Source organism: Pseudomonas sp. WS 5071, assembly GCF_012985765.1.
Classification (GTDB): Bacteria; Pseudomonadota; Gammaproteobacteria; order Pseudomonadales; family Pseudomonadaceae; genus Aquipseudomonas; species Aquipseudomonas lundensis_A.
In genome coordinates this window covers 57672-114632 of sequence record NZ_JAAQWY010000004.1, presented here as the reverse complement: position 1 = coordinate 114632, position 56961 = coordinate 57672, and the positions used below count along the sequence as shown (strand labels likewise).

Genomic DNA, 56961 nt, shown 5'->3' with positions numbered 1-56961 from the left:
AGCGTTTTGGCTATGACTACCTGGTGATTGCTACCGGCTGCATTCCCGCTCCCGAACGGATTGAAGGACTCAAGGAAGCTGGCGATCATTTCTATCAATACGCGCCAGCCCGTCAGTTGGCAGAACGGTTGAGCACCCTCAAAAAAGGCCGGATTTTCATTACCGTGTCTTTCCCGCATACCCCCAATGTGCCTCACCAGTGCGGAATCGCACCGGTAGAGACAACCTTGATGCTCGACGACTTCCTGCGTCGGCGCGGGGTGCGCAATCAAGTCGAGATCGTCTACACCTATCCGACAACCGCGCAGCTGATGCGCAACTGTCTATTCCTGCAACGCCCCACCGCCGAGGTGCTGCCAAATCTCTTTGAGCAAAAGAACATTCATTTTCAGCGCGGTTTTACATTGAGCAAGGTCGATCCCGACGCCCGTATTGCCTATAGCGAGGAAGGCGACGAACAACCGTTCGACATCCTGATGGCCACGCCGCCTATTCGCGCCGTTGACGCCGTGCTCTACAGCGGCGCATCGCACGCGCTGAACAATGAAGGGTGGCTGCCGACCAACCATGAAACCCTCGAAGTGTACGGCCTCGACAACGTCTACGTGATCGGTGACACAGTCGATCTACCCATCAGCAAAGCGGGAGGCGCTTGCCACAACCAGGGGCCGGTCATCGCCAACAACATTACCGGCAAGATTCGTCTTGGCACCAACGTCAGCGTCTATGACGGCCGAGTGCAAGCTATTGCCCAGATGGGCCTCCATGCAGGGATGCCACTCTGGTACGACTACCAAACCGATGTCCTGCCCACCCCGCCGACCAAACTGGGCGGGTTACTTAGAAACGGATTTAACCGGGGAATTTATTGGGCTGTCGCCCGCGCAATGCTGTGACCCGACACCGGGAGGAGCACCTGTATGGACACCGTTGAACAGCCACCTTTAACCGACTCGGGCCACCCGGCGGGTTCGACTCATCAGCCTGCACTGGATCTGGAACACCTACTGGCCAAAATCACGCCACTGGTTCAAAGCGGTCGCCTGGACAATCTGGTAGATATCTTGAGTCTGGTGTCGGACGTCGTGGACCTGCTGGACCCGGCCATGGTGGAAAAACTGGCACTGCTGTTTGAGCAACTCACGTCGGTCAGTTGGTCATTAGGGAACGCTGTACGCATGGCGAGTGCCCAGACTGCCGCCGACTCCCAAGCACCCACCTTTAGCCAATTACTTTCACTGCTGCGTCATGAAGACACCCGACGCGGCTGCGCTGTGGCATTGCGCACCCTTAATGTCATCGGAAGACAACTCTGAAATGCACGGGAGGACCACCTCATGCTTACCAAGGTTCAGACTTCACTGGCACGGACTGCCAGCACCCAATGGGACGCCACGTCCTATCAACAATTTGCCCGCCTGCGAGAGCGCCCCGTGCTTGAGCTGCTGGATCATGTTGACCTGCAACACCCTCAACGGATCTACGACTTGGGTTGCGGAACCGGCATTGCGACGCAACTGCTGGCCAAACGTTGGCCGATGGCTGACCTGACTGGCGTCGATAGCTCTGCCGAGATGCTGGAAGAAGCCACTTACCTGCCCATCAAGGCGTTATGGCAAAAGTGCGATGTCCAGCAGTGGCGTGCTCACCGCCCAGCAGACTTATTATTTGCCGCTGCGGTGCTGCACTTTATCAGCGACCATGAAACCTTGATCCCGCAATTGTTAAGCCAGTTAAACCCTGGCGGTTGTCTGGCGGCGCACATGCCTAATTGGCGCGATGCGTTGTGGTACGAGCTAATGCTGGAAACCCTCAATACTGGCGGGCCGAATGGCCGACCGCTAGGCACTGTTCAACTGCGTCAATTCATGGCCGAACGCACAGTACTTCCACTTAAAAGCTATTACCAACTGTTGGCGCCACTGACCCAGGAGCTGGATATTTGGGAAACCGAACACTTGCAGGTGGTAGAAGGGAAATCCCCTATCTTTGACTGGGTCAAAGTGTCGGCCCTGCGTCCAGTTTTACTGGCTCTGGATCAGGCCGAAAACAAACACTTCATTGAAAACTATCTGCGTCTGGTGCATGAGCACTATCCACAAGAAGCCAATGGCCAGACATTGTTTCCGTTCAAGCGGGTGTTCATTCTTGCCACAGTTTGAGCCGCCCGGCATGAACGATCTGCACAATTAGCGCCGTGACTATTTGTTCAGATGTGCAACTTTCGACAGTGAATACAGAACGAGCGTTCTATATTCACTGCCACTTATAGCCACGTCATTAGGAGCGCACGCCATCAATTCGCTTGATTCTTTCGTCGGACATCCCTGTATTGACTATCACATGAGCGTTGACGCGGCCGAACAGCTTGGGCGATAGTAGCAGCCACTGTTCATGGGCATTACAGAACAGTCTAGATGCAGGCAAAAAGCTCCTCTTCAACCGCCTTTCCTGACCAACTCAGCGTTGCAAGGGTAGTCGGAGGGTGGATAATTGCCTTGCTTTTAAAGCACGCGAACCAACCAACTTTGATTCGATAGTTGAAGCGACCGCCTGCGGCGTGACATGGAAAATTTACATTCGCGCATATTTATTAGCGCCGTACTTGGCCATGCCATTGATCCCGATTCAAACTCTACTTAATTAGGTAACACTGTGACGAAAGACGAACTGCGCGCAGAACTTGAGCGTCAGGAGCAACGTTACAAGGACGTTTACGGTGGTGAAGTGACGACTTATGCAGCTCAACCAGAGCCCGAGCGTAAGCCATGGCGCAAGCGCGCCAGCCTGCTTGATCAGGCCTTCACGCAGGAAATCCAGAAAATTGAAAAAGAGCTGAAACCCGAGGCGCCCTGACAGGTCACGTGCAGTACCGGAGCAGGCTTGCTTCGTGAACACCTCAAACACGAGATGTACACCCAGTCAGTTTCTGAGCGTTATCGTTCAGAGCGTTCGCGAGGCAAGTGGCTCCTTCGATGAGGATATTCAGCGATCCGACGGGCTATTTTCCAGCCATCAGCAGGAGACGTTGCGGCAAAACATCCCGGAAAAGAAATTTCATACGTCCGATTCAGACACGCCCCTTGGCTCAATGTTTGCCCCGAAAACCGCGTATAGCCTTTGTTATCAGCGGCTTGGAGTGTATTTACGGCCAACGGAAACTGACCGGTCTGACAGGTTTTTTCATTTACAGATGTTACCAACGGGCAGCTAGTGCATCGATTACCAAGGTTTTCTGGCATAATCCGGCCCCCTTTATGACCGTGTCAGAAAACCTTCATGATCGATCTATTAAGCGGATTGGATGCCTGGGTTCTTGTCAGCCTCTTCTTCGCCCTAGCCTTTGTTCTCGCGTTTGAGTTCATCAACGGCTTTCATGACACCGCGAATGCGGTAGCGACTGTCATCTACACCAAAGCCATGCCGCCTCACCTGGCGGTGTTCTTTTCCGGTGTGTTCAATTTTCTCGGCGTTTTGCTGGGCGGTGTGGGCGTGGCGTACGCCATTGTTCACTTGCTGCCGGTCGAACTGCTGGTCAATGTGAATACCGGACATGGCCTGGCCATGGTGTTCTCACTGCTTGCTGCAGCCATTACCTGGAACCTGGGTACCTGGTACTTCGGCATCCCGGCCTCCAGCTCCCACACCCTGATCGGTTCGATCCTGGGCGTCGGCCTGGCCAACGCATTGATTACCGGTATCCCGGTGAGTGATGGCGTGAACTGGCAGAAGGCAATCGACATTGGTGCGTCATTGGTGTTCTCGCCGCTGGCAGGCTTTGTTGTGGCAGGTTTGCTGCTGGTAGGCCTCAAATGGTGGCGTCCGAACTCCAAGATGCACAAGACGCCCGAGCAGCGTCGCAAGCTGGATGACAAGAAGCACCCGCCGTTCTGGAACCGTCTGGTACTGGTGATCTCGGCCATGACCGTCAGCTTCGTGCACGGCTCCAACGATGGCCAGAAGGGAATCGGCCTGATCATGCTGGTATTGATCGGTATCGTGCCGAGTGCCTTCGTACTTGACCTCAACAGCACGACCTATCAGATCGAACGCACACGGGACGCGACCCTGCACTTGAGTCAGTTCTATCAGCGTAATCACACAAGCCTGAGCGAGTTTCTGGCTTTGGGCAAAAGCGTGAAAGACGACCTGCCAGGTGAGTTCCGCTGCAACCCGCAACAAACCGAGCCGACCATCGCAGCCTTGCTCAGTTCGTTGAAAGGGGTCGAGAATTACCAGTCGTTGTCGGCCGAAAAACGTATCGAGATCCGCCGTTACCTGCTTTGCCTGGATGACACGGCAAAGAAAGTCAGCAAATTGCCGGTCCTGGAGCCGCGCGAGAAAGCAGACCTCGAAAAACTGCGTAAAGACCTGACAGCCACCACGGAATACGCTCCGTTCTGGGTCATTCTGGCTGTCGCGCTGGCCTTGGGCCTGGGCACCATGGTGGGCTGGAAACGCGTGGTCAAAACCATCGGTGAGAAGATCGGCAAACAAGGCATGACCTATGCACAGGGTATGGCGGCACAGATCACCACGACCTTTGCCATTGGCCTGGCCAACATCTTCGCCTTGCCTGTCTCCACGACCCACATTCTGTCGTCGGGTGTCGCGGGCACAATGGTTGCGAACAAAAGCGGCCTGCAAGGCAACACCATCAAGACCATCCTGATGGCCTGGGTGCTGACGTTGCCCGCAACGATTGCACTTTCTGCAGCGTTATTCTGGCTGGCTTCCAAAGCCCTCGCCTAAATAACAAACGCACTAAAAAAGGTACGCTCCGGACGGGGCGTACCTTTTTTTTGTCTGATGCGGGCACTCACAGCGCACTTAATTCATTACCTGGCAACCACCTCACACACTTGCACAAAACACACACGCAAAAAAATAGGCGACCGAAGTCGCCCAAAATGCCTTGCGTGCTCGTGTATCGAAAAGACCCGGCGCTACTTATTGCGCTTCTGGGAATCTTTCCAGATAAAAATCCCCAAACCCGCGAAAAACAGGACCATGAGGCCGACGGTAAGTACTCCAGCGATAACCACATTATCGAGAAACATGACGGCCTCCTGCGCGTGTTTGTTTGTGTGTAACCAGAATAACCAGACGCGCAGGCAGAGAACTTGACCGGGATCAATAGTGGCCACAGCTTCGAGGACGTTAGGGGTAATAGTTGACGCAGATCAGGGAAAACGCCGCAGTTCAGCGTTTTTTAGGCTTTTTTTTCGGTTTCTTCTTGGCACTTGTCAGGGGCATAGCCTGTTCAAACGCCTGACGCACTTCTTTAAGGCGCTTTTCATTAAGGTCATGCACGCGCTTGGCACGCTCGGCGCCGAGGTCTACCAGCTTGCTGTCTTGGCTCATACGGAATGGGATCACTGTCGATGTGTCGGCAAGGGCCAATAATGCGGCGCGCCAGCCGAGCTGGCCAGAAAAATTTCACACCTCTATGTCCACCCACTGCCCCTGGCGCGGCGCACCGTCGATCAACGGTGAGACAGGCACAGTATTGTCCCCATTCAATTCGTCCCCCGGCACGATCACCACTTCGTGCGGCGCATCCTGTGCTTCACGACGCCGCTTTTCCTGCTGGCGTCGCTGCTCTTCACGCAACAACAGCGAGGCCTGATCGGGGTCCTGATTCTTCAAGTTGATCGTGCTATCGCCTGAGCTAGCTTGCGCAGGCACTACAGGCGGAATATCCGGACGCGGGCGCACCGGATCCTGTTGGGAGGTGACCGGTACCACACTGATGGGAAGAATCGGCGGCAGCATACTTATTGTTCTCCTGTTTTCAGGCTGTCGGCCCGACGCAGATTGACTTGAGACGCCCGTTAAATCCGGCGGCAGCCTGAACGACGTCGATCAGGTTTTTATCAGAGACCTTTGGTCTCAGGCCCTCGTTCCGTTAATATACTCGGCTTTTTCAAAGCGGGAGTCAGGCAGCATGGCGCAGCAGTATCAACCGGGGCAACGCTGGATTAGTGACAGCGAAGCTGAGCTAGGTTTAGGCACCGTTCTGGCACAGGACGGTCGCTTGTTGACCGTGCTCTATCCGGCCACTGGCGAAACCCGTCAATATTCGCTGCGCAACGCACCGCTCACGCGCGTACGTTTCTCGCCGGGTGACACCATCATCCACTTCGAAGGCTGGAAAATGACCGTGCGCGAAGTCGAAGATGTCGACGGGCTCATGGTCTATCACGGTCTCAACGAGCAAAACGAAGTCGTGACCCTGCCAGAAACCCAACTGTCGAACTTCATTCAGTTCCGCTTGGCGAGCGACCGTCTGTTCGCCGGGCAAATTGACCCGCTTTCCTGGTTTTCGTTGCGTTATCACACCCTCGAGCACACTAGCCGCCAGCTGCAATCGCCGCTGTGGGGGCTGGGTGGCGTGCGTGCGCAACCGATTGCTCACCAGTTGCACATCGCCCGTGAAGTCGCAGACCGCATTGCGCCACGCGTACTGCTGGCTGACGAAGTGGGCCTGGGCAAGACCATCGAAGCCGGCCTGGTGATTCATCGCCAACTGCTCAGTGGCCGTGCCAGCCGCGTGCTGATCGTGGTTCCCGAGAACCTGCAGCATCAGTGGCTGGTTGAGATGCGTCGTCGCTTCAACCTTGAAGTCGCGCTGTTTGATGAAGAACGCTTTATTGAAAGCGATGCCAGCAACCCGTTCGAAGACACCCAGCTCGCGCTGGTGGCGCTGGAATGGCTGGTGGACGACGAAAAAGCCCAGGACGCGCTGTTCGCCGCCGGTTGGGACCTGTTGGTGGTCGACGAAGCTCACCACCTGGTGTGGCACGAAGACAATGTCAGCCCCGAGTACGCGCTGGTTGAACAACTGGCCGAAACTATCCCCGGCGTCCTGTTACTGACAGCAACCCCCGAACAGTTGGGCCAGGACAGCCACTTTGCCCGTCTGCGCCTGCTTGACCCAAACCGCTTCCACGATCTGGCGGCTTTCCGTGCTGAAAGCGAAAACTACCGCCCGGTAGCCCAGGCTGTGCAAGAGCTGCTGGATAAGGGCCGGCTGTCGCCAGAAGCCCAAAAAACCATCCACGGTTTCCTCGGCGCCGAAGGCGATGCCCTGTTGGCGGAAGTCAACGCCGGGGATGCTGAAGCCAGCGCCCGTCTGGTGCGCGAACTGTTGGACCGTCACGGCACCGGCCGCGTGCTGTTTCGTAATACCCGCGCCGCAGTACAAGGCTTTCCGGAGCGCAAGCTGCACGCGTATCCACTGCCCTGCCCGGACGAATACCTTGAACTACCGCTGGGTGATCACCCCGAGCTGTACCCCGAAGTCAGCTTCCAGTCGCAGCCGGACATCAGCGAAGAACAACGCTGGTGGAACTTTGACCCGCGCGTCGAGTGGCTGATCGACACGCTCAAAATGCTCAAGCGCACCAAAGTGCTGGTGATCTGTGCCCATGCCGAGACTGCAATGGATCTGGAAGACGCCCTGCGCGTTCGTTCCGGCATCCCGGCCACGGTGTTCCACGAAGGGATGAACATTCTGGAGCGCGACCGTGCAGCGGCGTACTTCGCTGACGAAGAGTTCGGCGCGCAAGTATTGATCTGCTCGGAAATCGGCAGTGAAGGCCGCAACTTCCAGTTTGCCCACCATCTGGTGCTGTTCGACCTGCCATCGCACCCCGACTTGCTCGAACAACGGATCGGCCGTCTGGACCGTATCGGCCAGAAGCACGTGATCGAACTGCACGTTCCCTACCTCGAAACCAGCCCGCAACAGCGCCTGTTCCAGTGGTACAACGAAGCGCTAAACGCGTTCCTCAACACTTGCCCGACTGGCAACGCATTGCAACATCAGTTTGGTCCGCGCCTGCTGCCGTTGCTCGAAGCTGCTGACGATGACCAATGGCAAGCGCTGATCGACGAAGCCCGCACCGAGCGCGAGCGTCTTGAACAAGAGCTGCACACCGGCCGCGACCGCTTGCTGGAGCTGAACTCCGGCGGCGCAGGCGAAGGTGAAGCGCTGGTTGAAGCGATCCTTGAGCAAGACGATCAATTCGCTCTGCCGATCTACATGGAAACCCTGTTCAACGCGTTCGGTATCGACAGCGAAGACCATTCCGAAAACGCCCTGATCCTCAAGCCCAGCGAGAAAATGCTGGATGCGAGCTTCCCGCTGGGTGACGACGAAGGTGTGACCATCACCTACGATCGCAATCAGGCGCTGTCTCGCGAAGACATGCAGTTCATCACTTGGGAACACCCGATGGTGCAGGGCGGCATGGACTTGGTGCTGTCCGGCTCGATGGGTAACACTGCCGTCGCACTGATCAAAAACAAGGCCCTCAAGCCCGGCACGGTATTGCTTGAACTGATTTACGTCAGCGAAGTGGTTGCCCCGCGCGCTCTGCAACTTGGCCGCTACCTGCCTCCTGCTGCCTTGCGTTGCCTGCTCGACGCTAACGGCAATGACCTGTCATCGCGTGTTTCTTTCGACACCCTGAATGAACAACTGGAAAGCGTACCGCGGGCCAGCGCCAACAAGTTCGTACAGGCACAGCGTGACCAGCTCACGCCGAAGATCAACGCCGGTGAAGCCAAAATCGCACCGCGTCACGCCGAGCGTGTGGCTGAGGCCCAGCGTCGTCTGGCGGCTGACACAGAAGAAGAACTGGCACGCCTGACCGCGTTGCAGGCGGTCAACCCGAGTGTGCGTGATAGTGAACTCGTAGCGCTGCGCAAACAGCGCGAACAAGGCCTGGCCATGCTTGAAAAAGCAGCGTTGCGCCTCGAAGCCATTCGCGTACTGGTCGCTGGCTGACAGTGGGGAAGCAGCGGCGACAGCGGGTTGCAACCCTCGCTGTCGCCGCCCCCCACATTCACAGGTTAAAAACGCCTCCCTTATTACAACGGCCAATTAAGTGCTGCAACGCAACGCGGCAGCCGTCTTGGCTACCTGGTTATAAAAAAAAATCCTGTCATAGCAAAATGATAAGCATCATCTTGCCATCATTCTTTTTTCCTACATTCCACCTTCTACACTTCAGAGCAAGCTAGCGCCTGACGACTAGTACCCTGCACTCAGTGTTGAGGCATGCAATGGAATGGCTGGGATTGCAGTTTATTGGAGACAACACCGCTGACGGGCAACTGCTGATGACGAGCAGCCATAACCCGTACCTGGTGGTCCTGGCCTTCCTGGTCGCCTGCGCGGCCTGCCTCGCTACGTTGCATATGTATGAGCGGGCGTGCAACGCAGAAAAACCTGCAGCCAAAACCGTATGGCGCTGGATAGGGGCCAGCTCGTTAGCAGGCGGTATTTGGGCCATGCACTTCATCTGCATGCTCGCTTTCGAATCCCCGCTCAACGTCCATTACGACTTGGGCATCACCATAGGCTCGCTGTTTATCGCCCTGCTCTCAGCCGCGATTGCCATGCTGGCTCTTCTTCAGACCCCTGTCACACGCCGCCGCCTGGTACTTGCAGCGCTCGTTTTCGGCTTAGGCATTTGCACTATGCATTACGTGGGCATGTCGGCCATGCACTCCAGCCATTTGCAGCAGTACGACCCTGTGCTGTTCGCGCTGTCGCTGCTGATTGCCGTAGCAGCAAGTTATGCCACCTTGGTGCTGGCCCGCTCACTGCGCAGCACCAGCGGTCTGGCCTATCAGTTCTTCAAATACTTCATCAGTCTGGCAGCCGGTCTGGCCATCCTCAGCGTTCACTTCATCGGCATGTGGGCCATGCACACCTATACCCCGCCAGAGGGCGCGTTTCAGGTGACGATTGAAAACAATCACTGGCAACTGGCATTGACGGTGGCACTGATTACCCTGCTGCTAATCGGCAGCAGTATCAGCGCCGCGTTGGTCGACAAAAAACTGCAACTCAAAGAGCACGACCTGAGACGGGTCAACGCGCTGCTTAGCCAGTTGGACCAAGCGCGCGCGTCATTGCAGCAAGTGGCGCATTACGATCCGCTGACCAACTTGATCAACCGTCGGGGCTTTAATCAACTGTTTGCCGAAAAGCTGATTGAGCGTGCCAGTAACAACAGCATGCTGGCCGTGATGTTTCTCGACATTGACCACTTCAAGCGTATTAACGACAGCCTGGGTCACGATGCGGGTGATGAGCTTCTCAAAGTGATTGCCGCGCAAATCAAAAGTGCGACGCGTAATCATGAAGACGTGGTGGCGCGTTTTGGCGGCGATGAGTTCTGCATTCTGTTCAACCTGAACAGCCGCGAAGAAGCGCGAAACATGGCCCAGCGGATCATGCTCAAAATGAAAGAGCCGATTGAGCTGGCGGGCCGTAACATGGTGATGACGACCAGTATCGGGATCAGCGTATTCCCCGATGATGGCAACACAATTGATGAGCTTCTCAAGCATGCTGACCTTGCGCTGTATCAATCCAAGGACGCCGGGCGCAACAGCCTGCATTTCTTCAGCTCAAACCTTAAAGCCCGTGCTTCGCTTGAATTGCAGATAGAGGAGGAACTGCGCATGGCAATGCGCGGCGATCACGGATTGTTTCTGCACTATCAGCCTATTTTCGATCTGAAAACAGGCTTGGTCGCCAAGCTTGAAGCCTTGGTGCGCTGGCAACATCCCGAGCACGGGTTGCTGGGGCCGGAGCGTTTCATACACATTGCTGAAGCCAACGGCCTGATCGCCGAACTCGACAATTGGGTACTGCGCAAAGCTTGCCAGGACTTGGCAACCCTGACGGCACTGGGTTGGACGGATATCAGCGTCGCCGTTAACTGCTCGGCGCTGAATCTGGTGCGCGTCGAGCTGGCTGACGAAGTTGAAAGCGCCCTGTGCTCAAGCGGCCTGAGTGCCAGTCGCCTGGAGCTTGAGGTCACTGAAAACGCGTTGATGGGCAATATCAACAACACTTCGCAATTACTGCGCCAGATCCGCGCGTTGGGCGTCTTACTGTCCATAGACGACTTTGGCACCGGCTACTCTTCCCTTGCCTACTTAAAGCGCCTGCCACTGAACACGTTGAAGATTGATCGGTCCTTCATTCAAGACATCCCCAACTCCAGCCAGGACATGGAGATCGTTCAGGCCATCATCGTCATGGCCCATACCCTGCACCTGCAAGTGGTGACTGAGGGTGTTGAAACTCACCAGCAATTCGCCTTCCTCAATCAGTACAACTGTGACTTTATTCAGGGTTACCTGTTGAGTCGCCCCGTGCCGTTTGAAGAACTGCACGCGCTGCTGCAGCAGCTCAATAAAAGCACGCTGGCGAGCCTGGATTTCAGTACGTTTCAGCTCTCAAGCCAGTAAATTGCCAGCATCCTTGCCATGGCTTGAAAACAGTCATTAAAGAACCTCCGGTTCAGGCCGATTCTTTTCTATCCGCGCCGTTTAAAACCCTTATACAAAATAGGGATGACGCGCCGCGAACGCCTGATCGCCCCGTAAATACGCGATTACCACCCCCGTATTGGCCTGTTGAATGTTCCTCAACAGTCGTCCAGCCCTGACAGATGGCAAACAATGACGTCGAACAATAATGCGACACCCTTGGTCTCTGACGTGTCTCTGAAAACAATAAACGAGCCCCAACGTTCATCGAACAGTTACTCAAGTCAGCAGCCACTGGCTACCCAGCAATACCTCTACTTCACCGAAACCAATACCGACCGGATCCTCGAAAACCTCGACGGCTTGCGGGATATCGTCTTCCCACAACCGGAACTGGTTGAGGGTGACAGCGAAAGCCGTGCCGACCAGCAATTCCCTTCGGTGTGCCTGATCGGGCTGGGCCGTTGCGGCTCCAACATTGCCCTGGATGTGGCCGAGTTGGTGTACAACGCACGCAAGTTCTATCTCAACGAATTCAACACGGTAGACCCGCGTCACGAAGACAAGCGCTACAGCCCCGGACAATGGATTCGCAATAACCTGCGCCTGGTGCACAACAAACCGGCCAAACCGGTATTTCTGGTGGAGCCGCTGGTGCTGTTGGGGGATCTGGACAAGGACATCGCCGGGCGTATCCGTTTTTCGCGCAAGAGCGAAAAAAGTAACTTCATCCGCGATTACAGCAAGATGAAGATCATGGATTTGTCGGAAGTTCACGCTGGCGGCGCGGGTAATGCACCTATTTTGGGTCAGTACCTGGCCAAGATCATTCTCAACAAAGATGCGCAGCGCTTTTCCAGCCCGGACTGGAAACTGATCCACTCCTACCTGATCGACTCCTGCGGTATCAAGGCTAACCAGTCACGCTTGTATTTCTCGATCTTCAGCGCCGGCGGCGGTACAGGCTCGGGCATGGCTTCGGAGTTCGGCCTGGCGCAACAGTTTTCGTACATGAACAAAACCTTCGACACTAAACCGGCCGACGAGCACGACAGCAAAAGCGGCCACGCCTTTGTCTTCGAGCCCATCTTCACCAGCGGCATTTGCGTGCTGCCGAACATCTCGGATCATCGCAGCGAAATGTCCGAGGCGCTGCACATCAATGCCGGTCGCCTGCTGTGCAAGTACCTGTCCGAAGAATGGGACTTTTCATACAACTTCGATAACGAAGACTGCAGTGAAGCCAGTGTCATGGGGCGCATTCGCCCCTGGAACGCCATGATGCTGATTTCCAACGACATCATGCGTTATGCCGAACAAAGCGATGACGGCACGATTCAGAACATCGACGTCAACGCGATGGAAAAGCACGCCAACCAATATATTTCACAACAGATTTTCAACATTCTTACAGCTCAGGCGGTCACTACTGACTACGACCAGAATTACTTCCGACGCGCCGGTATCGATATTGGTGAAACCATCCGCCTCGACGCCAACGACCTGTTCATGAGCTTGGCCGGGCCTGTGGCGATTGCCTACGCGGAATCGGTCGTGCCGGAGCAACCGGTGCCGGGCACGGACAAATTCAAAGTGTTCGAAAAAGAGCCGCCACGGCTGGACATTGATGACCTGTTTTTCCGCTCCATCGATTTGCCGCACTTCAACAAGGACACCCAAGCCATCGAGGGCATCAGCCTGTTGCCCATCGAATCCCAGCGCTACCGGGCAGCGCTGGAGCAATACAAGCACTCGGGCTATGACGCTGCCGCCCTGCACGACCTGCACTTCTTCAAGAACTGCTCATCGGTGGTGTCCATCGTGTCCCTGCCCAAGGATTACAAGCTGTCATACATGGACTTGAACCGTCTCAAGACCCACCTCAACAGCCTGTTCCCCAACACCACCCTCAAGCGGTATGCGCTGGTGATCGGCGCCTCGGCCAACCTGTCGTTGACCACCCTGATCGCGAAAAGCCCATGCCTGTCGGATGATTTTCTGACGTTGATAGTGGCATTTATCAAACGCTGCTTTGCCCGTAATCCTTACCGATTTGATGACACGCTGGACGACTCGGTGCTGGAGTTCATCACCGGGGAGCACTTCGATGAAAGCCGGATCGATGAGTTGCTCAACGAATTCGAAAACCCGGCGAAAATTCTCGACACCAACTGGTACGCCATCAAACCGATGTACGAGAAAAAGTACCGCGAGCGATTAACGACAAAGACAAGTTTGTCTCGATCAATGACATCCGGCTTTCACGGGACTGCGTAAAAAAAGCCATCAAGTACCTGCGCGAGATCTATCGCCATCGCATCGGTAAAACACGGATTATTTCGCTCAACAGCCACACCGGGAAAACCGCGTACTGAGGCTGCGCGACAGAAAAAAAACGCCACAGCGGCAACTGTGGCGTTTCTCTACGGCAACTGGCCACTATCGAGCAACCGGTTACTGGCCTACACACTTCGGGGTGGTCATATTGGCACCAGGATCGCCCGATTTTGGTGCGAAAAATTAAATTGCTGCCCTTTCCTGGACCATGATCCAGGGCGAAACCACCACCGCCCATAGCACCGGATCACGCTTGGCAAAGTCTAACGCCTGCGTATCAGACAATTTGTCGAGGGCTCCCTCGGCCATCCACTGCGCCACTTTCCCTGCCTCATCCTGGCTCACAGCCTGCGCCGCTTCGATCAGGTCCAAATCGTCACTGACCCACAACAATTCGCCTTTGGCGAAAAACTTTTCCAAGGCTTTCCATTCGATTGTTGAGGTCTCGCCGAGCAGCTTGGCATAGAGGGTGCTAGGTTCTTCGATCATGGGGTCCACCAGGTAAAAAATGGGCGCAATGATAGCGCTGCTGACCTGGTAGAAAAACCCGGATTCAGGAGGGAGAACGAAGAAAGCGACGGGAACGAGGCGCGAAAGGGGGAGATAGCAACATTCTGTTAAATAACCTCCCTGAATTTAGCCGCCATTCTGTCTCTTTCTTTCGTTAAGGCGACATTTCCCGGTTTTTCACGCTTCAGCCCGCTATTCAATCGCTGAAGGGCCGCTCTACACTGTACCGGTACAGTTGCAGGGGGGATTGGCCGGGATTTTCGCTCAGAAACAGACCCGGTCCGGCTGCCTTGGCTTCCAGGACTATAAAAATTACAACAGAAGAGTGGAGCAACAATAAAGATGGCTATTAAGCACATGACTAAACTGTTTGCCGCTATGGTGTTGGCCGGCGTTGCCAGCCATTCGTTTGCCGCAGACACCATCAAGATCGGTATTGCCGGCGCCAAGACCGGCCCTCTGACCCAGTATGGCGACATGCAGTTCTCGGGCGCCAAGATGGCCATTGAGCAGATCAACGCCAAAGGCGGGGTAGACGGCAAAAAGCTAGAAGTCGTTGAATACGATGACGCTTGCGAGCCCAAGCAAGCCGTCGCGGTGGCGAACAAAGTGGTTAACGACGGCGTTAAATTTGTGGTTGGCCACCTGTGCTCCAGCTCCACTCAGCCTGCTTCGGACATCTACGAAGACGAAGGCATCATCATGATTACCCCGGCCGCTACTGGCCCTGAGATCACTAACCGTGGTTACAAAATGGTGTTCCGCACCATCGGTCTGGACAGCGCCCAAGGCCCGGCTGCTGGTAACTACATTGCCGATCACGTCAAACCGAAAATCGTCGCTGTGGTTCATGACAAGCAGCAGTACGGTGAAGGTATTGCCAGTGCGGTGAAAAAAACCCTCGAAGACAAAGGCGTGAAAGTAGCGGTCTTCGAAGGCATCAACCCAGGCGAAAAAGACTATTCCTCCCTGATTGGCAAGCTCAAGCAAGCCAATGTCGATTTCGTTTACTACGGTGGTTACCACCCGGAACTGGGGTTGATCCTGCGTCAGGCTAAAGAAAAAGGCCTGAACGCCAAGTTCATGGGCCCTGAAGGCGTGGGCAATGACTCTATCTCGCAAATCGCTCAGAACGCTTCCGAAGGGCTCCTGGTAACCCTGCCGCAAGCATTCGATAAGGACCCGGCAAACCAGCCATTAGTTGAAGCTTTCGCTGCCAAGAAAGAAGACCCCAGCGGCCCGTTCGTATTTCCGGCCTACGCGGCTGTAGAAGTAATTGCGCAAGGTATCGCGCAAGCCAAGAGCGAAGACCCGGCCAAAGTGGCAGAAGCCATCCACAAAGGTTCTTTCAAAACCCCTACCGGCGAGTTGACCTTCGACGAGAAAGGCGACGTGAAGAACTTCAAATTCGTCGTCTACGAATGGCATTTCGGCAAACCTAAAACCGAAGTCAGCCCTCAATAAGGGCCGCGTGTTGATCTGACAACGAAGCCCACTGCACAGCGGTGGGCTTTGTTTTACGGACGTTCGTTGGACTGAATTGGGGCTGCGTTTTCGTGATCCGAAAGCCTGTCCACCTGAAAATCTTTAAAACCGTCACCAGCGGTTCGCTGGGAGAAGGCTTGTGCGCCAAGTGGATGCAAATCCACACCGCCAAGCCCGGAAAATGACTCCACCAGTGAAATGCGTCTCAGGTTTTTAGGAGCTTGGTAATGCCTGACATCTATCACTTTTTCCAAATGCTGGTTAACGGCCTCAACGTTGGCAGCACCTATGCCCTCATCGCCATCGGCTACACGATGGTGTACGGCATTATTGGAATGATCAACTTCGCCCACGGCGAGGTGTACATGATTGGTTCCTACATCGCGTTTATCGCCATTGCCGGACTGACCATGATGGGGCTGGACAGCGTGCCGTTGCTGATGACGGCAGCGTTCCTCGCCAGCATTGTGGTGACCAGTGCCTACGGCTACAGCATCGAACGGGTTGCCTACCGTCCGTTGCGCGGCAGCAACCGCCTGATCCCTTTGATCTCTGCCATTGGTATGTCGATCTTCCTGCAAAACATGGTGCTCTTGTCACAGGACTCAAAAGACAAATCCATCCCGAACCTGATTCCGGGAGGCTTCACCTTCGGGCCGGGTGGCGCGAGCGAAGTGGTTATTTCCTACATGCAGATTGTGGTCTTCATCGTCACCTTCCTTGCCATGCTGGGCCTGACGCTGTTCATCTCCCGTTCACGCTTGGGCCGCGCCTGCCGCGCCTGTGCCGAAGACATGAAGATGGCTAACCTGCTGGGCATCAATACCAACAACGTGATTGCGCTGACCTTTGTGATTGGTGCTGCTCTGGCCGCCGTCGCGGCGGTTCTGATCAGCGTGCAATACGGTGTGATCAACCCGAACGCCGGTTTTCTGGTGGGGCTCAAAGCCTTTACCGCCGCCGTGCTGGGGGGTATCGGCAGCATTCCTGGCGCCATGCTGGGCGGGCTGGTACTGGGTGTAGCTGAAGCCTTTGGCGCTGATATTTTCGGCGACCAATACAAAGACGTTGTGGCGTTTGGCCTGCTGGTATTGGTGCTGTTGTTCCGTCCGACCGGCATTCTGGGGCGTCCGGAGATCGAAAAAGTATGACTAGGCATCTTAAATCGGCGTTCTTTAGCGCCCTGTTGGTCTGGGCTGTGGCCTACCCGGTACTGGGTCTGAAACTGACCATCGTCGGCATCAACATTGAAGTTCACAACACCAGCACTTTCACGCTCAGCGTGATTGCCCTCTGTTCGTTGCTGATGTTTGTGCGCGTGTTGTTCAACCAGCAATTGAGCGCTGCCTGGAAAGCTTCGCCCAACCTGCCGAAAGTCCCTGCCAAAGCCTCTAACTTTCTGACATTGCCCAGCACTCAGCGCTGGATCATCCTCGGTCTGGTGGTGGTGGCTCTGGTGTGGCCGTTCTATGGCTCTCGTGGCGCTGTGGACATTGCAACCCTGATCCTGATCTACGTGATGCTGGGCCTTGGCTTGAACATCGTGGTGGGGCTCGCGGGCTTGCTGGACCTGGGTTATGTCGGTTTTTATGCCGTCGGCGCCTACACCTACGCGTTGCTGTCGCACTTTTTTGGCTTCAGCTTCTGGGTGTGCCTGCCTCTGGCGGGCCTGATGGCTGCCACCTTCGGCTTTTTGCTGGGGTTCCCGGTCTTGCGTTTGCGGGGTGACTATCTGGCCATCGTAACGCTGGGGTTCGGCGAGATCATTCGCCTGTTCCTGCGTAACCTGACCGACATCACCGGCGGCCCAAACGGCATCAGCAACATCCCTAAGCCCACGCTGTTCGGATTGAGTTTCGACCGCACCGCTGCCGAGGGCATGCAGACATTCCACGAATACTTCGGCATCCCCTATAACTCGATCAACAAGGTGATTTTCCTGTACCTGATCGCGTTACTGCTGGTGCTGTTGGTACTGTTCGTGATCAACCGTTTGCTGCGCATGCCGATAGGCCGGGCCTGGGAAGCCCTGCGAGAGGACGAAATCGCCTGCCGTGCACTGGGCTTGAACCCTACCGTGATCAAGCTCTCGGCCTTCACCCTCGGTGCAACATTCGCAGGGTTTGCCGGTAGCTTCTTTGCCGCCCGCCAAGGGCTGGTGACCCCCGAATCGTTCACCTTCCTGGAGTCGGCGATCATTCTGGCCATCGTCGTGCTCGGCGGTATGGGCTCGCAGCTGGGCGTGATCTTGGCTGCGGTGGTGATGATCCTGCTCCCGGAAATGATGCGTGACTTCAGTGAATACCGGATGCTGCTGTTCGGCGCCTTGATGGTGCTGATGATGATCTGGCGTCCGCAAGGTCTGCTACCGATGCAACGTCCTCACCTGGAGCTGCGAAAATGAGCCGCGAGATTCTGAAAGTCAGCGGCCTGAGCATGCGCTTTGGCGGCTTGTTGGCGGTTAACGGCGTGGGCCTGACCGTCAAGGAAAAACAGGTGGTTTCCATGATCGGTCCTAACGGGGCCGGTAAAACCACTGTCTTCAACTGCCTGACCGGTTTCTACAAGCCCTCGGCGGGGAGCATTTTGCTCGACGGCCAGGCGATAGAAGGCCTGCCAGGTCACGAAATTGCCCGCAAGGGTGTGGTACGTACTTTCCAGAACGTGCGCCTGTTCAAGGACATGACGGCTGTTGAGAACTTGCTGATCGCTCAGCACCGTCACCTCAACACCAACTTCCTGGCAGGCCTGTTCAAAACGCCAGCCTTTCGCAAAAGCGAACACGAGGCCATGGAATACGCCGCGTACTGGCTGGACAAGGTCAACCTGACCGAGTTCGCCAACCGCCCGGCGGGCACCTTGGCCTACGGCCAGCAACGGCGTCTGGAAATCGCCCGCTGCATGATGACGCGCCCGCGCATCCTGATGCTCGACGAGCCCGCTGCCGGTTTGAACCCCAAGGAAACCGACGACCTTAAGGCGCTGATCGGTGTGCTGCGTGAAGAGCACAACGCCACCGTGTTGTTGATTGAGCACGACATGAAACTGGTGATGAGCATCTCTGACCACATCGTGGTCATCAATCAGGGCACACCGCTGGCGGACGGCACGCCGGAACAGATCCGCGACAACCCTGACGTGATCAAAGCCTATTTGGGGGAAGCGTAAATGCTGCAATTCGAAAACGTTTCAACCTTCTACGGCAAGATCCAGGCATTGCACAGCGTCAACGTCGACGTTCGTCAGGGGGAAATCGTGACCCTGATCGGCGCTAACGGTGCGGGTAAATCCACGTTGATGATGACCCTGTGCGGCTCACCACAGGCTCAAAGCGGCAGTATTCGTTATTTGGGCGAAGAACTGGTGGGGTTGAGTTCGGCGCAGATCATGCGCAAAAGCATCGCTGTGGTCCCTGAAGGACGTCGGGTCTTTGCTCGGCTGACAGTGGAAGAAAACCTCGCGATGGGCGGTTTTTTTACCGACAAGCACGAGTATCAGGAGCAAATGGACAAGGTGCTGCACCTTTTCCCGCGACTGAAAGAGCGCTTTACCCAACGTGGCGGCACCATGTCCGGTGGCGAACAACAAATGCTTGCCATTGGCCGGGCGCTGATGAGCAAGCCCAAGCTGTTGTTGCTCGATGAACCCTCACTGGGGCTGGCACCCATCATCATTCAGCAGATTTTCGACATCATCGAACAGCTGCGCAGAGAAGGTGTGACGGTGTTTCTGGTAGAGCAGAACGCCAACCAGGCCTTGAAAATTGCCGACCGCGCCTACGTGTTGGAGAACGGCCGGGTGGTGATGCAAGGCACTGGCGAGCAGTTGCTCTGCGATCCAAAAGTGCGCGACGCCTACCTCGGCGGCTAACCCTGCCCGTGACACAAGAACGGCCCTTCGGGGCCGTTTTCTTTTCCAGCGGTCATTTCACGCCCGTTGAACAGCCGCTGCTCTGCGCTTATGCATCGACTGCCAACCTGCCTGTCAGGCACATTTCATTTTTTTCAACTGCTCTGTAATAAAACCCGAAGTCGCTTCTCTAGTGAAGTAAGCCGGCAGCCACCACGCGCTGGCCACACTCGAAAACTCAACCTCGGAGAATCACCATGTCTAACAAAACCACTCGCACTGTATCCGCCGCAGCCTTGGCGCTGGCCCTGGGTTCAGCCTTGAGCATGGCCGCCCTGCCCTCCACCGCGTTCGCGTCGGGCGACATGGAAAAATGCTTCGGCGTCGCCATGGCAGGCAAGAACGATTGCGCCGCGGGCGCTGGCACTACCTGCGCGGGCACAGCCAAAACCGACCATCAGGCCAACGCGTGGAAATTGGTCCCTAAAGGCACGTGCGAGCGCACTGTCAGCACCACCTCCCCGACCGGTTTCGGGCAGTTGACGGCTTATGCCGCCAAATCCTGACAGTCGTCATTGAGCCATGATGATGCACAGCCCGACTGCTTCGCACATCGCGCCTCGTGCGCCCCAGCTTTCGCCACGTGCGGGGCTGGGGCTCAAGGCCGAGCACTTCAAAGACATTCTGGAGACCCGGCCCGATATCGGTTTCTTCGAAGTTCATGCCGAAAACTACATGGTCGCCGGAGGCCCCTTTCACCATTATTTGAGCTTGATTCGGGAGCACTATCCCCTGTCGATCCACGGGGTAGGTCTGTCCATTGGCTGCGAGGGGGTGCTGGATCAAGCCCATTTGTTGCGATTGCGTACCCTGCTCGACCGCTATGAGCCTGAACAATTCTCTGAACACCTGGCGTGGTCCATCCATGGTCAGTGGTTTCTCAATGATCTGCTGCCATTGCGCTATGACGACGCGACGTTGACGCGGGTCTGTGAGCATATCGATCACGTACAAAACGTCCTGCGACGGCCCATGCTGCTGGAAAACCCGGCAACCTACGTCGAATTCGATCAGGCCGACTACGACGAAGCTGCATTTATTCATCACGTCATACAGCGCACCGGCTGTGGCCTGTTGCTGGATGTGAACAATGTGTACGTGTCCTGCATCAATCATCGCCGTGATCCGATTGCCTATATCGACGCCCTGCCGTTACAGGCCGTCGGCGAACTTCATCTGGCAGGTTTTGCCGAAGACACCGACAGTCAGGGCCAGCGCCTGTTGATCGACAACCATGGTGCAGCCGTTGATAGCGCCGTCTGGGCCCTTTATGGGCAGGTATTGAAGCGTATCGGTCCCATGGCGACCCTGATTGAACGGGATAATCACCTACCTGCCCTGAACGAGCTGCTCATCGAAGCGCAACGCGCTGATCATATGATTCAGACCTCAAAGGTGCGTGTATGACCTTACAACAGGCCTTCAGCGCCGCCCTTTTCGATCCGCAGTCGAGTTGCCCGCACGGTGTGATTTGCCCTGTTGGCAGTGATGCGTCGAGCCGTTTTTCCGTGTACCGAAACAACGTACTCAGCGGTTTGATCAACGCCTTGGGCGCCAGTTTTCCGGTGGTTGCCCGCTTGGTGGGAGACGCGTTCTTCCATGGCATGGCGCACGTGTTCGTGCACAAAAACCCGCCGGACAATCCGGTCATGAGTACCTACGGGCATTGCTTTGCGGACTTCATTCAAGATTTTGCCCCGGCCAATAGCCTGCCGTATCTCGCTGATGTCGCACGCTTGGAATGGCTCTGTGTTCAGGCGTATCACGCCGCCGATGCCCTGCCTTTGAACCCGCAGGCCCTTGCGCGGGCATTGGCCAATCCCGCTACCCTGGAACAACTGCGCATGACGTTGCACCCGAGTGTGGCCACCCTGCATTCCCCGTATGCCGTGGCCTCCCTGTGGATTGCGCACCAGAACAGCGGACACCTTCAGGGACTGGACCCCAGCCAGCCGCAAAGTGCGCTGGTGCTGCGTCATGGTTTGAACGTAGAAGTGTTTGCGGTCAGCTCAGGGAGCGTAGCGTTTATTCGACTTTTGAAAACCCACTGCCCTCTTGGTCAAGCTGCTGACAATGCCCTGCACGCCGATCCCGGATTTGACTTGAGCCAGTGCCTGGCACTGCTCATCAGCATGGGCGCCATCACCGAAGTGCAGCACGCCCATGAGGTAACGTTATGAACACGTTTACAGAATATTCCTGCAGAATCGGCCGTTTATGGGCACATACAACCCGTGCTCTGCAACGCATTCCCCACTCCCTGATAGCGTTAATTGCGCGCTTCTCCATCGCCGCTGTGTTCTGGAAGTCGGGGCAAACCAAGGTTGAAGGCTTTGCACTGGACGTGGTGTCCGGCACTGTCGAGTGGGGACAACCCCACTTGGCCGATTCAGCGCTGTACTTGTTCAGCCACGAGTACAAGGTGCCATTGCTGCCTGCGGAGTTCGCCGCTTACGCGGCGACCGTCTGCGAACACCTGTTTTCAGCACTGATACTGGTGGGTTTGGCCACGCGTGTATCAGCCTTGATGCTTCTAGGCATGACCCTGACGATTCAACTGTTTGTTTACCCAGAAGCTTACGCAACCCACGGCACCTGGGCGGCCATTTTGCTGTACCTGATGGCACGGGGGCCGGGCGCCATTTCCATCGATTACTGGCTGGCGCGACTTTATCGTCAAGGCTGTTCGAAGCGCTGCACAGTGCGTTGAAACCAACTCACAAGGTAATCCGCCAACACTTGCGTGCGCTTGGGCAAGCCACCTTGATACGGGTGAACGAGGTACATCGGATGGCTTTGCGTCTGGTAGTCGCGCAATACACTGCACAAGCGCCCGTCAGACAGTTCGGCGTTGAGCATATAGGACGGCAGACGTGCAATCCCTGCACCGACCACGGCAGCTTTTTTTAGCAAGCTGTAGTGATTACTCGCGAATGGTCCCGACACCCGTACACGGTACAGCTCATGCTGCTTGTGGTAGAGCCACTCCTCGCGTCCAAGGTAATGGCTATTAAGCAGGCAACGGTGACCGGCCAGTACATGCGGTGTCTCCGGCTCACCGAACTGCGCCAGATACGCGGGGCTTGCACAGGTAACCTCGTGCCAGCTTACCACTTGTTTGGCGACCAGACGTTCGTGAGTGGCGACTTTAGACCGAATCGCCAGATCAAAGCCTTCGCGCGCCATGTCTCGGTAACTGTTGTTGAGCTCCAGCTCGATTTGCACCTGCGGGTAATCGCGGGAGAACTCAAGCAACAGAGAATCAAAGAATGTTTCCCCTAATGACACAGGAACCGTCATTCGCACAGGCCCGGCAATGTCCTCCTGAAGACGCGCCAACGCCTGACGCGCGCGCTCAACTTGAATTACAAGAGCTTGAGCTTGCGGCAACAGAGCCGCGCCCGCTGCCGTAAGGCTCAAGCGACGCGTGGTTCGGTGCAGAAGAATCACCGAAAACTGCGCTTCCAACTGGCTGATACGCTTGGATAACTGGCCTTTGCTGCAACCCAATTGTTGGGCCGCCAGCGTGAAACTGCCCGCATCAATTAATACCGCAAACGCGGCCAGATCATCCATTTCGCTCATCGATTGTTTCCATATAAAAACCAAAGGTTGCCAATTAGCGCGCTTATCACACAAAAAAACCAACACTAGACTAAGCCAACACTTCCCCCCTAGAGGTAAAGGCTATGAAAGTTCTCTTGATCGGCGCCCAAGGCACCATTGGTTCAGCCATTGATCGCGAATTGTCAGCACGGCACGAAGTTGTGCGTATTGGCCGTAAAAGCGGAGATTTTCAAGTGGACATCAGTGACAGCGCGTCCATACGCCAACTGTTTGAGCAAACCGGTCAATTCGACGCGTTGATCTGTGCAGCAGGTAGCGTGACGTTTGCGCCTTTGGCCAACATGAGTGAAAAAGACTTTTCACTGGGCTTACAGACTAAACTCATGGGCCAGGTCAACTTACTCCTGATTGGCCGAGCATTCGCCAATGATGGCGCATCGTTCACCTTCACCAGCGGCGTCATTAATCGTGAGCCTATTCGCTCCGGTAGCTCGGCAGCGCTCGTAAATGCCGCACTGGATGGTTTCGTAAAAGCCGCCGCTATCGAATTACCACGCGGTCTGCGTGTGAACTCGGTCAGTCCCACCGTACTGGAAGAAGCTATGGATCATTACGCTCCGTACTTTCGAGGGTTCAAGCCGGTGCCGGCAGCCGAGGTAGCATTAGCCTATGCAAAAAGTGTTGAAGGTCTGCACACCGGCCAGACGTATCAGGTCGGCTAAACACTTGTGATGGCAGGCGAGCCTGAGTAACGTGGCGGCACTTGTCAGGAGACCTGAAGATGCGTGTCGCCCGTTCCTTAGTTTTAGTCGCCCTGCTCCCCGTGTTCGCGGGCTGCCAATTGCTTAACAGCAAACCCATGGACAACCATGCGGGTTTGTCGCGCCTGCAAGGCGAGTTGATCTCGACCAACGGTGAGCTGGTCTTCCAGCCCTGTATCGGACAACAGCGTTACGTCGTACGTGACAGCGAAAACACCACGCTCGTACAAGATGCTGCAGACATGCCGCTCAAGCCCGAGGCCCTTTTCGCAGATATTCGCGGCCAATTCATCGCAAGCAAAGCCGCCGGCTCGGATGGCGAGGTCAACGTCAAACAGCTCTATCGCCTTGAGCGCAGCAGCACGGCCTGCAAAGATCCGAACTTCAAGCAACTGACCGTGCATGCCAACGGCAACGGTCCGGCGTGGGAAGTCCGCGCTGGCAGCAAGGGCATGGAATTGACCCGCGAAGGCCAGCCACCTCTGGCGCTGCCGTACGTGGAAGAACAAGTCGGCGACGGGCGTTTTTACCTGTCCACCGAAGCCAACAACCAACGCATCGAGCTCTGGGTGGCGCCGCAACGGTGCACCGACAGCGTTAATGGCAGTGTGCAGCATTTGGGTGCCGAACTCCGGGTCAACGGTCAGGTCCAGCGCGGCTGCGGTTATTTCGGGGGCGCACGCAACGACTAACCGACGACGGTTACTGAACATTGCCGTTTAAGCCTGACGGATTCACCCCGAAGCAGCCTATAATCGCCGGTCTATGGCTGCCGGGGTAAACCTGGCCCCAATACTGGACCACCGTCATGTTACGAATTACCGAACTCAAGTTGCCAATCGACCATCCCGAAGAAGACCTGCGCCCTGCCATCGTGCAGCGCCTGGGCATCGCGGATGATGACCTGATCGATTTCACCTTGTTCAAGCGCAGCTACGATGCGCGCAAAAAATCCTCCGAACTGTGCTTCATCTACACCATCGACCTGTCGGTGCGTGATGAAGCACCGTTGCTGCTCAAGTTTGCCGATGATCGCAACGTCAATCCTGCACCGGACGTCAGCTACAAGGTAGTCGGCCAGGCGCCGCAGGACCTGACCGAACGCCCGATTGTGGTCGGGTTCGGTCCGTGCGGTATTTTTGCAGGCCTGCTGCTGGCTCAGATGGGCTTCAAGCCCATCATTCTTGAACGTGGCCCGGAAGTACGTCAGCGCACCAAAGACACGTGGGGCCTGTGGCGTAAGAACGTCCTGAACCCCGAATCCAACGTGCAATTTGGTGAAGGCGGTGCGGGGACGTTCTCTGACGGCAAGCTGTACAGCCAGATCAAAGACCCGCAACACCACGGCCGCAAGGTGCTGCACGAGTTTGTGAAAGCCGGCGCCCCCGAAGAAATCCTCTACGTCAGCAAGCCGCATATCGGGACGTTCCGTCTGACGGGTGTGGTGGAAAATATGCGTCAGCAGATCGAGGCCCTGGGCGGCGAAGTTCGCTTTCAACAGCGTGTGACCGACGTAATGATCGACAACGGTCAATTGACCGGTGTGGTACTGGCCGATGGCGAGCAACTGAATGCACGCCACGTCATCATGGCGCTGGGCCACAGTGCGCGTGACACCTTCCGCATGCTGCACGCACGCGGCGTGTACATGGAGGCCAAACCGTTCTCGGTGGGTTTCCGTATTGAACACCCGCAATCGTTGATCGACAGTGCACGCCTGGGCAAATATGCCGGCCACCCGAAGTTGGGCGCAGCCGACTACAAACTGGTGCACCACGCCAAAAACGGTCGTTCGGTGTACAGCTTCTGCATGTGCCCCGGCGGTACGGTTGTGGCGGCCACCAGCGAACCCGGCCGAGTGGTGACCAACGGCATGAGCCAGTACTCGCGTAACGAGCGCAATGCCAACTCCGGCATCGTCGTCGGCATCACCCCCGAAGACTACCCGGGCGGGCCTTTGGCTGGTATTGAGCTGCAAGAGCGCCTCGAAGCCCACGCCTACGTTCTGGGTGGCAGCACTTACGAAGCGCCAGCACAGCTGGTTGGCGACTTTATTGCCGGTAAACCCTCCACTGCGCTGGGCAGCGTCGAACCGTCGTATAAGCCGGGCGTAGCGTTGGGCGATCTGGCGCTGGCCTTGCCGGATTACGCCATCGAAGCCATCCGTGAAGCCTTGCCGGCGTTCGAAAAGAAAATTAAAGGTTTCTCGATGCATGACGCGATCCTGACCGGTATCGAGACCCGCACCTCATCGCCCTTGCGCATGACCCGCGACGCCTCAATGCAAAGTCTCAACGTCAAAGGTCTGTACCCGGCAGGTGAAGGCGCCGGTTATGCAGGCGGCATTCTGTCCGCGGCCGTGGACGGTATTCGCATCGCTGAGGCGGTTGCTCGCGATCTGCTGGGCATCGACGCTTAAAACGGGCAGTGCTACTGCCAAGCCGCTCAGAACGGATCGACAGTTCTGCTTGAGCCATCAACGGCAAAGGGCCCTCGGGCTCTTATTGCAGCTTGGCGATAGCAGTAACCTTCAGCTGTTAAGCCCCTTTCCTACGGGCTTTCACGGCTAATTCCTGACTCACTTTGATACACAACTGCTAGGCTTTTGAGCGGTGTGATTTCGCGCGCCGGCTTATAACAAAAAAGAATATAGTTTTTGTTTTAACAACTAACCTCTCAGGTTAGGGTGTTGCACCCTTTCACTCACCGATGGAGAGCGACCTTGCCTCTGCGTAGCACTTTCACTCGTTTCTTTCAGTTGGAAGCTGCCAGCGGTTTGCTGTTGATTGCCGCAGCCGCTCTGGCTTTGATCATCAACAACTCACCGCTTTCACACTTCTATACCGCCTTCCTGGACGTGCCTGTGGCCGTGCAAATTGGCGCGCTGCAAATTGCCAAACCTTCGCTGCTGTGGATCAACGACGGCCTGATGGCGTTGTTTTTCCTGCTGATCGGTCTGGAGGTCAAGCGCGAGCTGCTTGAAGGCCAGTTGTCCAAGCCATCGCAGGTCGTGCTACCCGGCGCCGCAGCGATTGGCGGTATGGTGGTGCCAGCGTTGATCTACTGGTTCATCAACAAGGACTACCCGGATGCGTTGGGTGGCTGGGCAATTCCCATGGCTACCGACATCGCGTTTGCGCTGGGTGTCCTGGCGCTGCTGGGCAAGCGGGTTCCGGTATCGCTCAAGCTGTTCCTGATGACGCTGGCGATCATTGATGACTTGGGCGCGATCGTGGTGATTGCCCTGTTCTACTCCAGCGAACTGTCGGGCATGTCCCTGATTCTGGCCGCTGCGTGCCTGGTGGTGCTGATCATCATGAACCGCATGGGTGTGGTGAAAGTCGCGCCGTACATGATCGTTGGCCTGATTCTGTGGATGTGTGTTCTCAAGAGCGGCGTTCACGCCACGCTGGCAGGTGTCACACTGGCGTTCTGCATCCCGTTGCGCACCAAGAACTCAGAGCCATCGCCGCTGATGACCATTGAGCACGCACTGCACCCGTGGGTGGCATACGGGATCTTGCCGTTGTTTGCCTTTGCCAATGCGGGCGTTTCGTTGTCAGGCATTACCCTGCACAACTTCGTCAGTCACGTACCCATGGGGATTGCCGCAGGCTTGCTGATCGGTAAAACCGTGGGCGTGTTCGGCCTGACCTGGATCGCCATCAAAACCGGCATGGCGGCATTGCCAGCCGGCGCAAACTGGGGGCAAGTGTTCGGCGTGGCCATCCTGTGCGGCATCGGCTTTACCATGAGCCTGTTTGTCGGCTCGCTGGCGTTTGTCGCAGGCAGCAGCGATTACGTTGGCATGGACCGTATGGGGATTCTCACCGGTTCGATCCTGGCCGCCTTGATCGGCTATGCGGTGACAGCCATGGCGAGCCGCAAGCCGGTAACCAACTGATCGGCTGCATGCCGCAGCTGACCCGGGGACCCCGCCTGTGCCAGCTGCGGCGAAGCCAATAAAAAACCCCGGCCAGTTCGTACTGGCCGGGGTTTTGTTTTTACGCGGTGACTTACTGAGTCACGCGGCTGGTGCCATCAACGGTCATGATGCGTACACGCTCACCGGTACGGAACACCTGATTCGGCTCTACCTGTTGCACATACGCACGGGTGCTGCCGTCGTCTTCACGCACGGTGATTTCAACACCCTGGGTTTTGGTCAGGCCAGATTCTGCAGCCGACCCCAACAGACCGCCTGCGACAGCACCGATGACAGCCGTCACGATGCTGCCGCGACCGCCGCCAATGGCGCTACCACCTACCCCACCTACAACAGCACCGGTTGCGGCGCCGATCGGGGTTTTGGTGCCTTCAATTTTGACCGGACGCAAGGCAACGATAGTGCCCATACGCACTGTCTGCACGCGACGCGCTTCTTCGCGCGAGTAAGAGTCGCCGGTCAAGTTGGAGGTGCAGCCGCCCAACAGGACTGTCATGGTAGAAAAAGCAGCAATTAACAGTACGGACTTACGCATTAGATCAACTCCAAAAGATCAGGGATTCATTAAACTCCGCGGCCACCGCCCTGTCACGGCCGGGTGCGGAAAAAATAGCCTTTATTCAGCGGCTGTACAGCCAGATAAACGCCTTCAATCAGGTCGAAACGTCAAGCAAGGGTAGCGGGTAATCACTCGTTACGCTGCGTTCATCACAGGACACATATGGACTATTTCATCATTTTCATCACCACTGCCGCCGGCCTGTATTTCCACGGGTGGTTGTATGTGCGTATCAAACGCTGGATGGACAGGGATCTGGCGTTGTCGCTGGCAGGTGACGATCCGGCCCGCAAGGCCTTTATGTTGCAACGCCTGGAAGAGGCTCACAAGCAGAGAATCAAACGCCGCGACATGCCCCAATGGCTGCAAGCCGCGGCGTCTGAATATGCCGTCAGGGTGCCAAACGCTCCCGCGTCCAGTCAGTCCCGCAAAGCCGATAGTTGAGGCGGTCATGCAAGCGGCTGGGACGGCCTTGCCAAAACTCGATGCGCTCAGGTAACAACCTGAAACCACCCCAATGCTCGGGACAATGGGGCTGCGTATCAGTGAAGCGCTCCTGAGTGACACGAAGCAGTTCGGCCAGCTCTTCACGTCCGGCAATCACCTGGCTTTGCGGCGAAGCCCAGGCACCTATGCGGCTACCCAACGGGCGAACTTGATAGTAAGCGTCTGACTCTTCAGGCGTCACCTTGACCACGCGCCCTTCAATGCGCACCTGACGTTCCAGCGTCGGCCAGAAGAATGTCATGGCCGCAAAGGGATGCGCCGCCAGTTGCTGGCCTTTTGCACTGGTGTAGTTGGTGAAGAAGGTAAACCCTTCAGCATCCAGCCCCTTGAGCAACAGCACGCGACAGTGCGGGCGCCCGTCTTCATCCACCGTTGCCAGCGTCATGGCATTGGCTTCTACGGGCGGCTGCTCGGTTTTGACCGCGTCTGCAAACCATTGATGAAACAACCCGAAAGGCTCCGCCGGGGCCTGAGCCTCGGCGAGTCCATCACGGGTGTAGTCGCGTCGCATATCTGCCAGCGCTTGAGTCATGCCACCCTCCCGTTAATCAAACCAATCAGTTTTTGGCTTGAGTATTGCTCACGTCCTTTTTCGCGGCGGCAGTCTTGGCGACCACCGCTTTCTTGGCTGGAGCGGCTTTAGCAGGTTTCTTGGCCGGGGCGGATTTCTTGGCAACTACGGCTTGCTTCGCCGGGGCCGCAGCTTTTTTAGCCGCGACCGCTTTGGAAGGCGCAACAGCGGGTTGTACGGCTACCAGTTCAGCCGGGGACAGTGCTGGCTGGCTGTATTTGCTCACAAGCGCCAGCATGGTGTTTTGCGGTGTCATCAGGATCTCAACACGGCGGTTCAGCGCACGGCCTTCGTTACTGTCATTGGCCGCCCGTGGCATCACCGATCCCATACCACGCAAGGTCAAGCGGTTCGCCTGCAGACCACTCATGCGGAAAATCGCGGCGACCGAACGCGCGCGGTCGAGGCTTAACTTGGTATTGGCAGCCATTGCGCCTGTGGTGTCGGCGTGGCCAAGCACCAGAACTGCGGTTTTTGGATCGCCTTCAACCACTTTGGCAACACGGGTGAACGGACCGAGCATGGACGGCTTCAACAAGTCCGGACGGGTTGGTTTGAACGCACTGTCCGCAGACGCCACGATCACCAGTAAGCTTTCACGGCGCTCAAGTTGCAGGTTGGTGTCTTTGATGGCTGCACGCAGGCGCGGCTCATATTCGTCCAGCCAGGCTTGAGTCACTTTAGGGTCAGGCATCGGCACGACATTGGCTGCCACCGGCTTGGTGTCTTTAGCAGTGCTGCCAAACGGCCACCACCAGTTCTTTTCGGTGCTTGACGTAGGTGCAGCGGCTACCGTTTTTTCTTTAGCGACAGGTGCATCTTTCTTGGCACTGTCCGAACCAAAAGGCCACCAGCTGGAGCCGCTGTCTTTTTTGGCTTCGGTAGTGGCGGGAGCTGTTTTGGCTACAGCGGGCGCAGCCGTTTTTTTGTCGGTCGGCTTGGCTGCCGGGGCATCAGCCTTGTCAGCAGCGGGTGTTGCTGCCTGATCCGACGACCCGAGCTGCCACCATTTGTGGCCGCCTTCTGCGTCATTTTGTGGTGTTTGTGCGCAACCAGTGATTGCCAGACAAAGGGCGAGTGCAAGGGTCTTATTAGATGACATTGAATATCCACACAATGAATTAGAAATAATTGGACGCGATATACGTATAAAAAAGCGTATTAAGCGCATTAAAGCCACAGGGATCCGACCTACGGCTTACAAAACAGTCTTACAAACACGTTGCTAATGCCCGCACCAGCTTTTGCGCACGGGGATCCATCAAAACATAGGGGCCGAGCGTGTTGGTGACAAACCCAAACGCCACATCGCGTTCCGGGTCGGCAAACCCGATGGAACCGCCCGCCCCGGGATGGCCAAAAGCCTTGGCCCCCAGACCAAACGTGGCATTCGCCACTTCAGGCTGATCCAGCATGCACCCCAGGCCAAAACGCGTTTGGGTGCGCAGGGTTTTGTCTTCACCAACGCTGTGCTCGCGGGTCAACTCAGCGAGCATTTCGGACTCCAGCAATTGGCCATCGAGTAAACCGTTGTAGAAACCGGCGAGACTGCGGGCATTGCCATGACCATTGGCCGCTGGTTGCTCCATACGACGCCATTCCGGCTTATTCGTGCTGGTCATAATAGACGGTGGATTGGTAAATGCCCGGGTACTCATGGACGTAGGCTCGTTCATCATCGCCTTCAGCAAGCGCTGGGCAGAGGCATCACCCACCGTGCCTTTGCTGCGGGCGATATGCGCGACCCGATAAAACTCGTCATCCGCCAACCCGATATGGAAGTCCAGCCCCAGCGGCAGTGCCGTACGGGCCATGATCGATTGACCCGGACTGCGCCCATCGGCGCGGCGTATCAATTCACCCAGCAGCCAACCATAGGTGATGGCGGCATAACCATGCCCATCACCCGGCGTCCACCACGGAGCTTCAGCCGCCAGCGCATCCACCATGGTTTGCCATTCATACAGCGCCTGAGGCGGCATAGGTTCACGCAATGCAGGTAAACCGGCACGATGGCTCAGCAGGTGACGCAACGTGATGGACTCTTTACCGGCCGCGGCAAATTCCGGCCAATAGCGAACTACCGGGACATCCAGCGCCAGCTTGCCTTCTTCCACCAATTGCAAGGCCGTCACGGCAGTGAAGGTTTTGGTACACGAAAACAGGTTGGCAATGGTATCGGTGTGCCATGCCTGCTCACCGTCTTTGTCAGCCGTACCGCCCCACACGTCTATGACCGTTTCACCGCCGACCTGGATACACAGCGCGGCGCCACGCTCTTGAGGGTCGTTGAAAAGCGCGGCAAATGCATCACGCACTGCCTCGAACTTAAGGTCGTGAAAACCCTGAATCTGCACCCGCCCCTCCTGGATCACGCATGGCTCTACAAGGCGTGCATTGTTCCAGCCCCGATCAAATTTTGAAACAGACTAAACGGATCTAAACGCACAATTTTTGAGCATTGGAACATCGAGGGAGAAGGTAAACACATGAAGGTGGATTTTTTGTGAAAAAGCCACCCGACGGCCTGCTTTTCAGGGGCGGGCCTGCCTCGGGAGGCAAGCTCACGCCTGCAAGGGTTAAAGCGCAGCGTTCACGGCTGTGGCCAATTTTTGCACCCGAGGATCCGAGAGGACGTGACTGCCCATGGTGTTGGTGACAAAAGCGAAGGTGACGTCACGGTCGACGTCGGCAAAACTGACAGGGCCACCCAGACCTACATGCCCAAACGCATCAGGCCCCATACAAAACGAAGCGCCGGGGTCGGCAGGCTGTTCCATCATGCAACCCAAGCCATAACGCATGGGTCTAAGCAATGTGCGGTCCATGCTGTTGCTGTGCTCACGCCTGAACGCGTTAAACAGTTCCGGGCCGATCAGTTGCCCCGCCAACAACGCACTGTAAAAGCCCGCCAGCCCATGTGCGGTGCTGTGACTGTTGACGCCCGGCTGGTGGTATTTCCACCAACAGGGGTTGCCCGTGTTTTTGGGGGACATACTTGGATTGGAAAAAGCGAGGGTCGCTACATGCCCAGGCTCGCTGAGCATGACGCGGCGCAAGTCCTGTGCGTATCGATCACCGATGCGTCCTGGCGCGTGTTCGAAATGGGCGATACGAGAAAAATCCAGAGGATCAACCCCCGCGTACACTTCCAGTCCATGGGGTCGGGTTATCTGCTCGCGAATAAACGTGCGCGAATCTCTTCCGTCCACTCGGCGTATCAGCTCACCTAAAATCCAGCCATAGGTGGTTGCACCATAGCCCAGCTCAGCGCCCGGCTCCCACCACAAGGGCTCGGCCGCAACCGCAGTTGCCATATGTGCCCAGTCGTACATCATTGGCGTGTGACTGGGCAGACGCAGCGCCGGCAAGCCGCTGGTATGGCACAGCACCTGGCGCAAGGTAATGAGCTCTTTACCACCTTGCGCAAACTCAGGCCAATAAAAAGCGATGGGCGTATCCAGTGCCAACTTGCCAGTCTCTACCAACATCAAGGCGGCGATGGCGGTGATGGGTTTGATGGCACAGTAAGTATTTACCAGCGTGTCGTGCTGCCATGGCTGCTCACCCGCCAGATCCGCCACACCCGCCCATAGATCAACGACCGTTTCACCGCTGATTTGTACGCAAACCCCACCGCCTCGCTCGTAAGAATCGTCAAAAAAAGACTCAAATGCGTGCTGAACGGCTTCGAACCCACGTGCACACTTCCCTAATGCTTCCATTTCGAAGACTCCATTCAGTTCAGGTGAATGGATAACCTTAGGTTTTGAGCGGGTATTGAGAAAGGCTCTAGAACCCCGACAGCGACGAAATACATCGCCGCCCGTCGAGTTTCACACTGTCAGTGACCTTGGCCCGAGTGCCCGCCTGCATGGCCCGCGCCAGAGCGGCCTTCGTTGCCTTCCTGGGCGGCGTGGCGCGGTGCTTTGACGTCTTTATTAGCGTCTGCCTGGGCCTTGGCCGCTTCTTGGCCAAGTTGGTCCAACGCTTGCAAATTGGCTTTGCGCACGCTTTCAACAAAACCGGTAAATGGCAAATCGGTGATGCCTACCATGCCGAAGTGACCATTTTCGCCATCCAGTAAACGGCCGGTCACTGGCTGATCCAGGTATTGGAACCAATGCACGCCGACGATCGACGGTTCTGTCACCGCCTGTTTGAGGAATTTGCTGTACGCCGGGCCACGCGCCTCCTCGTTGGCCACTTCGGTCACGCCGCCCCAGAACGGGCCGCGATCACGGGAGCCAAAGTTGAACTCGGTGATCATCACCGGCTTGTCGAGTTCTCGCAGTTTGGCAAAGTCGTAGCCGTCTTGCGGTTGCAGCGTGTAGAAGTTGAAGCTCAGGACATCGCAATACTGCGCACACGACGCCACCGCCTCAGGTGTGCTGACGGCAAAACGGCCCCCCAGCAGCAAATGGTTAGGGGCGTGCCATTTGAGCGAGTCGGAAATGGTCTTGAAGTAGTTGTCGGCGAATACTTTCTGGAAGTATTGGTAGTCGGCTTCGATCTCCGGGTGCTCTGGGTTGGGCAACGGTGCTTCGAAACCTGGGTCTTCAAGCAACTCCCAGGCCGGGATATCGACACCCCAGGCCTTGGACAGGCCCTGCTGGTTACGGTACTTGTCACGCAACTGCTTCAAGAACGCGCGTTTGGCGGGAACGTCGGTGGTCATGCGCAACGTGCCAAAGGCCAGCGCATACCGATTCTTCGCATCGGAGCCGGGACCGGCCCACGCCAATTCGTTGTCAGCAAAATAACCGATCAACCACGGATCGTCGCGATGATCACGGGCGGCAATGGCGACGGCGCGTTCAGTGGCCATGGCAAAGCGCGGGTCGAACGGGTCGGGCATGCCGCCCCACCAGTCAGAGCCGGTACTGATGCTGGCGTAATCCCCCACAATCGACAGCGGCAAGGTATAGGGCACGCGCTTGCTATCGCCCAGCGCCGGGTCGCTCCAGTTGCCGATGGTGTTGAAACCCCAGGCTTGCAAGCGATCCAACGTATGAGTTTGCCAGCGTTGTGCATCGAAGGCTTCGGGCGCACAAGGCGTCACAACTTCAGCGCCTTCGACCGCCTTGCCGGTGGTACAGGGCTGGCCATAAATGCGTTGCAGGTTGGCGCCATAAAAGTTGTACCAGCGTCCCGCATCGAACGCTCGCCCACGGCTCGCGCCGTTGCCGCTGTTATGGTCCGAGGTGCCGTAGTAAGCATGCAAAGGTTCGTCTTTGTTCGGCAACGCGCTGAACATCCATTCGCGCCCGGCCACATACGTCTGACTGTCGCTCGCGGTCACGGCGTTCAGGCCCAGGGAGTAAAACGGGTGCCCTTGCGGGGTGACCAGATTCCAGCGCCCGTCACGTTTTTCAGTGCGGAAAAACCCAGTGGCGTCGAACGGTGCGCCTTGGGTCCAGCCACCGAATTTATCCAGATCACTGCGTTTGGCCAGCCAGCCTTTGAGCTGTTGCTGTTCTTTAGCGGCTGCGGCCTTGAGCTGCTCGTCATTGCTTACACGCTCGGGCCACTTGGCACGGGTCGACTGACCATAGCCGTCCACAATTGAGCTGTAGACCGCTTTGATCACTCCGTCGCCGTCTTGCACACCAAAACGTTCGAGCAAGATGCTTTGCGCGGCCGTGGGCTGCGGGACTGACAGCGTCACCGACACCACTTGGCTCAGGTCAATTTCGCCTTGGCTGGCAGCCAGCAAAATGCGCTGACCGTCGAGGTTCATCGGCATCGGCGGTCCGGCGCGCATTCCCTGGCTGTGCGGGGTATTGGCTTTCAACGGCAACAACAACGTCTGCGCCGGACCTGCTGGCAGAGCAACGCGGCTGGTCAACGTTTTGCCGTTGCTGCTTTGCAGCGTAACGTCGAGGGTCAGCGCCCAGTTCATGGCATTTTGAATACGTAACGTCATCATGCCCGACTGCGACCAGTCCCACGCTCCGGTCTGCGGTTTGAGAATCAGGCTCGGGGCGGCTGCCGGGTTGAAGGTCACACGACGCAACACCTCACCTTCGGCCGTTTGTTCTGCGTTGTACTGCGGCAAGATCGCATCCACGGTCGCCACCTGCACCACATCGGCGGGACGAACGAAGTTGAACAAGGTCTGTTGACCGGCAGGCGCTGCCATCAGTGGGGTCGTAACCAGCAGCGCAAAAACAGCGGACAGTGAACGGCGAATCATAAGAATGTGGTTCTCCCAAACGACCGAAAACGGCCGGTGTGGTGGTGAAAGACAAAGCATAGACAGCAAAGTCGGCCATAAGGCCGACTTGCGCTTAAGAAATTTCGCGCCGGAAAGGTGGCAAGGCATTCAGGATCGCCTTGCCATAGCGCTGAGTCACCAGTCGCCGGTCCAGCAACGTGATAGTGCCGCGATCCTGCTCGGTGCGCAGCAGACGACCGCAGGCTTGCACCAGTTTGAGGGACGCGTCGGGGACGGATATTTCCATGAACGGGTTGCCGCCACGGGCCTCGATCCACTCCGCAAGCGCCGCTTCGACCGGGTCGTCAGGCACCGAGAACGGAATTTTAGCGATCACCACGTGCTCACAGTACGCGCCGGGCAAGTCCACACCTTCAGCAAAGCTGGCCAGCCCGAACAACACACTGGAGTCGCCACCATCCACCCGGGCCTTGTGTTTGTTGAGGGTTTCCTGTTTCGACAAGTTGCCCTGGATGAACACCTGCTTGCGCCAGTCACGCTCCAGGCCGTCGAACACGTCCTGCATCTGTTTGCGCGACGAGAACAACACCAGCGTGCCTTTGGAACCTTCAACCAGACCCGGCAGGTCGCGAATGATCGCCGCCGTGTGCGCCATCGCGTCACGCGGGTCGGCTTTAAGGTCGGGCACCCGCAGCACACCCGCGTCGGCATGGTGGAACGGGCTGGGTACGACTGCGGTAACCGCCTTTTTCGGCAACCCGGCGCGCATGCGGAAACGATCGAAGGTGCCCAACGCGGTAAGTGTGGCCGACGTGACTAACGCGCCATAGGCGACGTTCCACAGGTTACGGCGCAGCATTTCTGCCGCCAGAATCGGGCTGGCGTTTACCTCGATATCAAACAGCGAGCCGCTTTCAGCCAGCGTCAACCAACGGGCCATAGGCGGGTTGTCTTCGGGGTCTTCGGTGGTAAAGGCGGTCCACAATTCCCAGTTACCCTGGGCACGGGACAGCAAGCTGCCAAACAGGGGATACCACTCTTCGGCCTGATTGCTGGTGATGCCGATGTTGACCTCACCGTCCATGCCGTCCTTCAGAATTTCAGTCAGCCGGGTAAACAAGTCTGTAAGACGCGAGAAGCCTTTTTTCAGTTCGATGCCCATTTCCCGCATATGATCGGGAATCAGCCCGCCGACAAAGCGGTGCCGCGGGCGCTCACGCCCTTCCGGTTCTTCACCGACCTTGAAGTCAGCGATCTGCTCACAGGTGGTGAACATGAACTGCTGCTGCGCCTTGATCTCCTTCGCAAGCTCCGGCACTTGTTCCAGCAAACGCCCCAAGTCACCCGGCAGTGGGTGTTGCGCCAGCAGTTTGGTGAGGTTCTTGGCGGTTTGCTCCAGCCAGTCGGCGGTGGAGCGCAGGCGCGTGTAATGGGCGAAGTGGCCGATGGCCTTGTCCGGTAGGTGATGGCCTTCGTCGAACACATACAGCGTGTCACGCGGATCAGGCAATACCGCACCGCCGCCCAGCGCCAGGTCGGCCAGTACCATGTCGTGGTTGGTGACGATCACGTCCACCTTGCCCATGCCTTCGCGGGCCTTATAGAAGGCGCACTGGCCGAAGTTCGGGCAATGGCGGTTGGTGCATTGGCTGTGGTCGGTGGTCAGACGCGCCCAGTCCTGGTCTTCCAGAGCCTGAGGCCAGCTGTCGCGGTCGCCGTCCCACTTATTGCCCGCCAGCTTTTCGATCATGCTGGTGAACAGCTTTTGACTGGCTTCATCAACCTCGATCTTGAACCCTTCTTCCTCGAACAACTGCGCCGTCGCAGTTTGCGCGTGGCCTTCTTGCAGCAGCATGTCGAGCTTGGACAGGCACATGTAACGCCCACGGCCTTTGGCCAAGGCAAAACTGAAATTCAGCCCGCTGTTGCGCATGAGATCCGGAAGGTCTTTGTAGACAATCTGCTCCTGCAACGCCACGGTCGCCGTGGCAATCACCAGGCGCTTGCCTGCCGCCTTTGCCGTCGGGATTGCGGCCAGGCTGTAGGCCACGGTCTTGCCGGTGCCAGTGCCCGCTTCGACCGCAACCACGGCGGGCTCGCCGCTGCGATGGCCTTCTTCGTCGGTATCGATGTCGCCCAGCACCTTGGCCACTTCAGCGATCATCAACCGCTGGCCATAGCGTGGCTTGAGGCTCTTGGCTTCGAGAAAACGCGAGTATGCGCCCTGAATCTGGGATTTGAGTTCGTTACTAATCATGGTTCTTCGGGCGCGAGAAACGCTGGATAAATTTTCAGTGGTTCGAATGGCCGCTATCATACCCCGCTAAATCATCCCGCGCCGAACGGAGTACCTCATGACCGCCTTTGCCCTTGCCTATAGCCTGCATGTTTTGGCCGCCCTGATTTGGGTCGGCGGAATGTTTTTTGCCTGGATGATCCTGCGACCGGCCAGTGTGGCGGCCCTTGAAGGCCCGGCCCGGCTGAAATTATGGGTCGAGGTGTTTCCGCGTTTTTTCGTCTGGGTATGGGCCGCGGTGCTGATTTTGCCGATAAGCGGTGTTGGCCTGTTGCAGATCCGCTTTAACGGATTTGAGACCGCACCGCGTTATGTGCAGATCATGATGGGGCTGTACATCGTGATGGTGGCGCTGTTTATCCGCATTCAATCCCTGCAACTTCCGGAACTGCGCAAGGCAGTCCAGGCAGAGCAATGGGCGGCAGGCGCAGCGGCTTTGGCCAGGATTCGTCGATTGGTGGGCTGTAACTTGATCGTCGGGCTGTTGCTGGTAGCGATTGCGGCGGCGCGGCCGATGTTTTAAGGCCTTGAGCTGTTGCGCGACGCCGCGATGAACGTCGTGCAACCGCTCGCAACCTTTATGCGGTGTCAGCAACTGCGCGTTTACAGGAAGGGTTACAAGCGCTGGATGGTCACCGCGCCAGCAGAACCGGTTTCGCCGGGCTCACCAGCCAGCCCGGGCTTGCCTGACTTGGCGCCGTCGGTGCGGTACACCAGGCACCCTTTGGATTTGCCGCCAGCCCCCGCACGCCCTGCTGCACCGGGCTTGCCACCCGCGCCGCCCTCCACACGCACGTTGATCAGGGCTTCAGGGAAATCTCGGGGCAGTTCGACACGCACCTGCGCACCGGCAGCGCCCTGCTGACCGTTACCACCGTTTTGCCCATTGTGGCCTGCGCCCGCGGAACCCCAGGTGCACCCCGGTGCCTCACCGTTGCCGCCATCGAGCCCGACAAAACCCGGCGCACCGGTTCCGCCACGGGCATCGACCGACAGCTCGTTGGCTTGTAAGGCATCAAACCGCAGGGTCAGATCTCGGGCCGGTCGCGCCGGTTTTTCGTAAGTGCCCGCTGCGCCACGGGCATTGATCTGGCTGCCTTCTTCAAAGTTGGCATAAGCCGCGTGCAACTCAATGGCACGCTCGGCCGGGACAATGGTGATGCGCGCTTCACGTCCCAAATGCAGTTGGTCAATTTTGACCTGCGTCACACCGGGCGGGATCAGCAAGGTGCCGTAATCCGCCACATCGAGCTGTTCGAGTTGCAAGACGCTGGTATTGGCGGGCAAACGCATCAGCGTGTTGGGATCAACCTTGACCGATTCGGCATGGACAAACGGGCTGCACAGGGCGACCAATAGACCTAACTTACGCATGGTGAGCGCCTTGTTCAGAAGTGGAGCGGAGGGTTTGCAGGTGAAAAATGCCAACCAGAAGGACATGCAAGCGATCACGCCAAGGATTGGGGCGCTCTTTGATACTGCCGTTGAACAGTAGCAGCTCAAGCAAGTGGGTCAGCAACAACAAACTGCCGGCCAGATTGACCAATACATCAAATGGGTTGATCAACGGATTGAGCACATTGATCATCACAACCACCCAAAACAAAAGGGTCAAGACTTTCCCCACCCCCCAAAGCACCTTCATAGCTCCCCCTGATCGTTATGTTTTTTCTTTGGATGCACCTTAACGGGTGGCAGGACAGCTGCGCCAGAGGTCCCGACAAAAATACCTCGGTGTGTCATTTCGATACGTGAGGTCGCCAGACCGCTTCTTCGCTTTCGTTGAGTGGATCCACTAGGCCGCAGGGTCAGGGCAGGCTAGTCTTGGGCGCTTAGAAAGAGGACTTGAGATGAACTCCGGCATTTCCACCCGCACGCCTCAGCACGCTTTGGCGGCTTTGCTTGATCGATACGCCCCGCAGCGTTTGCTGGTGGTCGGCGCCAGTCATTTTCCGGCCCTGCAAGCCTTTCAACAGGCCCACCCTGACGCCCAGGTCTCACTGGCAACCCCCGGCCCGCTTCCCGAAGACTTGGCCAGCCAGCGCTTTGATTTAGCCCTGGTAGTGGATTGCCTTGAACACCTGCCCAAAAAAGCGGGTCTTGAATTGCTGGGCGGGATTCGTAACCTGAACGCCAGTCGACTCGCGGTACTCGCAGATCTGACAGCGTGCGACTGGAAAGAAACGGACTTTTTCGCTTTAGCACTACAGAACAATGAGAGCTTTCAGCGTGACGATCAGATACTGACGCTATTCACCTATGATCTACGCGAGTACAAACAGGTGCCCGACTGGTTAAATGCCAGGTTCTGGGCCAATCCGGAAAACTTCGGCAAGTATTGGTGGTAAACCGATGAGTACATCCATTTGCCCTTGTGGCAGCGGCAACCTGCTCGACGCCTGCTGCGGGCATTATCACGCGGGGACTGTCGCCCCAAGCGCCGAAACCCTCATGCGTTCACGTTACAGCGCCTACGTTCTGGGGCGGGTGGATTACCTGGTTGCTACGACATTACCGGTGCAGCAAGCCGGTCTCGACCGTGAATCCATTAAAAGCTGGAGTACACAAAGTACGTGGCTCGGGTTAGAGGTTGAACACAGTGAAGTGTTTGGTGGTCAACCTGAACATGCGTTCGTCACCTTTACGGCCCGCTGGCATGATGCCAATGGCGAACACAGCCATCGGGAAAAGTCTTCCTTCGTGCAAAGTGCTGGGCGCTGGTTCTTCATTGATCCAACCGTTTCGCTAAAAGTGGGGCGCAATGACCCCTGTCCTTGCGCCAGCGGCTTCAAATTCAAAAAATGCTGCGCCGGCTATTTCGCCCAATAAGCTGAACTGACGTGGCTGATAAGGAGCAAAGAATGGATGCTCGGGCACTTATTAAACACACCGCCGCCCTCTTGCTGATAGTGGGTCTGTCGGGGTGCGCCTCCTGGTTTGAGTCCTCGGACAAAGACCCCGGAGTGCGCCTGGAGCGTGTTGAACTAATTCAGGCCAAACTGTTGGAGCAGCGCTTCAAGCTGCACTTCAGGGTGGATAACCCCAATGACTCCACCCTCACCGTCCGCGGCATCAGCTACAAAGTGTACTTGGGCCCCATTTTGTTGACAGAAGGCGAACACAGCCAATGGTTCAGCGTTGATCCCAAAGGCACGGCCGACTACGTAGTCCCGGTGCGCACCAATATGTGGCAACACGTCAAACCCCTGGTCAAATTGCTGGAGTCGCCTGACGAACCTATCCCTTATCGGCTTGAAGGCACGCTGGAGACCGGCCTGTTCTACGGTAACGACGTGCACGTCATGCGCAAAGGCGAGATAATCCCCGGCGATTTTATTCCAGAGTGATTGAGCAATGACCCAACAACCCCACGTTCACGGCCCAGACTGCAACCACGATCATGATCAGCATGATCACGCCCATGACCACGGTAACGGTCATGTGCATGGCCCGAACTGCGGTCACGCCCATCAGGAGCCTGTGCGCAATGCGTTGAAAGACGTTGGCCGCAACGATCCTTGCCCGTGTGGCAGCAGCAAAAAATTCAAAAAGTGTCACGGCGCCTGATCCTTTAAACAGCGCCCGACCTGCGCCGCACCTGCCTTCAGGCATGTGCGGCGTTTGTATTTTTACCGCCTGAGATTTCCTGCCAAAACTTGCACTGACACGTTTCCCCTTCACAACGGCGCGAGTAAAACTGACAACTGCGAGTGAACTGCTACCTTTGCCGAGCATCAGTTTCAACGTGAACATTCGCTTCTGGAGCCCTTCATGATCGATCTTTACTACTGGACCACCCCAAACGGCCACAAGGTTTCACTGTTTCTCGAAGAAGCTGGCCTGCCCTACAAGGTCCACCCGGTCAACATCAGTAAAAATGAACAGTTTGCGCCTGCTTTCCTGAAAATCTCGCCCAACAACCGCATTCCGGCCATTGTCGATCAAACCCCGGCGGACGGTGGCGCGCCGCTCTCGCTGTTCGAATCGGGTGCCATCCTGCTGTATCTGGCCGAGAAAACCGGACAGTTCTTGCCCAAGGATTTGCGAGGGCGGCAAATGGCGCTGCAGTGGCTGTTCTGGCAAATGGGCGGCCTGGGGCCAATGGCGGGGCAAAATCACCACTTCAATCGTTTTGCGCCCGAAAAAATCCCTTACGCGATCAAGCGCTATACCGACGAAACGGCCCGCCTCTATGGCGTCTTGAACAAGCAACTGGAAGGCCGGCAGTTTGTTGCAGGTGACGCGTACAGCATCGCGGACATGGCGATTTACCCGTGGATCGTGCCGCATGCCTGGCAAGGGCAGAATCTGGACGACTTCCCGGCGCTGAAAACCTGGTTTGACCGCATCAAGGCACGCCCCGCCACTGAGCGGGCCTACGCGCTGGTGGCCAAGATCAACCCGCCACAATAAACAACCCTCGCAGTTTGAAGCTGCTATAACGCTGCCGCTGCAGGCCAGCGGCACATAGCGCCTTGCGCCGTTCGGCCGCAATAACACAGCGTGCGATGCTGACGGCGCCTGCACTTGGCTTTTCGCCATATAGCCCTTGCGTGCCCTCTTGCGCGTCACTAACGTAGCGCCTTTCGATGACACCCCCTTCGCAGGAGCTTTGCCATGGCCTCGCCAGCCTTCACTTATTGTTTACCCCGGTTCGGCGTTGCCGCGGCAGTGGTCGGTTTTCTGAGCCTGACCGGTTGCCAGATGAACAACCCTGCCACCCAAAGCCTGGTGCCCACGTCAGGGGTGCAGCCGCTCAAAGGGCTGGCGCAGAACGTGTCGGTGCGGCGTAACGCACAGGGCATGCCGCTGATTGAAAGCAGCAGTTTCCATGACGCACTTTTCACGCTGGGCTATGTGCACGCCAGTGATCGCATCAGCCAGATGGTACGCCTGCGCCTGCTCGCGCAAGGCCGTCTGGCGGAACTGGAGGGTGCCGATGCCCTGCCAACCGACCGCCTGATGCGCAGCATCAACCTGAAAAAGAACGCCAGCGAGCTATACAAAAGTGCATCGCCGCGCCTGAAAAAGTTTTTTGAGGTGTATGCCCGGGGCGTTAACGCTTACCTGTTTCGCTACCGCGACAAACTGCCCGAAGATCTGGCCCGGGCAGGTTATAAGGCCGAGTACTGGAAACCCGAAGATTCGGCACTGGTGTACAGCCTGCTGAGCTTCGGCATGTCAACCAACCTGCAAGAGGAGTTGAATGCGCTGGTGCTGGCACAGAAAGTGGGCAGCGACAAATTGCCATGGCTGATGCCGACCTACCCCGGTGAAGCATTGCCTACCAGTGAGGCCGAGAAACTCAAGGGGTTGAACTTTGGCACTGCGTTGCAAGGGCTGGACAGCGTGACGCATGCCCTCGAACAGGTCACCCGCCTGAGCATGCCGGGCGTAACGGCGTCCAGTGACTGGGCGATAGGCCCGCAACGCAGCCGCTCGGGCAAAAGCCTGCTGGCCAACGATATTCATCAGCCCATCGGCATCCCTTCGGCCTGGAGCTACGTGCAAATCCGCGCCCCAAAATATCAGGCTGCGGGGGCCTCGATTGCCGGGCTGCCGACCCTGTTTGCCGGCTTCAACGGTAACGTTGCGTGGGGCATGAGCATGGCCATGGGCGACAATCAGGACGTGTTTGTTGAGAAACTCAAACGCGAAGGCAATCGTCTTTACTACCTGTCGAACGGCAAATGGCTGCCCGCCAGCGTGCGCAATGAAACCTTCTTCATCAAAGGCCAGCGCCCGATTCGTGAAGCCGTCTATGAAACCCGTCACGGGCCACTGCTCAATACTGCGCTGAACAGTAGCCTGGGCCTGGCCCTGCAAATGCCGGACTTTAAGGACGACAAGACGCTGGACGCGTTTTTCAACCTGTCCCGCGCGCAAACCAGCGAGGCAGCCTCAGACGCCAGCCGTGAAATCCGTTCGGTCGCCCTCAACCTGTTGTATGCCGACGCCCGGCATATTGGCTGGCAAGTGACCGGCCTGTACCCCAACCGCCGCGAAGGCCTGGGCCTGATCCCGTCGCCGGGCTGGCAAAGTCGCTATGACTGGGACGGATACGCCGATGCCATGTTGCATCCCTACGATCAAGACCCGGCTCAAGGCTGGCTCGGCACGGCCAATCAGCGCTCGGCGGCCTATGGCTACGGCATGCAACTGTCAAACTCGTGGCTGTCGCCCGAACGCAGTGAGCGCATCGCGCAACTGGCAGGCAGCGGCAAGCAGGACGCGCGCAGCCTGATTGCCATGCAGTACGATCAGGTCACCCTGTTCGCCCCCAAACTCAAAGCCATGCTCACCGCGCCCGGCATGACCCAGCCCTTGAAACAGGCCATTGCTGCCCTGCCCGCTGCCGATCAACCGAAGGCGCGCGAAGCCTTGAGCCGGTTATTGGCCTTTGACGGCAAGCTCAGCGCAAGCTCGGCCAATGCCGCGCTCTATGAACTGTTCCTGCAGGCCAGTACGCAAGTGACGTTCCTTGACGCCCTCGGGCCTGAGAACAGCGCCAGTTGGCAGGCATTCATCAGCAACGGCAACCTGTCGTACTCGGCTCAGGCCGATCACTTGCTGAGCCGCGAGGACAGTCCATTCTGGAATGACGCCCGCAATGGAAAAGCGCGAGACAAACCGACAGTCCTGGCGCATAGCCTGGTGGCCGCTGTCGACAACGGTGAACGCCTGATGGGCAGCGATCCTAAAGCCTGGCAATGGGGCAAGTTGCACACTTACGTCTGGCGCAATGCCCAAGGCCAGGCTGTGCGCGGCCCCATCGCGGCGGGCGGTGATCACACCACGCTGAACATCGCCGCTTATCGCCTGGGGGATTCGAACTTTGACACGACGTTGATCCCGGCCATGCGCATGATCGTCGACTTCGGGCAGGTCGAACCGATGATGGCGCAGAACAGCAGCGGACAATCCAGCAACCCGGCCAGCCCGCATTACGCCGATGGCATCGATCCGTGGCTTAAAGGCCAGTACCTGAGCTTCCCGATGCAACCGCAACATTTCGACAAGGTGTATGGAAAAACCCGCCTGACGCTGACGCCGGGCAGGTAAAACCGCGAGCACTGCCGCGCCGGGAACGTTCACCGAGCCCACCTTGCGCGGCAGTGTCAGCACCTGCACCTTTTTCGAACTTCCCGCCCTGTCCTTGCCTCCTACATAACAAGCCCATTGCCACGGCATCCCCATGGACCTTGTGATTGCGCGACCTGAAGGCTTGTACTGCCCGCCTGGGGATTTTTACATCGACCCCTGGCGCCCTGTCGAACGTTCGGTAATTACCCACGGGCATGGCGACCATGCGCGCACGGGTAACACCCATTACCTGGCCGCCGAACCCGGCGCGGGCATTTTACGTGCGCGGCTGGGGCAAGACATCAGCCTGCAAACTCTGGCCTACGGCGAACCCCTGAAACACCATGGCGTTACCCTCAGCTTTCACCCGGCGGGCCATGTGCTGGGCTCGGCGCAGGTACGACTGGAGTACAAAGGCGAAGTGTGGGTGGCCTCCGGCGATTACAAAGTGGAACCCGACGGCACCTGCGCGCCGTTCGAGCCCGTGCGCTGCCACACGTTCATCACCGAATCGACCTTTGGCGTGCCTATTTACCGTTGGCAGCCACAAGCGCAGATTTTTGCCGAAATCAACCAGTGGTGGCGGGCCAATCAGCGCGTAGGCAAGGCCAGCGTGTTGTTCTGTTATGCCTTCGGTAAAGCGCAGCGTATTTTGCATGGCATCGACGCCAGTATTGGCCCGATCGTGGCTCACGGTTCTGTGGAGCCACTAAACCGGGTGTACCGCGACGCCGGCATTTACATCCCGCAAACGCTGTACGCAGGGGACCTCAAAAAGACTGATCCCTTGCTGCGGCAGGCATTGATTCTGGCGCCCCCCTCCTCGGGCGGCAGCACCTGGATGCGCCGCTTTGGCGACTACAGCGATGCCTTTGCCAGCGGCTGGATGCGCCTGCGCGGTCCGAGGCGACGCCGGGGTGTTGATCGCGGGTTTATCCTCTCCGACCACGCCGACTGGCCCGGATTGTTGTGGGCCATTGAACAGACCGGTGCGCAACGGGTCATGGTCACCCATGGATCCATCGGCACCCTGGTACGGTTTCTGCGGGAAAAGGGGCTGGATGCCCAAGGCTTTGTCACTGAATATGGCGATGACGAAGAAGCAGCGCCCCTACCGGAGCCTGCCTCATGAAAGCCTTCGCCCAGCTCTATGGTCGGCTCGACGCCACCACCTCCAGCAACGCCAAGCTGGCCGCGCTGCAAGACTATTTCAGCCAGGCCCAACCCGCGGATGCCGCGTGGGCGGTGTACTTCTTGGCAGGCGGACGCCCGCGCCAACTGGTGCCCAGCCGCGTGCTGCGCGAGATTGGCATGCAGCAGGCCGACTTGCCTGAGTGGCTGTTCGAAGAAAGCTACCAGGCGGTGGGGGATCTGGCCGAAACCCTGTCGCTGCTGTTGCCCGAGTCCCCGCACAGCAGTGAGACCGGGCTCGCCGACTGGGTTGAAAACCATCTGTTACCGCTGCGCGGAGCGACGCCAGATGCTTTGTCCCTGCGACTTCCCGCGCTGTGGGCGCAACTGGATCAACAAAGCCTGATGGTCTGCATCAAATTGATCACCGGCAGTTTTCGCGTGGGCGTCTCCAAACTGCTGGTGACCCGCGCGCTCGCGGCCCTGGCCGGGGTCGACAGTAAGCGCGTGGCCCAGCGGCTGGTGGGGTATACCGAGCTGTCGCGCAAACCTTCTGCGGCCGATTACCTGAAACTGATCGCCGAACCCTCCGCTGACGAACACGCACAACGTGGCGGGCAACCTTACCCGTTTTTCCTGGCACACCCGCTGCAACTGCCGGTCGAACAATTCGAGGTCCTGCTGGGGCCGCCCGCAGACTGGCAAGTGGAATGGAAGTGGGACGGTATACGTGCACAACTGGTCAAGCGCGACGGGCAAGTGTGGCTCTGGTCGCGGGGCGAGGAATTAATCAGCGAGCGCTTCCCGGAGCTTTTGGAAATGGGCTCTGCACTACCGGATGGGTGCGTCATCGATGGCGAAATCGTGGTCTGGCATCACGCACCGCAGGCCGGTCCCAACGTGCAGCCATTTGCCCTGCTGCAGCAGCGTATTGGCCGCAAGACGCTAAGCAAAAAGATCCTTCAGGAGATTCCGGTGGTGCTGCTTGCATACGACTTGCTGGAGTGGCAAGGCCAGGACTGGCGCCAGCACCCGCAGGCGCAACGACGGGCGCAACTGGAAGGTGCAGTGGATCAGGCCAACCAGCCAGCGCTGCAGCTGTCCCCCCAATTGCACGGCAGCGACTGGGCTGACTTGGCGCAACAACGCACCACCTCTCGCGCCCTGGGCGTGGAAGGGATGATGCTCAAATCGCGCACAGCCCAGTACGGCGTCGGGCGCACCAAAGACGTGGGCGTGTGGTGGAAATGGAAAGTCGACCCGTTCAGCGTCGATGCTGTGCTGATCTACGCCCAACGCGGGCATGGTCGCCGTGCCAGCCTCTACAGCGATTACACATTTGCCGTGTGGGACGGTCCGCCGGAAAAATCCGACCGCCAATTGGTGCCTTTTGCAAAGGCTTATTCAGGTTTGACCGACGAAGAAATGCGCAAAGTCGACGCCATCGTACGTAAGACCACCGTCGAGAAATTCGGGCCGGTCAGCAGCGTGACTCCCAGCATGGTGTTCGAGCTGGGGTTTGAAGGCATTGCCCTGTCAAAACGCCATAAAAGTGGAATCGCCGTGCGCTTTCCGCGCATGTTGCGCTGGCGACATGACAAAGGTGTCGCGGATGCCGACAGCCTTGAAACCTTGCAAGCACTGCTGGGCTAAAGGCCATCACCGATGTGGAAAGCGCGGTGTGGGTGCTATGCGTGCGCCAGCATCGCTGCCATTATTCGCGCCTGCGTGACCTCACTCGCCGGAACGCTGCAGGCTGGCGCGCCCTGACTTGGCTCATCGGGACTTTTGCATGCAAACAAAGCGACATCAAACCCACCCCCTGCTGGCCCCCGTGCCCGGCGGTGAGCGGCACATTCACAGTTTTCACTATGGGCCTGACCAACCACAGGGCAAGGTCTACATTCAGGCCGCACTGCACGCAGATGAACTGCCAGGCATGCTGGTGGCCTGGCACCTCAAGCAGCGGCTGGCAGAGCTGGAAAACGATGGCCGGTTGCGCAGTGAAATCGTGGTCGTGCCCATGGCCAATCCCGCCGGCCTGGAACAAGTGTTGATGGACGTGCCTCTGGGTCGTTTTGAACTGGAAAGCGGGCAGAACTTCAATCGCCTGTTTCTCGATTTGAGCCTGGAAATAGGTGATGCCATTGAAGGGCTTTTAACCGATGACCCTGACCATAACCTGCACCTGATTCGCCATCACGTGCGTGCAACCCTCGCCCAACACGTACCCGCCACCCCTCTGCAATCACTGCGTTCCACCCTGCAAACGCTGGCTTGCGATGCCGATATCGTGCTGGACCTGCATTGCGATTTTGAAGCCGTCCCTCACCTTTACACGACCCCCGATGCCTGGCCTCGGGTCGAGCCGCTGGCCCGTCGCATCGGTGCACAGGCAAGCCTGCTGGCCACCGACTCTGGCGGGTTGTCCTTCGATGAGTGCCTGACGCTCGTGTGGTGGGAGCTCAAACAACGCTTCGGTCACGTCGCCGCCATCCCCCAGGGTTGTGTGTCGGTCACCGTGGAGTTGCGCGGTCAGCATGACGTCAGCCATCCCATGGCCAAGGCCGACTGTGAGGCATTGCTTGATTATTTGATCGACATGGGCGCCATTGCTGGCGACCCGCCCCCTGCACCCGCGTTGTTGTGCCCTGCTACGCCGCTGGCCGGGGTTGAACCGGTTGCAACGCCCGTTGGGGGGTTGCTGGTATTTTGCGCCAGCCCGGGCGAGAAACTGCGCGACGGGCAACTCATCGCCCAGGTTATTGATCCGGTCAGCGATCGTGTCACGCCGGTTTACAGCGCAACCGACGGCGTGTTGTATGCTCGCTCGTTGCGGCGCATGGCCACGGCTGGCATGGTCATCGCCCATGTGGCGGGGGCCGGGGAGCACCGCAGCGGGTACCTGCTGTCGCCTTGAGGCGAACGACAATTTGGGGCACTAACCGGCGGCGCTCGCGGTCTGTAAATCAAGCCCCCTCAGAGCATCGCCCGCGCGTATGGCTGACTCTACTAACTTCGCGAAACAGTGGTTCACTGCTCGACAGTGGGTACCGTTCGACTTTCAGAAAAAAGTCTGGGCGGCGGTCAAGCGCGGTGAGTCCGGGCTGCTGCATGCCAGCACCGGTGCTGGCAAAACCTATGCGGTATGGTTTGCAGCACTCAACCGTTTTGCCCGTGCTGCGCCAGCCAAACCGCTCACTGCGCCCAAATCGCGCAAACCGGCCTCAGCACCGCTGACGGTGCTGTGGATCACCCCCATGCGCGCGCTGGCAGCGGACACCGCGCGTGCGCTGGATGCACCGCTGGCAGATTTGAACATCCCATGGACCGTTGGCCTGCGCACGGGCGACACCAGCAGCAGTGAACGCGCCCGACAGGGCCGTCGCCTGCCCAGTGCGCTGGTCACCACACCCGAAAGCCTGACCTTGCTGCTGACCCGTGCTGACGCAGAGGCACAGATGGCCAACCTGCGCATGTTGGTGGTCGATGAGTGGCATGAGTTGATTGGCAACAAACGCGGAGTACAACTGCAATTGGCGTTAGCTCGATTGCGCAAGTGGAATCCACAACTGATTGTGTGGGGCATTTCTGCAACCCTTGGTAATCAGGCCCACGCTCAGGACGTGCTGTTGCCGCAAGGCGGGGGCGCCAGCGTACAGGGCAACGTCATTAAGGATTTGCAGGTCGACACCCTGTTGCCACCCTCGATAGAACGCTTTCCCTGGGCGGGGCACATCGGCTTGCGCATGTTGCCGGCAGTTGTGAACGAGGTGGACAGCAGCGCCAGTTGCCTGATTTTTACCAATACCCGCGCGCAATCCGAGATTTGGTATCAGGCGTTGCTAGAGGCCCGTCCCGATTGGGCCGGATTAATTGCCCTGCACCACGGTTCATTGGCCAGAGGCGTGCGCGATTGGGTCGAGCGCAGCCTCAAGGAAGGCACACTGAAGGCGGTTGTATGTACGTCGAGTCTGGATCTGGGCGTGGATTTCTTACCGGTTGAGCGGGTGCTGCAAATCGGCTCGGTCAAAGGCATTGCCCGTTTGATGCAACGCGCCGGGCGCTCGGGGCATGCGCCGGGGCGGCCTTCGCGCGTTACGCTGGTGCCGACCCACAGCCTGGAACTGGTAGAAGCAGCAGCCGCCAAAGCCGCAGTGGCTGCCCGTTTGATCGAGCCCCGGGAATCCCCCCACTGCCCGCTGGATGTGTTGGTGCAACATCTGGTCAGCATGGCATTGGCCGGCGGTTTTCTGCCTGATGAATTACTCGACGAAGTGCGCAGCACCTGGGCTTATCGCGACTTGAGCGAGGAACAATGGCGCTGGGCGCTGGCGTTTGTCCATCATGGCGGCGACTCGCTGACGGCGTATCCGGACTATCAGCGCGTTGAGCCCGATGCCGATGGCGTGTGGAGAGTCCCCAGCGCACGCCTGGCCCGACGCCACCGTATGAGCATCGGCACCATTGTCAGTGACGCCAGTATCCAGCTTAAGTACTGGCGCAAAGGCGGCGGCGGGCAATCGCTGGGCAGTGTCGAAGAAGGCTTTATTGCAAGGCTTAAACCGGGGGACGGCTTTTTGTTCGGCGGGCGCTTGCTTGAACTGGTGCGCGTCGAAAACATGGTGGCGTACGTCAAACGCACCTCGGGTAAAAAAGCCGCCGTACCGCGCTGGAATGGAGGACGAATGCCACTTTCCAGCGAGCTGGCGCATGCCGTGGTCGCGCAGCTGGATGCCGCTCGCCACGGTCAGTTCACAGGCCCGGAAATGCAGGCAATCAAACCCTTGCTGGCGGTGCAAGAGGCGTGGTCGGCCCTGCCCGGCACCCACACCCTGCTGGCCGAGACCCTTAAATCCCGTGAAGGCTGGCACCTGTTCTTGTATCCCTTTGCTGGCAGGCAGGTGCACCTGGGGCTGGCCAGCCTGTTGGCCTGGCGGGTCAGTCAACAGCAACCGCTGACATTCTCAATCGCGGTGAATGACTATGGTTTTGAACTGCTCAGTGCAACTGCAGTGGACTGGGCGTCCCTTCTGAACGCAGGCCTGTTTGATGAGGGTCACTTGCTGGAAGACATTCTTGCCAGCCTCAACGCCGGTGAGCTGGCCCTCAGGCGCTTTCGGGAGATTGCGCGCATTTCAGGACTGGTTTTTGGCGGCTATCCCGGCGCGCAAAAAAGCACGCGGCAGGTTCAAGCCTCCAGCGGTTTGTTTTTTGAAGTCTTCAAGCAATACGACGCCAACAACCTGTTACTGACCCAAGCCCAGGAGGAGGTGTTGCGCCAGGAGCTGGACATTCAGCGCCTGGAACTGACCTTGAGGGACATGCGCGCCTTAACGCTCGACCTGCATGCTATTAAGCGGGCAACCCCGTTCGCCTTTCCACTCCTGGTGGAGCGCTTTCGCGAAAGTCTAAGCTCCGAGAAACTGGCGGACCGCATCGCCCGCATGGTCAAGGACCTGGAAGCCGCTGCCTTGAAAGGAACGAAATAGCATGAAGCTAGCGGTTGAACTGGCAGGTGAAGAAGTATGGCTGTTGGCAGAAAAGGCAATGTTTTGGCCGCGGCGGCAAACCCTGTTGATTGCTGACGCGCATTTCGGCAAGGCGGCAGCCTATCGAAAACTGGGCCAGCCGGTGCCGACAGGAACGACTCAAACCAATATCGATGTACTGAATCGTTTAATGAAGCGTTATCCCTGCACAGAAGTGATTTTTCTAGGGGACTTTCTGCACGCACCTGAATCCCACGCGCTCAACACATTGGCCGCCATTCGCACCTGGCGCGAAGCGCATTCCGAGGTGACGATGACTTTGATAAGGGGCAACCACGACCGGCGCGCAGGAGATCCACCAGACGCGTTGAAGATTGAGGTGATTGCCGAGCCGCTACTGCTGGGGCCCTTTGCACTTCAGCATGAGCCAGATCCCCATGAAACACACCATGTGCTGGCCGGTCATGTGCATCCTACATACCGACTGCGCGGTAAGGGCAGACAGAGCGTACGGGCGCCCTGCTTCTGTCTTGGCACCAAGGTCAGCGTATTACCGGCGTTCGGCGCATTCACTGGGGGGATGAACATCAGCCCTGCGCCCGGCACGCGCCTGTATCTGGTAGCAGATGAGGGCGTGTGGCCACTGACGCATGACTGACTGAATATTCACGCCACGGGGGCAGGTGGAGGCTCGTCGGGAATCGTCGGAACGCCCGGTTCAGTGGGCTGCGGGGTATCGGGATCAGGCTGGCCGGGGATGCCGCCTGCTTGCATCTGAGGGTGTGCGAGCAGCGACCAGGCCAACATACCGACCTGATTAGGTTCAAGGCTGGCCAATTGGGCGCGGATACTCGGATCAATCTTCATAGGGGCACTCCTGAGCGTGGATCCGGCGCGCTGGGTGCATCACCGGAAATACACTCAGTAGAGTGCATTTTCGCTCAGGAATTCCCTCAGCTCGTCAGGTACGTGGCAAGGTCACGCCGCGCTGGCCCTGGTATTTGCCACCACGGTCCTTGTAGGAGACTTCACATTCTTCATCGGACTCAAAGAACAACATCTGTGCGACACCTTCGTTGGCGTAGATTTTCGCTGGCAAGGTCGTGGTGTTGGAGAACTCCAGCGTCACGTGGCCTTCCCACTCCGGCTCAAGCGGGGTCACGTTGACGATAATGCCGCAGCGGGCGTACGTGCTCTTGCCCAGACAGATAGTCAGCACGTTGCGCGGAATACGGAAGTACTCGACGGTGCGCGCCAGGGCGAACGAGTTGGGGGGAATGATGCACACGTCACTGGTGACATCGACAAAGCTGCCTTCATCGAAATTTTTTGGATCGACGGTGGCGGAATTGATGTTGGTGAACACCTTGAATTCGTTCGCGCAACGCACGTCATAGCCGTAGCTCGACACACCATAGGAGATCAGACGGTCGGCGCCTTCGCCGCGCACCTGGCGCTCAACGAAGGGTTCGATCATGCCGTGCTCTTGCGCCATGCGGCGGATCCACTTGTCTGATTTGATGCTCATGGCGGGGTGTCCTGAATAGCGAGGTGGAAAAATTCTGTTGGGCATCTTACCGGTGCGCGGTGTCAGGTTCAAAAGCCTGAGACAGATTTATTGAAAATAGCTGTACCTACCGGGAATACAGGCTGTGAGGCCAACCGCCAGTCACGTTTTTAGAGAAACCTTCGCAAAGACCCTTTGCACGTTCCTGAAAAAGGGTTAAGGTGGCGTCACTGTGTTGCTTGTGTCACTGAGAATCTCTACACGATGTTGAATTTCGATCCAACCATCTCCAAGAATTTTTCCTGCTCTTTGCACTCAGTCTCGGCCAGGGCTTTTCCTGAGTCGCAGTTATCTTTGTCCAAGGAGTTACACCATGTCTAATCGCCAAACTGGTACCGTTAAGTGGTTCAACGATGAAAAAGGCTTCGGCTTCATCACTCCACAATCCGGTGACGACCTGTTTGTTCACTTCAAAGCAATCCAGTCCGACGGCTTCAAAAGCCTGAAAGAAGGCCAACAGGTTTCTTTCATCGCTACTCGCGGTCAGAAAGGCATGCAAGCTGAGGAAGTTCAAGTTATCTAACTTGTACTGATCCAGTAAAAAACCCCGCCCTCAAAAGCGGGGTTTTTTTATGCCCGTCCAAAAACATTAAGCGCCACGCTTGCCAGCAGGAGCGAGCTAGCCCGCCCCCACTGCCGAATATCAATCGTCGCTGTTGGTAATGCTGGGCATGGCTTGAGATGCCGCTTCGTGCAAGACGATGCGCGCCCCCACATGCCGGGCCAATTCCTGATAAATCAATGCGATTGGACTGTCCGGCTCGGCAATCGCCGTCGGCTTGCCGCTGTCTGCCTGCTCACGGATGGACATCGACAATGGCAATGAGGCCAAGACCTCAACACCGTATTGAGTCGCAAGCTTCTCACCCCCGCCCTCCCCAAACAGATGCTCAGCGTGACCGCAATTGGAGCAGATGTGGACCGCCATGTTCTCAACGACACCCAATACCGGGATATTGACCTTGCGGAACATTTCGACACCTTTGCGCGCGTCCAGCAGTGCCAGATCTTGCGGCGTGGTCACCACGACAGACCCGGTGACCGGAACTTTCTGCGCCAGAGTAAGCTGGATATCCCCCGTACCCGGCGGCATATCAATCACTAAGTAGTCCAGATCATTCCAAGCTGTTTGCGTCACCAGCTGCAACAGCGCGCCGGACACCATTGGACCGCGCCACACCATCGGCGTGTTGTCGTCGGTCAAAAACGCCATGGACATCACTTCAACACCGTGTGCTTCGATCGGCACAAACCACTTCTGATCACGGATCTTTGGCCGAGTGCCTTCCGGAATGCCGAACATTACACCCTGGCTCGGCCCATAAATGTCGGCATCCAGAATACCGACCCGCGCACCTTCGCGCGCCAGTGCCAACGCAAGGTTTGCGGCCGTGGTGGATTTGCCCACGCCACCCTTGCCCGACGCCACTGCCACAATATTTTTGACATTGGCCAGCTCAGGGATTTGTCCCTGAGCCTTGTGCGCCGCAATCACGCAATTGACCTCAACCTTGGCAGCTGTCACGCCGTCCATGTTTTGAATGGCCATTTGCAGCATCTGCGCCCAGCCATTTTTGAACAGGCCCGCAGCGTAACCCAGCTCAAGCTGCACGCTGACGCGATCACCTTCAATATCGACATGACGGACGCAGCCGGCAGACACAGGGTCCTGATTCAAGTAAGGGTCGGTGTACTGGCGAAGGACAGCCTCCACCGCTGCGCGATTGACGGCGCTCATGGGCAACTCCCGAAAGGTCTGATTAAAACAGGCCGCTATCCTAACCTTCTGAGGCGACCAAAGCAGGCTTTTAAAAGCCCTTGAAACACCATAAACCCACAGATACGTGTCCACGGGGTGAAATATATTGTCTGGCGCTTTATAGTGGCCGACCACCGTCTCATCAAGTAGCCGAGCCCCATGTCCGAGCCACGCAAGATCCTCGTCACCAGCGCCCTGCCCTATGCCAATGGTTCAATCCACCTTGGCCATATGCTTGAGTACATCCAGACCGATATGTGGGTGCGCTTCCAGAAGCAACGCGGCAATCAATGCACGTACGTTTGCGCAGACGACGCCCACGGCTCGGCAATCATGTTGCGCGCCGAAAAAGAAGGCATCACACCCGAGCAACTGATCGCCAACGTTCAGGCTGAGCACAGCGCCGACTTTGCCGATTTCCTCGTTGACTTCGATAATTTCCATTCGACCCACGCTGAAGAAAACCGTGAGCTGTCGAGTGCGATCTACATCAAGCTGCGTGAAGCCGGCCACATCGCAACCCGCTCGATTACTCAGTACTTCGACCCGGAAAAGAAAATGTTCCTGGCCGACCGCTTCATCAAGGGCACCTGCCCGAAATGCGGCACTGAAGATCAATACGGCGACAACTGCGAAAAATGTGGTGCCACCTACGCCCCCACAGATCTGAAGAACCCAAAATCAGCGATTTCCGGCGCCACTCCGGTGCTCAAAGAGTCGCAACACTTCTTCTTCAAACTGCCAGACTTCGACGCCATGCTCAAAAGCTGGACCCGAAGCGGTGCCCTGCAAGACGCCGTGGCAAACAAAATTGCCGAATGGCTGGATGCGGGTCTGCAACAGTGGGACATCTCCCGCGATGCGCCGTATTTCGGTTTCGAGATCCCGGATGAGCCCGGCAAATATTTCTATGTGTGGCTGGATGCGCCTATCGGCTACATGGCCAGCTTCAAGAATCTCTGCGCCCGCCGTCCTGATCTGGACTTCGACGCCTACTGGGCCAAAGATTCGACCGCTGAGCTGTATCACTTCATCGGCAAAGACATCGTGAACTTTCACGCCCTGTTCTGGCCAGCCATGCTCGAAGGTGCAGGCTATCGCAAGCCCACGGCCATCAATGTCCACGGCTATTTGACGGTCAACGGCCAGAAGATGTCCAAATCCCGCGGCACCTTTATCAAGGCCCGCACCTATCTGGACCACCTGTCGCCTGAATACCTGCGTTACTACTACGCATCGAAACTGGGTCGCGGGGTCGACGACCTGGACCTCAACCTCGAAGATTTCGTGCAAAAGGTCAACTCGGATCTGGTCGGCAAAGTGGTTAACATTGCCAGCCGTTGCGCAGGCTTTATCCACAAAGGCAATGCCGGTGTGATGGTCGAAGGCAACGCTGCACCTGAGCTGACGGATGCATTTCTGGCAGCCGCCCCGAGCATTGCTGAAGCCTACGAAGCGCGCGACTTCGCTCGCGCCATGCGCGAAATCATGGCACTGGCCGACCGCGCCAACGCCTGGATTGCTGAAAAAGCGCCATGGGCCATGGCCAAACAGGAAGGCAAACAGGATGAAGTCCAGGCAGTGTGTGCACTGGGTATCAACCTGTTCCGCCAACTGATCATTTTCCTAAAGCCCGTGCTGCCCGTGCTCGCCGCCGATGCCGAAGCATTCCTGAATGTCTCGCCGTTGACGTGGGACGATCACACGACCCTGCTGAACAACCATCAGTTGAATGCATTCAAGCCGCTGATGACCCGTATTGATCCGGTAAAAGTACAAGCGATGACTGACGCGTCAAAAGAAGACCTGGTTGCGAGTCAGACTGACACAGGCTCCGCCGCCCCCAAAGGTAACGGCGAACTGGTAAAAGAACCGCTGGCAGCCGAAATCGACTTTGATGCCTTCGCGGCCGTTGACCTGCGCGTGGCGCTGATTCTCAAGGCAGAAGCCGTTGAAGGTGCCGACAAGCTCTTGCGCCTGACGCTGGACATCGGTGATGAGCAGC

General features: G+C 57.5%; 52 protein-coding genes and 1 pseudogene (2 of these 53 running past the window's edge). 36 read left to right on the top strand and 17 right to left on the bottom strand.

The window, feature by feature from the left end:
- From HBN61_RS03640 to HBN61_RS03620, 5 genes are all read left to right on the top strand, one after another.
- Nucleotides 1–896: the 3' portion of an NAD(P)/FAD-dependent oxidoreductase gene (locus HBN61_RS03640; RefSeq protein WP_170046195.1), read on the top strand. The gene continues 295 nt to the left of window position 1, outside the view; only the last 896 of its 1191 coding nucleotides appear in the window; its start codon lies beyond the left edge, outside the window; the stop codon is at nucleotides 894–896.
- Nucleotides 897–920: 24 nt separating this feature from the next.
- Nucleotides 921–1316, top strand: coding sequence for a helical membrane plugin domain-containing protein (locus tag HBN61_RS03635; RefSeq protein WP_262373472.1), 396 nt, complete (start codon nucleotides 921–923; stop codon nucleotides 1314–1316).
- Between the two features lie 21 nt (nucleotides 1317–1337).
- Nucleotides 1338–2162, top strand: coding sequence for a methyltransferase domain-containing protein (locus HBN61_RS03630; protein ID WP_170046194.1), 825 nt, complete (start codon nucleotides 1338–1340; stop codon nucleotides 2160–2162).
- Between the two features lie 493 nt (nucleotides 2163–2655).
- Nucleotides 2656–2856 carry a hypothetical protein gene (locus HBN61_RS03625; RefSeq protein ID WP_047274113.1) on the top strand — a complete coding sequence of 67 codons (201 nt, stop codon included), beginning with the start codon at nucleotides 2656–2658 and terminating at the stop codon, nucleotides 2854–2856.
- Nucleotides 2857–3279: 423 nt separating this feature from the next.
- Nucleotides 3280–4752 carry an inorganic phosphate transporter gene (locus HBN61_RS03620; RefSeq protein WP_169963270.1) on the top strand — a complete coding sequence of 491 codons (1473 nt, stop codon included), beginning with the start codon at nucleotides 3280–3282 and terminating at the stop codon, nucleotides 4750–4752.
- A gap of 194 nt (nucleotides 4753–4946) precedes the next feature.
- Here the strand turns inward: HBN61_RS03620 and ccoM are convergent, their stop codons facing one another.
- The 3 genes from ccoM to HBN61_RS03610 form a co-directional block, all read right to left on the bottom strand.
- Complete coding sequence (gene ccoM / locus HBN61_RS22800; RefSeq protein WP_019411060.1) at nucleotides 4947–5060, bottom strand: cytochrome c oxidase subunit CcoM; 114 nt, start codon at nucleotides 5058–5060, stop codon at nucleotides 4947–4949.
- Between the two features lie 142 nt (nucleotides 5061–5202).
- On the bottom strand, nucleotides 5203–5364 hold the full coding sequence (locus HBN61_RS03615) for a hypothetical protein (RefSeq protein ID WP_094993601.1): 162 nt from the start codon (nucleotides 5362–5364) through the stop codon (nucleotides 5203–5205).
- A gap of 75 nt (nucleotides 5365–5439) precedes the next feature.
- Nucleotides 5440–5775 (bottom strand): aspartate-semialdehyde dehydrogenase, encoded by a 336-nt coding sequence (locus HBN61_RS03610; protein WP_094993602.1) that lies wholly within the window; start codon nucleotides 5773–5775, stop codon nucleotides 5440–5442.
- A gap of 172 nt (nucleotides 5776–5947) precedes the next feature.
- Here HBN61_RS03610 and rapA point away from each other — a divergent pair, with 172 nt between their 5' ends.
- The 3 genes and pseudogenes from rapA (at nucleotide 5948) to HBN61_RS03595 (ending at nucleotide 13673) form a co-directional block, all read left to right on the top strand.
- On the top strand, nucleotides 5948–8794 hold the full coding sequence (gene rapA, locus HBN61_RS03605) for an RNA polymerase-associated protein RapA (protein WP_094993603.1): 2847 nt from the start codon (nucleotides 5948–5950) through the stop codon (nucleotides 8792–8794).
- 278 nt (nucleotides 8795–9072) lie between these two features.
- Nucleotides 9073–11277 carry a putative bifunctional diguanylate cyclase/phosphodiesterase gene (locus HBN61_RS03600; RefSeq protein WP_170046193.1) on the top strand — a complete coding sequence of 735 codons (2205 nt, stop codon included), beginning with the start codon at nucleotides 9073–9075 and terminating at the stop codon, nucleotides 11275–11277.
- A 213-nt stretch (nucleotides 11278–11490) separates the two neighbouring features.
- Nucleotides 11491–13673, top strand: a pseudogene (locus tag HBN61_RS03595) (hypothetical protein).
- A 145-nt stretch (nucleotides 13674–13818) separates the two neighbouring features.
- On the opposite strand, the gene HBN61_RS03590 reads toward HBN61_RS03595, so the two are convergent.
- Nucleotides 13819–14124: a DUF2288 domain-containing protein gene (locus HBN61_RS03590; RefSeq protein WP_094993606.1), complete on the bottom strand. Its 306-nt coding sequence runs from the start codon at nucleotides 14122–14124 to the stop codon at nucleotides 13819–13821.
- 363 nt (nucleotides 14125–14487) lie between these two features.
- On the opposite strand from HBN61_RS03590, the gene HBN61_RS03585 reads away from it, so the two are divergent.
- The 9 genes from HBN61_RS03585 (at nucleotide 14488) to HBN61_RS03545 (ending at nucleotide 22249) form a co-directional block, all read left to right on the top strand.
- The gene (locus tag HBN61_RS03585) at nucleotides 14488–15609 is read left to right on the top strand and encodes a branched-chain amino acid ABC transporter substrate-binding protein (protein ID WP_047274099.1); all 1122 of its coding nucleotides are present in this window, start codon (nucleotides 14488–14490) and stop codon (nucleotides 15607–15609) included.
- A gap of 248 nt (nucleotides 15610–15857) precedes the next feature.
- Nucleotides 15858–16781 carry a high-affinity branched-chain amino acid ABC transporter permease LivH gene (livH, locus tag HBN61_RS03580; RefSeq protein WP_047274097.1) on the top strand — a complete coding sequence of 308 codons (924 nt, stop codon included), beginning with the start codon at nucleotides 15858–15860 and terminating at the stop codon, nucleotides 16779–16781.
- A complete protein-coding gene (locus HBN61_RS03575; RefSeq protein ID WP_170046192.1) occupies nucleotides 16778–18034 on the top strand; it encodes a high-affinity branched-chain amino acid ABC transporter permease LivM in 1257 nt (418 codons plus the stop codon). Before livH ends, HBN61_RS03575 begins: the two co-directional genes overlap by 4 nt.
- On the top strand, nucleotides 18031–18798 hold the full coding sequence (livG, locus tag HBN61_RS03570; protein ID WP_169963264.1) for a high-affinity branched-chain amino acid ABC transporter ATP-binding protein LivG: 768 nt from the start codon (nucleotides 18031–18033) through the stop codon (nucleotides 18796–18798). The genes HBN61_RS03575 and livG overlap by 4 nt, the downstream gene beginning before the upstream one ends.
- Nucleotides 18799–19500: an ABC transporter ATP-binding protein gene (locus HBN61_RS03565; protein WP_094993609.1), complete on the top strand. Its 702-nt coding sequence runs from the start codon at nucleotides 18799–18801 to the stop codon at nucleotides 19498–19500.
- Nucleotides 19501–19736: 236 nt separating this feature from the next.
- Nucleotides 19737–20045: a BufA1 family periplasmic bufferin-type metallophore gene (gene bufA1, locus HBN61_RS03560; protein WP_170046191.1), complete on the top strand. Its 309-nt coding sequence runs from the start codon at nucleotides 19737–19739 to the stop codon at nucleotides 20043–20045.
- A gap of 22 nt (nucleotides 20046–20067) precedes the next feature.
- Entirely contained in the window at nucleotides 20068–20946 is an 879-nt protein-coding gene (bufB, locus tag HBN61_RS03555; protein ID WP_170046190.1) for an MNIO family bufferin maturase, read from the top strand.
- Nucleotides 20943–21719 (top strand): HvfC/BufC N-terminal domain-containing protein, encoded by a 777-nt coding sequence (locus HBN61_RS03550; protein ID WP_170046189.1) that lies wholly within the window; start codon nucleotides 20943–20945, stop codon nucleotides 21717–21719. Before bufB ends, HBN61_RS03550 begins: the two co-directional genes overlap by 4 nt.
- Complete coding sequence (locus tag HBN61_RS03545) at nucleotides 21716–22249, top strand: DoxX family protein (RefSeq protein WP_170046188.1); 534 nt, start codon at nucleotides 21716–21718, stop codon at nucleotides 22247–22249. Before HBN61_RS03550 ends, HBN61_RS03545 begins: the two co-directional genes overlap by 4 nt.
- Here the strand turns inward: HBN61_RS03545 and HBN61_RS03540 are convergent.
- Entirely contained in the window at nucleotides 22216–23124 is a 909-nt protein-coding gene (locus tag HBN61_RS03540) for a LysR family transcriptional regulator (RefSeq protein WP_170046187.1), read from the bottom strand. The two genes, HBN61_RS03545 and HBN61_RS03540, sit on opposite strands and share 34 nt — an antisense overlap.
- Nucleotides 23125–23228: 104 nt before the next feature.
- On the opposite strand from HBN61_RS03540, the gene HBN61_RS03535 reads away from it, so the two are divergent.
- The 4 genes from HBN61_RS03535 to nhaA all read left to right on the top strand — a co-directional run bounded on the left by HBN61_RS03535 (nucleotide 23229) and on the right by nhaA (nucleotide 27771).
- Complete coding sequence (locus HBN61_RS03535; RefSeq protein ID WP_170046186.1) at nucleotides 23229–23828, top strand: short chain dehydrogenase; 600 nt, start codon at nucleotides 23229–23231, stop codon at nucleotides 23826–23828.
- Between the two features lie 59 nt (nucleotides 23829–23887).
- Nucleotides 23888–24559 carry a COG3650 family protein gene (locus tag HBN61_RS03530; protein WP_169963250.1) on the top strand — a complete coding sequence of 224 codons (672 nt, stop codon included), beginning with the start codon at nucleotides 23888–23890 and terminating at the stop codon, nucleotides 24557–24559.
- A 116-nt stretch (nucleotides 24560–24675) separates the two neighbouring features.
- Nucleotides 24676–26286, top strand: coding sequence for an NAD(P)/FAD-dependent oxidoreductase (locus HBN61_RS03525; protein WP_170046185.1), 1611 nt, complete (start codon nucleotides 24676–24678; stop codon nucleotides 26284–26286).
- 303 nt (nucleotides 26287–26589) lie between these two features.
- Nucleotides 26590–27771, top strand: a complete 1182-nt coding sequence (gene nhaA / locus HBN61_RS03520) for a Na+/H+ antiporter NhaA (RefSeq protein WP_170046184.1) — start codon at nucleotides 26590–26592, stop codon at nucleotides 27769–27771.
- Between the two features lie 112 nt (nucleotides 27772–27883).
- Here the strand turns inward: nhaA and HBN61_RS03515 are convergent, their stop codons facing one another.
- Nucleotides 27884–28348, bottom strand: coding sequence for an outer membrane lipoprotein (locus HBN61_RS03515; RefSeq protein ID WP_094993618.1), 465 nt, complete (start codon nucleotides 28346–28348; stop codon nucleotides 27884–27886).
- A 186-nt stretch (nucleotides 28349–28534) separates the two neighbouring features.
- Between HBN61_RS03515 and HBN61_RS03510 the strand changes: the two genes are divergently transcribed.
- Entirely contained in the window at nucleotides 28535–28816 is a 282-nt protein-coding gene (locus tag HBN61_RS03510) for a hypothetical protein (protein WP_170046183.1), read from the top strand.
- Here HBN61_RS03510 and pdxH read toward each other — a convergent pair.
- The 6 genes from pdxH to dinG form a co-directional block, all read right to left on the bottom strand.
- Nucleotides 28764–29411 (bottom strand): pyridoxamine 5'-phosphate oxidase, encoded by a 648-nt coding sequence (gene pdxH / locus HBN61_RS03505; RefSeq protein WP_170046182.1) that lies wholly within the window; start codon nucleotides 29409–29411, stop codon nucleotides 28764–28766. The two genes, HBN61_RS03510 and pdxH, sit on opposite strands and share 53 nt — an antisense overlap.
- A 25-nt stretch (nucleotides 29412–29436) precedes the next feature.
- A complete protein-coding gene (locus HBN61_RS03500) occupies nucleotides 29437–30552 on the bottom strand; it encodes an OmpA family protein (RefSeq protein ID WP_170046181.1) in 1116 nt (371 codons plus the stop codon).
- 109 nt (nucleotides 30553–30661) lie between these two features.
- The gene (locus HBN61_RS03495) at nucleotides 30662–31807 is read right to left on the bottom strand and encodes a serine hydrolase (protein WP_169963242.1); all 1146 of its coding nucleotides are present in this window, start codon (nucleotides 31805–31807) and stop codon (nucleotides 30662–30664) included.
- A gap of 222 nt (nucleotides 31808–32029) precedes the next feature.
- On the bottom strand, nucleotides 32030–33175 hold the full coding sequence (locus HBN61_RS03490; protein ID WP_170046180.1) for a serine hydrolase domain-containing protein: 1146 nt from the start codon (nucleotides 33173–33175) through the stop codon (nucleotides 32030–32032).
- A 119-nt stretch (nucleotides 33176–33294) separates the two neighbouring features.
- Nucleotides 33295–35646 (bottom strand): beta-galactosidase, encoded by a 2352-nt coding sequence (locus HBN61_RS03485; RefSeq protein WP_094993624.1) that lies wholly within the window; start codon nucleotides 35644–35646, stop codon nucleotides 33295–33297.
- Between the two features lie 94 nt (nucleotides 35647–35740).
- Nucleotides 35741–37885: an ATP-dependent DNA helicase DinG gene (gene dinG, locus HBN61_RS03480; protein WP_047278693.1), complete on the bottom strand. Its 2145-nt coding sequence runs from the start codon at nucleotides 37883–37885 to the stop codon at nucleotides 35741–35743.
- A gap of 97 nt (nucleotides 37886–37982) precedes the next feature.
- On the opposite strand from dinG, the gene HBN61_RS03475 reads away from it, so the two are divergent.
- Nucleotides 37983–38447 carry a CopD family protein gene (locus HBN61_RS03475; protein WP_094993625.1) on the top strand — a complete coding sequence of 155 codons (465 nt, stop codon included), beginning with the start codon at nucleotides 37983–37985 and terminating at the stop codon, nucleotides 38445–38447.
- A gap of 92 nt (nucleotides 38448–38539) precedes the next feature.
- On the opposite strand, the gene HBN61_RS03470 is transcribed toward HBN61_RS03475, so the two are convergent.
- Both HBN61_RS03470 and HBN61_RS03465 read right to left on the bottom strand, forming a co-directional pair.
- Complete coding sequence (locus tag HBN61_RS03470; protein ID WP_094993626.1) at nucleotides 38540–39298, bottom strand: hypothetical protein; 759 nt, start codon at nucleotides 39296–39298, stop codon at nucleotides 38540–38542.
- Complete coding sequence (locus HBN61_RS03465; protein ID WP_170046179.1) at nucleotides 39291–39569, bottom strand: DUF1145 domain-containing protein; 279 nt, start codon at nucleotides 39567–39569, stop codon at nucleotides 39291–39293. The genes HBN61_RS03470 and HBN61_RS03465 overlap by 8 nt, the downstream gene beginning before the upstream one ends.
- Before the next feature lie 205 nt (nucleotides 39570–39774).
- Here HBN61_RS03465 and HBN61_RS03460 point away from each other — a divergent pair, with 205 nt between their 5' ends.
- From HBN61_RS03460 to pdeM, 11 genes are all read left to right on the top strand, one after another.
- Nucleotides 39775–40272: a DUF6231 family protein gene (locus HBN61_RS03460; RefSeq protein WP_094993628.1), complete on the top strand. Its 498-nt coding sequence runs from the start codon at nucleotides 39775–39777 to the stop codon at nucleotides 40270–40272.
- A gap of 4 nt (nucleotides 40273–40276) precedes the next feature.
- The gene (locus HBN61_RS03455) at nucleotides 40277–40753 is read left to right on the top strand and encodes a YchJ family protein (RefSeq protein WP_094993629.1); all 477 of its coding nucleotides are present in this window, start codon (nucleotides 40277–40279) and stop codon (nucleotides 40751–40753) included.
- A 32-nt stretch (nucleotides 40754–40785) separates the two neighbouring features.
- The gene (locus HBN61_RS03450; RefSeq protein ID WP_169963231.1) at nucleotides 40786–41271 is read left to right on the top strand and encodes an LEA/WHy family protein; all 486 of its coding nucleotides are present in this window, start codon (nucleotides 40786–40788) and stop codon (nucleotides 41269–41271) included.
- A 7-nt stretch (nucleotides 41272–41278) separates the two neighbouring features.
- Complete coding sequence (locus HBN61_RS03445; protein WP_080960307.1) at nucleotides 41279–41491, top strand: SEC-C metal-binding domain-containing protein; 213 nt, start codon at nucleotides 41279–41281, stop codon at nucleotides 41489–41491.
- A gap of 204 nt (nucleotides 41492–41695) precedes the next feature.
- Nucleotides 41696–42337 (top strand): glutathione S-transferase N-terminal domain-containing protein, encoded by a 642-nt coding sequence (locus tag HBN61_RS03440; protein WP_094993631.1) that lies wholly within the window; start codon nucleotides 41696–41698, stop codon nucleotides 42335–42337.
- A 204-nt stretch (nucleotides 42338–42541) separates the two neighbouring features.
- Entirely contained in the window at nucleotides 42542–44986 is a 2445-nt protein-coding gene (locus tag HBN61_RS03435) for a penicillin acylase family protein (protein ID WP_170046178.1), read from the top strand.
- A gap of 133 nt (nucleotides 44987–45119) precedes the next feature.
- Nucleotides 45120–46139 carry a ligase-associated DNA damage response exonuclease gene (locus HBN61_RS03430; protein ID WP_094993633.1) on the top strand — a complete coding sequence of 340 codons (1020 nt, stop codon included), beginning with the start codon at nucleotides 45120–45122 and terminating at the stop codon, nucleotides 46137–46139.
- On the top strand, nucleotides 46136–47791 hold the full coding sequence (locus HBN61_RS03425) for an ATP-dependent DNA ligase (protein WP_170046177.1): 1656 nt from the start codon (nucleotides 46136–46138) through the stop codon (nucleotides 47789–47791). Before HBN61_RS03430 ends, HBN61_RS03425 begins: the two co-directional genes overlap by 4 nt.
- Before the next feature lie 139 nt (nucleotides 47792–47930).
- Nucleotides 47931–49058, top strand: coding sequence for a succinylglutamate desuccinylase/aspartoacylase family protein (locus HBN61_RS03420; RefSeq protein ID WP_094993635.1), 1128 nt, complete (start codon nucleotides 47931–47933; stop codon nucleotides 49056–49058).
- Nucleotides 49059–49137: 79 nt separating this feature from the next.
- Nucleotides 49138–51630, top strand: a complete 2493-nt coding sequence (locus HBN61_RS03415; protein ID WP_170046176.1) for a ligase-associated DNA damage response DEXH box helicase — start codon at nucleotides 49138–49140, stop codon at nucleotides 51628–51630.
- A gap of 1 nt (nucleotide 51631) precedes the next feature.
- Nucleotides 51632–52288: a ligase-associated DNA damage response endonuclease PdeM gene (gene pdeM, locus HBN61_RS03410; RefSeq protein ID WP_094993637.1), complete on the top strand. Its 657-nt coding sequence runs from the start codon at nucleotides 51632–51634 to the stop codon at nucleotides 52286–52288.
- Between the two features lie 8 nt (nucleotides 52289–52296).
- On the opposite strand, the gene HBN61_RS03405 is transcribed toward pdeM, so the two are convergent.
- Both HBN61_RS03405 and dcd read right to left on the bottom strand, forming a co-directional pair.
- Nucleotides 52297–52497, bottom strand: a complete 201-nt coding sequence (locus HBN61_RS03405; RefSeq protein WP_094993638.1) for a hypothetical protein — start codon at nucleotides 52495–52497, stop codon at nucleotides 52297–52299.
- 94 nt (nucleotides 52498–52591) lie between these two features.
- Nucleotides 52592–53158, bottom strand: a complete 567-nt coding sequence (dcd, locus tag HBN61_RS03400) for a dCTP deaminase (protein WP_019411020.1) — start codon at nucleotides 53156–53158, stop codon at nucleotides 52592–52594.
- A 352-nt stretch (nucleotides 53159–53510) separates the two neighbouring features.
- On the opposite strand from dcd, the gene HBN61_RS03395 reads away from it, so the two are divergent.
- Nucleotides 53511–53720: a cold-shock protein gene (locus HBN61_RS03395; RefSeq protein WP_002554837.1), complete on the top strand. Its 210-nt coding sequence runs from the start codon at nucleotides 53511–53513 to the stop codon at nucleotides 53718–53720.
- A 120-nt stretch (nucleotides 53721–53840) separates the two neighbouring features.
- Here HBN61_RS03395 and apbC read toward each other — a convergent pair whose 3' ends face one another.
- Nucleotides 53841–54935, bottom strand: a complete 1095-nt coding sequence (gene apbC / locus HBN61_RS03390) for an iron-sulfur cluster carrier protein ApbC (protein ID WP_094993639.1) — start codon at nucleotides 54933–54935, stop codon at nucleotides 53841–53843.
- Between the two features lie 180 nt (nucleotides 54936–55115).
- On the opposite strand from apbC, the gene metG reads away from it, so the two are divergent.
- Nucleotides 55116–56961, top strand: the 5' portion of a protein-coding gene (gene metG, locus HBN61_RS03385; RefSeq protein ID WP_170046175.1) for a methionine--tRNA ligase. It continues 206 nt past the right edge of the window; only the first 1846 of its 2052 coding nucleotides appear in the window; its start codon is at nucleotides 55116–55118; its stop codon lies beyond the right edge, outside the window.

What these genes read in the sequence shown, in the direction of transcription:
- HBN61_RS03485 (WP_094993624.1), bottom strand. Translation starts at nt 35,646, where the DNA reads ATGATTCGCCGTTCACTGTCCGCTGTTTTTGCGCTGCTGGTTACGACC.
- HBN61_RS03530 (WP_169963250.1), top strand. Translation starts at nt 23,888, where the DNA reads ATGCGTGTCGCCCGTTCCTTAGTTTTAGTCGCCCTGCTCCCCGTGTTC.
- dcd (WP_019411020.1), bottom strand. Translation starts at nt 53,158, where the DNA reads ATGAGCATCAAATCAGACAAGTGGATCCGCCGCATGGCGCAAGAGCAC.
- rapA (WP_094993603.1), top strand. Translation starts at nt 5,948, where the DNA reads ATGGCGCAGCAGTATCAACCGGGGCAACGCTGGATTAGTGACAGCGAA.
- HBN61_RS03540 (WP_170046187.1), bottom strand. Translation starts at nt 23,124, where the DNA reads ATGAGCGAAATGGATGATCTGGCCGCGTTTGCGGTATTAATTGATGCG.
- HBN61_RS03565 (WP_094993609.1), top strand. Translation starts at nt 18,799, where the DNA reads ATGCTGCAATTCGAAAACGTTTCAACCTTCTACGGCAAGATCCAGGCA.
- HBN61_RS03460 (WP_094993628.1), top strand. Translation starts at nt 39,775, where the DNA reads ATGAACTCCGGCATTTCCACCCGCACGCCTCAGCACGCTTTGGCGGCT.
- HBN61_RS03445 (WP_080960307.1), top strand. Translation starts at nt 41,279, where the DNA reads ATGACCCAACAACCCCACGTTCACGGCCCAGACTGCAACCACGATCAT.
- ccoM (WP_019411060.1), bottom strand. Translation starts at nt 5,060, where the DNA reads ATGTTTCTCGATAATGTGGTTATCGCTGGAGTACTTACCGTCGGCCTC.
- HBN61_RS03545 (WP_170046188.1), top strand. Translation starts at nt 21,716, where the DNA reads ATGAACACGTTTACAGAATATTCCTGCAGAATCGGCCGTTTATGGGCA.
- HBN61_RS03600 (WP_170046193.1), top strand. Translation starts at nt 9,073, where the DNA reads ATGGAATGGCTGGGATTGCAGTTTATTGGAGACAACACCGCTGACGGG.
- HBN61_RS03500 (WP_170046181.1), bottom strand. Translation starts at nt 30,552, where the DNA reads ATGTCATCTAATAAGACCCTTGCACTCGCCCTTTGTCTGGCAATCACT.
- HBN61_RS03610 (WP_094993602.1), bottom strand. Translation starts at nt 5,775, where the DNA reads ATGCTGCCGCCGATTCTTCCCATCAGTGTGGTACCGGTCACCTCCCAA.
- HBN61_RS03470 (WP_094993626.1), bottom strand. Translation starts at nt 39,298, where the DNA reads ATGCGTAAGTTAGGTCTATTGGTCGCCCTGTGCAGCCCGTTTGTCCAT.
- HBN61_RS03435 (WP_170046178.1), top strand. Translation starts at nt 42,542, where the DNA reads ATGGCCTCGCCAGCCTTCACTTATTGTTTACCCCGGTTCGGCGTTGCC.
- HBN61_RS03450 (WP_169963231.1), top strand. Translation starts at nt 40,786, where the DNA reads ATGGATGCTCGGGCACTTATTAAACACACCGCCGCCCTCTTGCTGATA.
- bufB (WP_170046190.1), top strand. Translation starts at nt 20,068, where the DNA reads ATGCACAGCCCGACTGCTTCGCACATCGCGCCTCGTGCGCCCCAGCTT.
- HBN61_RS03420 (WP_094993635.1), top strand. Translation starts at nt 47,931, where the DNA reads ATGCAAACAAAGCGACATCAAACCCACCCCCTGCTGGCCCCCGTGCCC.
- HBN61_RS03425 (WP_170046177.1), top strand. Translation starts at nt 46,136, where the DNA reads ATGAAAGCCTTCGCCCAGCTCTATGGTCGGCTCGACGCCACCACCTCC.
- HBN61_RS03550 (WP_170046189.1), top strand. Translation starts at nt 20,943, where the DNA reads ATGACCTTACAACAGGCCTTCAGCGCCGCCCTTTTCGATCCGCAGTCG.
- pdxH (WP_170046182.1), bottom strand. Translation starts at nt 29,411, where the DNA reads ATGACTCAAGCGCTGGCAGATATGCGACGCGACTACACCCGTGATGGA.
- HBN61_RS03615 (WP_094993601.1), bottom strand. Translation starts at nt 5,364, where the DNA reads ATGAGCCAAGACAGCAAGCTGGTAGACCTCGGCGCCGAGCGTGCCAAG.
- HBN61_RS03465 (WP_170046179.1), bottom strand. Translation starts at nt 39,569, where the DNA reads ATGAAGGTGCTTTGGGGGGTGGGGAAAGTCTTGACCCTTTTGTTTTGG.
- HBN61_RS03525 (WP_170046185.1), top strand. Translation starts at nt 24,676, where the DNA reads ATGTTACGAATTACCGAACTCAAGTTGCCAATCGACCATCCCGAAGAA.
- livG (WP_169963264.1), top strand. Translation starts at nt 18,031, where the DNA reads ATGAGCCGCGAGATTCTGAAAGTCAGCGGCCTGAGCATGCGCTTTGGC.
- dinG (WP_047278693.1), bottom strand. Translation starts at nt 37,885, where the DNA reads ATGATTAGTAACGAACTCAAATCCCAGATTCAGGGCGCATACTCGCGT.
- livH (WP_047274097.1), top strand. Translation starts at nt 15,858, where the DNA reads ATGCCTGACATCTATCACTTTTTCCAAATGCTGGTTAACGGCCTCAAC.
- HBN61_RS03510 (WP_170046183.1), top strand. Translation starts at nt 28,535, where the DNA reads ATGGACTATTTCATCATTTTCATCACCACTGCCGCCGGCCTGTATTTC.
- apbC (WP_094993639.1), bottom strand. Translation starts at nt 54,935, where the DNA reads ATGAGCGCCGTCAATCGCGCAGCGGTGGAGGCTGTCCTTCGCCAGTAC.
- HBN61_RS03630 (WP_170046194.1), top strand. Translation starts at nt 1,338, where the DNA reads ATGCTTACCAAGGTTCAGACTTCACTGGCACGGACTGCCAGCACCCAA.
- HBN61_RS03590 (WP_094993606.1), bottom strand. Translation starts at nt 14,124, where the DNA reads ATGATCGAAGAACCTAGCACCCTCTATGCCAAGCTGCTCGGCGAGACC.
- HBN61_RS03635 (WP_262373472.1), top strand. Translation starts at nt 921, where the DNA reads ATGGACACCGTTGAACAGCCACCTTTAACCGACTCGGGCCACCCGGCG.
- HBN61_RS03620 (WP_169963270.1), top strand. Translation starts at nt 3,280, where the DNA reads ATGATCGATCTATTAAGCGGATTGGATGCCTGGGTTCTTGTCAGCCTC.
- bufA1 (WP_170046191.1), top strand. Translation starts at nt 19,737, where the DNA reads ATGTCTAACAAAACCACTCGCACTGTATCCGCCGCAGCCTTGGCGCTG.
- HBN61_RS03515 (WP_094993618.1), bottom strand. Translation starts at nt 28,348, where the DNA reads ATGCGTAAGTCCGTACTGTTAATTGCTGCTTTTTCTACCATGACAGTC.
- HBN61_RS03430 (WP_094993633.1), top strand. Translation starts at nt 45,120, where the DNA reads ATGGACCTTGTGATTGCGCGACCTGAAGGCTTGTACTGCCCGCCTGGG.
- HBN61_RS03395 (WP_002554837.1), top strand. Translation starts at nt 53,511, where the DNA reads ATGTCTAATCGCCAAACTGGTACCGTTAAGTGGTTCAACGATGAAAAA.
- HBN61_RS03415 (WP_170046176.1), top strand. Translation starts at nt 49,138, where the DNA reads ATGGCTGACTCTACTAACTTCGCGAAACAGTGGTTCACTGCTCGACAG.
- HBN61_RS03455 (WP_094993629.1), top strand. Translation starts at nt 40,277, where the DNA reads ATGAGTACATCCATTTGCCCTTGTGGCAGCGGCAACCTGCTCGACGCC.
- HBN61_RS03475 (WP_094993625.1), top strand. Translation starts at nt 37,983, where the DNA reads ATGACCGCCTTTGCCCTTGCCTATAGCCTGCATGTTTTGGCCGCCCTG.
- HBN61_RS03440 (WP_094993631.1), top strand. Translation starts at nt 41,696, where the DNA reads ATGATCGATCTTTACTACTGGACCACCCCAAACGGCCACAAGGTTTCA.
- pdeM (WP_094993637.1), top strand. Translation starts at nt 51,632, where the DNA reads ATGAAGCTAGCGGTTGAACTGGCAGGTGAAGAAGTATGGCTGTTGGCA.
- HBN61_RS03405 (WP_094993638.1), bottom strand. Translation starts at nt 52,497, where the DNA reads ATGAAGATTGATCCGAGTATCCGCGCCCAATTGGCCAGCCTTGAACCT.
- HBN61_RS03490 (WP_170046180.1), bottom strand. Translation starts at nt 33,175, where the DNA reads ATGGAAGCATTAGGGAAGTGTGCACGTGGGTTCGAAGCCGTTCAGCAC.
- HBN61_RS03535 (WP_170046186.1), top strand. Translation starts at nt 23,229, where the DNA reads ATGAAAGTTCTCTTGATCGGCGCCCAAGGCACCATTGGTTCAGCCATT.
- HBN61_RS03585 (WP_047274099.1), top strand. Translation starts at nt 14,488, where the DNA reads ATGGCTATTAAGCACATGACTAAACTGTTTGCCGCTATGGTGTTGGCC.
- HBN61_RS03575 (WP_170046192.1), top strand. Translation starts at nt 16,778, where the DNA reads ATGACTAGGCATCTTAAATCGGCGTTCTTTAGCGCCCTGTTGGTCTGG.